This is a genomic window from Methanoculleus chikugoensis, assembly GCF_900095385.1.
GTDB lineage: Archaea > Halobacteriota > Methanomicrobia > Methanomicrobiales > Methanoculleaceae > Methanoculleus > Methanoculleus chikugoensis_A.
The window spans coordinates 57,672-115,342 of record NZ_FMID01000004.1 but is presented as its reverse complement, the minus strand read 5'-3'; the positions used below and the strand labels follow the sequence as shown (position 1 = coordinate 115,342).

At 62.7% G+C, this 57,671-nt stretch carries 48 protein-coding genes, 3 tRNA genes and 3 rRNA genes; 28 read left to right on the top strand and 26 right to left on the bottom strand.

All coding sequences use genetic code 11. The annotated features are described in order from the left end of the window. Positions 1–263: 263 nt before the first annotated feature. Positions 264–755: an SdrD B-like domain-containing protein gene (locus L21_RS00970; protein WP_178377657.1), complete on the top strand. Its 492-nt coding sequence runs from the start codon at positions 264–266 to the stop codon at positions 753–755. A gap of 18 nt (positions 756–773) precedes the next feature. Here the strand turns inward: L21_RS00970 and L21_RS00965 are convergent, their stop codons facing one another. Further along, on the bottom strand, positions 774–1,007 hold the full coding sequence (locus L21_RS00965) for a hypothetical protein (protein ID WP_074368630.1): 234 nt from the start codon (positions 1,005–1,007) through the stop codon (positions 774–776). Positions 1,008–1,095: 88 nt separating this feature from the next. Here L21_RS00965 and L21_RS00960 point away from each other — a divergent pair, with 88 nt between their 5' ends. Then, positions 1,096–2,742, top strand: coding sequence for an ATP-dependent DNA ligase (locus L21_RS00960; protein ID WP_074368680.1), 1,647 nt, complete (start codon positions 1,096–1,098; stop codon positions 2,740–2,742). Between the two features lie 150 nt (positions 2,743–2,892). Here the strand turns inward: L21_RS00960 and L21_RS00955 are convergent, their stop codons facing one another. The 3 genes from L21_RS00955 to L21_RS00945 form a co-directional block, all read right to left on the bottom strand. Next, positions 2,893–4,041, bottom strand: a complete 1,149-nt coding sequence (locus tag L21_RS00955) for an Nre family DNA repair protein (protein WP_074368629.1) — start codon at positions 4,039–4,041, stop codon at positions 2,893–2,895. Between the two features lie 2 nt (positions 4,042–4,043). Further along, positions 4,044–5,078, bottom strand: coding sequence for a DUF2117 domain-containing protein (locus tag L21_RS00950; protein ID WP_074368628.1), 1,035 nt, complete (start codon positions 5,076–5,078; stop codon positions 4,044–4,046). Between the two features lie 97 nt (positions 5,079–5,175). After that, on the bottom strand, positions 5,176–5,862 hold the full coding sequence (locus L21_RS00945) for a TIGR00266 family protein (RefSeq protein ID WP_074368627.1): 687 nt from the start codon (positions 5,860–5,862) through the stop codon (positions 5,176–5,178). A 186-nt stretch (positions 5,863–6,048) separates the two neighbouring features. On the opposite strand from L21_RS00945, the gene L21_RS00940 reads away from it, so the two are divergent. The 3 genes from L21_RS00940 (at position 6,049) to L21_RS13725 (ending at position 7,045) form a co-directional block, all read left to right on the top strand. After that, entirely contained in the window at positions 6,049–6,342 is a 294-nt protein-coding gene (locus L21_RS00940; RefSeq protein ID WP_074368626.1) for a hypothetical protein, read from the top strand. A gap of 117 nt (positions 6,343–6,459) precedes the next feature. Further along, positions 6,460–6,747: an HNH endonuclease gene (locus L21_RS00935; protein WP_256711825.1), complete on the top strand. Its 288-nt coding sequence runs from the start codon at positions 6,460–6,462 to the stop codon at positions 6,745–6,747. Between the two features lie 25 nt (positions 6,748–6,772). After that, positions 6,773–7,045, top strand: a complete 273-nt coding sequence (locus L21_RS13725; protein ID WP_143727178.1) for a hypothetical protein — start codon at positions 6,773–6,775, stop codon at positions 7,043–7,045. Between the two features lie 4 nt (positions 7,046–7,049). On the opposite strand, the gene L21_RS00930 is transcribed toward L21_RS13725, so the two are convergent. Beyond that, on the bottom strand, positions 7,050–8,855 hold the full coding sequence (locus L21_RS00930) for a YgiQ family radical SAM protein (RefSeq protein ID WP_074368624.1): 1,806 nt from the start codon (positions 8,853–8,855) through the stop codon (positions 7,050–7,052). Next, positions 8,852–9,301, bottom strand: coding sequence for a PPC domain-containing DNA-binding protein (locus L21_RS00925; protein WP_074368623.1), 450 nt, complete (start codon positions 9,299–9,301; stop codon positions 8,852–8,854). Before L21_RS00925 ends, L21_RS00930 begins: the two co-directional genes overlap by 4 nt. A gap of 122 nt (positions 9,302–9,423) precedes the next feature. Between L21_RS00925 and L21_RS00920 the strand changes: the two genes are divergently transcribed. The 4 genes from L21_RS00920 (at position 9,424) to L21_RS00905 (ending at position 15,482) form a co-directional block, all read left to right on the top strand. Continuing rightward, on the top strand, positions 9,424–10,551 hold the full coding sequence (locus L21_RS00920; protein ID WP_256711821.1) for an acyltransferase: 1,128 nt from the start codon (positions 9,424–9,426) through the stop codon (positions 10,549–10,551). 1,232 nt (positions 10,552–11,783) lie between these two features. Beyond that, a complete protein-coding gene (locus L21_RS00915) occupies positions 11,784–12,578 on the top strand; it encodes a hypothetical protein (RefSeq protein WP_074368622.1) in 795 nt (264 codons plus the stop codon). Positions 12,579–12,696: 118 nt separating this feature from the next. After that, a complete protein-coding gene (locus L21_RS00910) occupies positions 12,697–13,893 on the top strand; it encodes a COG1470 family protein (protein ID WP_143727177.1) in 1,197 nt (398 codons plus the stop codon). A gap of 77 nt (positions 13,894–13,970) precedes the next feature. Beyond that, complete coding sequence (locus L21_RS00905) at positions 13,971–15,482, top strand: ICP22 family protein (protein ID WP_143727176.1); 1,512 nt, start codon at positions 13,971–13,973, stop codon at positions 15,480–15,482. Between the two features lie 162 nt (positions 15,483–15,644). On the opposite strand, the gene L21_RS00900 is transcribed toward L21_RS00905, so the two are convergent. From L21_RS00900 to serA, 3 genes are all read right to left on the bottom strand, one after another. Further along, on the bottom strand, positions 15,645–15,857 hold the full coding sequence (locus L21_RS00900; protein WP_074368619.1) for a hypothetical protein: 213 nt from the start codon (positions 15,855–15,857) through the stop codon (positions 15,645–15,647). A 287-nt stretch (positions 15,858–16,144) separates the two neighbouring features. Further along, positions 16,145–16,218 (bottom strand) — tRNA-Val (locus L21_RS00895). A 134-nt stretch (positions 16,219–16,352) separates the two neighbouring features. Further along, the gene (serA, locus tag L21_RS00890; protein WP_074368618.1) at positions 16,353–17,936 is read right to left on the bottom strand and encodes a phosphoglycerate dehydrogenase; all 1,584 of its coding nucleotides are present in this window, start codon (positions 17,934–17,936) and stop codon (positions 16,353–16,355) included. Between the two features lie 94 nt (positions 17,937–18,030). On the opposite strand from serA, the gene ppsA reads away from it, so the two are divergent. The 7 genes from ppsA to L21_RS00855 are packed head-to-tail and all read left to right on the top strand — an operon-like array spanning position 18,031 to position 26,359. Continuing rightward, on the top strand, positions 18,031–20,319 hold the full coding sequence (ppsA, locus tag L21_RS00885) for a phosphoenolpyruvate synthase (RefSeq protein WP_074368617.1): 2,289 nt from the start codon (positions 18,031–18,033) through the stop codon (positions 20,317–20,319). Then, on the top strand, positions 20,312–21,409 hold the full coding sequence (gene mfnA, locus L21_RS00880; RefSeq protein WP_074368616.1) for a tyrosine decarboxylase MfnA: 1,098 nt from the start codon (positions 20,312–20,314) through the stop codon (positions 21,407–21,409). Before ppsA ends, mfnA begins: the two co-directional genes overlap by 8 nt. Then, positions 21,402–21,953, top strand: a complete 552-nt coding sequence (hpt, locus tag L21_RS00875; protein WP_074368615.1) for a hypoxanthine/guanine phosphoribosyltransferase — start codon at positions 21,402–21,404, stop codon at positions 21,951–21,953. Before mfnA ends, hpt begins: the two co-directional genes overlap by 8 nt. Continuing rightward, positions 21,931–22,884: a diphthamide biosynthesis enzyme Dph2 gene (gene dph2 / locus L21_RS00870; protein ID WP_074368614.1), complete on the top strand. Its 954-nt coding sequence runs from the start codon at positions 21,931–21,933 to the stop codon at positions 22,882–22,884. Before hpt ends, dph2 begins: the two co-directional genes overlap by 23 nt. Beyond that, entirely contained in the window at positions 22,881–23,492 is a 612-nt protein-coding gene (locus L21_RS00865) for an METTL5 family protein (protein ID WP_074368613.1), read from the top strand. Before dph2 ends, L21_RS00865 begins: the two co-directional genes overlap by 4 nt. Positions 23,493–23,496: 4 nt before the next feature. Next, on the top strand, positions 23,497–24,666 hold the full coding sequence (locus tag L21_RS00860) for an MFS transporter (protein WP_074368612.1): 1,170 nt from the start codon (positions 23,497–23,499) through the stop codon (positions 24,664–24,666). Positions 24,667–24,709: 43 nt separating this feature from the next. Beyond that, complete coding sequence (locus tag L21_RS00855; RefSeq protein WP_074368611.1) at positions 24,710–26,359, top strand: ABC1 kinase family protein; 1,650 nt, start codon at positions 24,710–24,712, stop codon at positions 26,357–26,359. A 429-nt stretch (positions 26,360–26,788) separates the two neighbouring features. Here L21_RS00855 and L21_RS00850 read toward each other — a convergent pair whose 3' ends face one another. From L21_RS00850 to cofG, 5 genes are read right to left on the bottom strand one after another with little or no spacing between them, the layout of a single operon-like run. Then, a complete protein-coding gene (locus L21_RS00850) occupies positions 26,789–27,067 on the bottom strand; it encodes a ferredoxin-thioredoxin reductase catalytic domain-containing protein (protein ID WP_074368610.1) in 279 nt (92 codons plus the stop codon). Positions 27,068–27,089: 22 nt separating this feature from the next. Next, entirely contained in the window at positions 27,090–27,263 is a 174-nt protein-coding gene (locus tag L21_RS13720) for a hypothetical protein (RefSeq protein ID WP_256711812.1), read from the bottom strand. Between the two features lie 3 nt (positions 27,264–27,266). After that, complete coding sequence (purS, locus tag L21_RS00845; RefSeq protein ID WP_074368609.1) at positions 27,267–27,509, bottom strand: phosphoribosylformylglycinamidine synthase subunit PurS; 243 nt, start codon at positions 27,507–27,509, stop codon at positions 27,267–27,269. Then, entirely contained in the window at positions 27,506–28,231 is a 726-nt protein-coding gene (purC, locus tag L21_RS00840) for a phosphoribosylaminoimidazolesuccinocarboxamide synthase (protein WP_074368608.1), read from the bottom strand. The genes purS and purC overlap by 4 nt, the downstream gene beginning before the upstream one ends. A gap of 43 nt (positions 28,232–28,274) precedes the next feature. Then, positions 28,275–29,270, bottom strand: coding sequence for a 7,8-didemethyl-8-hydroxy-5-deazariboflavin synthase CofG (cofG, locus tag L21_RS00835; protein WP_074368607.1), 996 nt, complete (start codon positions 29,268–29,270; stop codon positions 28,275–28,277). A 372-nt stretch (positions 29,271–29,642) separates the two neighbouring features. Between cofG and cofC the strand changes: the two genes are divergently transcribed. Continuing rightward, positions 29,643–30,290 carry a 2-phospho-L-lactate guanylyltransferase gene (gene cofC, locus L21_RS00830; RefSeq protein ID WP_074368606.1) on the top strand — a complete coding sequence of 216 codons (648 nt, stop codon included), beginning with the start codon at positions 29,643–29,645 and terminating at the stop codon, positions 30,288–30,290. Here cofC and cofE read toward each other — a convergent pair. The 4 genes from cofE to glyA are packed head-to-tail and all read right to left on the bottom strand — an operon-like array spanning position 30,216 to position 33,929. Next, positions 30,216–31,022 carry a coenzyme F420-0:L-glutamate ligase gene (gene cofE / locus L21_RS00825; RefSeq protein WP_074368605.1) on the bottom strand — a complete coding sequence of 269 codons (807 nt, stop codon included), beginning with the start codon at positions 31,020–31,022 and terminating at the stop codon, positions 30,216–30,218. The two genes, cofC and cofE, sit on opposite strands and share 75 nt — an antisense overlap. Continuing rightward, positions 31,019–31,834, bottom strand: coding sequence for a dihydropteroate synthase (gene folP / locus L21_RS00820; RefSeq protein ID WP_074368604.1), 816 nt, complete (start codon positions 31,832–31,834; stop codon positions 31,019–31,021). Before folP ends, cofE begins: the two co-directional genes overlap by 4 nt. Further along, positions 31,810–32,661 carry a bifunctional methylenetetrahydrofolate dehydrogenase/methenyltetrahydrofolate cyclohydrolase FolD gene (gene folD, locus L21_RS00815; RefSeq protein WP_074368603.1) on the bottom strand — a complete coding sequence of 284 codons (852 nt, stop codon included), beginning with the start codon at positions 32,659–32,661 and terminating at the stop codon, positions 31,810–31,812. Before folD ends, folP begins: the two co-directional genes overlap by 25 nt. Next, positions 32,658–33,929 carry a serine hydroxymethyltransferase gene (gene glyA, locus L21_RS00810; RefSeq protein ID WP_074368602.1) on the bottom strand — a complete coding sequence of 424 codons (1,272 nt, stop codon included), beginning with the start codon at positions 33,927–33,929 and terminating at the stop codon, positions 32,658–32,660. The genes folD and glyA overlap by 4 nt, the downstream gene beginning before the upstream one ends. A gap of 257 nt (positions 33,930–34,186) precedes the next feature. Here glyA and L21_RS00805 point away from each other — a divergent pair, with 257 nt between their 5' ends. From L21_RS00805 to L21_RS00765, 9 genes are all read left to right on the top strand, one after another. Continuing rightward, positions 34,187–34,909: a DUF7518 family protein gene (locus L21_RS00805; protein WP_074368601.1), complete on the top strand. Its 723-nt coding sequence runs from the start codon at positions 34,187–34,189 to the stop codon at positions 34,907–34,909. 17 nt (positions 34,910–34,926) lie between these two features. After that, positions 34,927–38,370, top strand: coding sequence for a chromosome segregation protein SMC (gene smc, locus L21_RS00800; RefSeq protein ID WP_074368600.1), 3,444 nt, complete (start codon positions 34,927–34,929; stop codon positions 38,368–38,370). After that, complete coding sequence (locus L21_RS00795; RefSeq protein WP_074368599.1) at positions 38,363–39,127, top strand: segregation/condensation protein A; 765 nt, start codon at positions 38,363–38,365, stop codon at positions 39,125–39,127. Before smc ends, L21_RS00795 begins: the two co-directional genes overlap by 8 nt. A gap of 1,317 nt (positions 39,128–40,444) precedes the next feature. Next, positions 40,445–41,911 (top strand): 16S ribosomal RNA (locus L21_RS00790). Between the two features lie 67 nt (positions 41,912–41,978). Further along, positions 41,979–42,051: transfer RNA gene (locus L21_RS00785), tRNA-Ala, on the top strand. A 126-nt stretch (positions 42,052–42,177) separates the two neighbouring features. After that, positions 42,178–45,105: ribosomal RNA gene (locus L21_RS00780) — 23S ribosomal RNA — on the top strand. A 94-nt stretch (positions 45,106–45,199) separates the two neighbouring features. Further along, positions 45,200–45,271 (top strand) — tRNA-Cys (locus L21_RS00775). 5 nt (positions 45,272–45,276) lie between these two features. Then, positions 45,277–45,398: ribosomal RNA gene (gene rrf, locus L21_RS00770) — 5S ribosomal RNA — on the top strand. The 16S, 23S and 5S rRNA genes sit together here with 2 tRNA genes alongside, the layout of an rRNA operon. A gap of 371 nt (positions 45,399–45,769) precedes the next feature. Further along, the gene (locus tag L21_RS00765; RefSeq protein ID WP_074368598.1) at positions 45,770–45,979 is read left to right on the top strand and encodes a TOBE domain-containing protein; all 210 of its coding nucleotides are present in this window, start codon (positions 45,770–45,772) and stop codon (positions 45,977–45,979) included. 56 nt (positions 45,980–46,035) lie between these two features. On the opposite strand, the gene L21_RS00760 is transcribed toward L21_RS00765, so the two are convergent. The 5 genes from L21_RS00760 to L21_RS00740 form a co-directional block, all read right to left on the bottom strand. Next, positions 46,036–46,248, bottom strand: a complete 213-nt coding sequence (locus L21_RS00760; protein WP_256711799.1) for a hypothetical protein — start codon at positions 46,246–46,248, stop codon at positions 46,036–46,038. A gap of 310 nt (positions 46,249–46,558) precedes the next feature. After that, positions 46,559–47,407 carry a class I SAM-dependent methyltransferase gene (locus L21_RS00755; protein ID WP_074368596.1) on the bottom strand — a complete coding sequence of 283 codons (849 nt, stop codon included), beginning with the start codon at positions 47,405–47,407 and terminating at the stop codon, positions 46,559–46,561. Positions 47,408–48,053: 646 nt separating this feature from the next. Further along, entirely contained in the window at positions 48,054–49,817 is a 1,764-nt protein-coding gene (locus L21_RS00750) for a formylmethanofuran dehydrogenase subunit B (RefSeq protein ID WP_083608675.1), read from the bottom strand. A gap of 787 nt (positions 49,818–50,604) precedes the next feature. Further along, entirely contained in the window at positions 50,605–51,042 is a 438-nt protein-coding gene (locus L21_RS00745; protein ID WP_074368595.1) for a hemerythrin domain-containing protein, read from the bottom strand. 103 nt (positions 51,043–51,145) lie between these two features. Further along, a complete protein-coding gene (locus L21_RS00740) occupies positions 51,146–51,595 on the bottom strand; it encodes a hemerythrin domain-containing protein (RefSeq protein ID WP_074368594.1) in 450 nt (149 codons plus the stop codon). Between the two features lie 192 nt (positions 51,596–51,787). On the opposite strand from L21_RS00740, the gene L21_RS00735 reads away from it, so the two are divergent. Further along, positions 51,788–53,080 carry an APC family permease gene (locus L21_RS00735; protein ID WP_074368593.1) on the top strand — a complete coding sequence of 431 codons (1,293 nt, stop codon included), beginning with the start codon at positions 51,788–51,790 and terminating at the stop codon, positions 53,078–53,080. Between the two features lie 129 nt (positions 53,081–53,209). Here the strand turns inward: L21_RS00735 and L21_RS00730 are convergent, their stop codons facing one another. The 3 genes from L21_RS00730 to L21_RS00720 form a co-directional block, all read right to left on the bottom strand. Continuing rightward, positions 53,210–54,730, bottom strand: coding sequence for an MBL fold metallo-hydrolase (locus tag L21_RS00730; protein ID WP_074368677.1), 1,521 nt, complete (start codon positions 54,728–54,730; stop codon positions 53,210–53,212). Positions 54,731–54,841: 111 nt separating this feature from the next. Continuing rightward, a complete protein-coding gene (locus tag L21_RS00725) occupies positions 54,842–56,167 on the bottom strand; it encodes a WD40 repeat domain-containing protein (RefSeq protein ID WP_074368592.1) in 1,326 nt (441 codons plus the stop codon). 188 nt (positions 56,168–56,355) lie between these two features. After that, positions 56,356–56,862, bottom strand: coding sequence for a flavodoxin domain-containing protein (locus L21_RS00720; protein ID WP_074368591.1), 507 nt, complete (start codon positions 56,860–56,862; stop codon positions 56,356–56,358). An 82-nt stretch (positions 56,863–56,944) separates the two neighbouring features. Here L21_RS00720 and L21_RS00715 point away from each other — a divergent pair, with 82 nt between their 5' ends. Beyond that, positions 56,945–57,586, top strand: coding sequence for a tetratricopeptide repeat protein (locus L21_RS00715; RefSeq protein WP_074368590.1), 642 nt, complete (start codon positions 56,945–56,947; stop codon positions 57,584–57,586). Positions 57,587–57,671 lie beyond the last annotated feature (85 nt).

Below are 57,671 nucleotides of genomic sequence, written 5' to 3'. Positions count from 1 at the left end.
GTCACGGAGACCGGGATATTTTCTGTTTTCATGGCGATGGCCGCACGGATCGTTCGGACGAACCCGGGAAGTTCCTGAGTATCTCCCCCAAATCAATAAAAATATTAATATATTTTAATGCCTATCAGGAACCGAACCCCGGGGCCGGTACCGGACCGAAAAAAATCTCGATCCTGCAGGCCGCCGGAAGGCGGTGCGAAGAGGCACAGCAGCCTTTCATGGGGTTACACGCCCGGAGCGTCCGGGCAGACGAGGTGAACCGAATGAGATCTATCAGCGTTCTTGCAGCAGTCATCGTATCAGCGTTCGTCTTCGGTTCGATGGCAGGCGCCGCCGTCCCGGCGGAGCCCGGCTCGGGTGCAGTGTATGAGAGAACCGCCGGCACGATCGGGGGCACGATATTTCTGGATGCCGACGCGAACGGCGTCCAGGGTCCCGGCGAGCAGGGCATGAGCGGCGTCGCCGTCCATCTCCTCGACGCCGCGGGGGAGCGGATCGCAACGGCGGAGACGTTCGCCCACGCCTGTGAGGGGCTCTTCATCTTCAGCGGCGTCCTCCCGGGGAGTTACACCGTCGAGGTCGTCCCGCCGGAGGGCTACGGCTTCACCGTCCCCGGCATGGGGGCTCCCGGCGAGACGATGAGCACCGTCGATACAGTGAACGGCACGACCACCACCATCGACCTGACGGAAGAGACGGTTCAGACGACGGATCTCGTCGTCAGGGATGCCGGTCTGGTGCCGGCCGCCGCCTGACGGCAATCATACAAATTTTCACTGGTGTTCCGCGACGTGCTGCCGGAGCATCGTGCCGGGCCTGTAGCGGTCGGCGATCTCGAGCGCTGTCTTCCGGAGAGCCGCGTGCTCCACGATACAGGACTCCGGCGGGGCCGCCTTCCGAAGGATCTGGGAAGTGTTCTCGGTGATCTGAATGAGCTCCGTTGCTATCAGGGCGTTGAGCCAGAGGAGGTCGCGGAGCATCTCTTTCGTTTCTTCGTCCTGGTGCATGGATAGAGGTAGGCAGTGCTCCTTCATCAATCGTGCCCAATAGAAGGGTTGATTGACCACGCCGGGAAATACTTCAGAGAGTATGGGTATGCAGTTTCTGGAGTTCGCCCAAGTCTGCGAGCGCCTCGAAGGGACCCCGGGACGCCTCGATATGATCGAGCAGATCGCCGCCGTCCTCCCCCGGCTCGACGACGAGGAACTCCCCGTCTTCGTCCGGTTCGTCATGGGCAGGGTCTTTCCCGACTGGAGCACCAAAAAACTCGGTGTGGGTCCGAACCTCCTCTACGACGCCGTGGCCTACGTCGTCGGGACGAAGCGGGAGACCGTCCGGGAGGCGATCAACACGACCGGCGACGTGGGCCTCGCCGTCGAGGGGCTCCTTGCAAAGAAGGAGCAGACGTCGTTTTTTATCGAGGAACTTGACCTCACCGGGGTCTACCGGGAACTCGAGCGGATGGCGGCCGTCGAAGGACAGCGGTCGCAGCGGGAGAAACTCCGCGTGGCGCAGAGGCTCTTCGGCAACGCCCGGCCGCTCGAGGGCCGCTACCTCGCGCGGCTGATGCTCGAGGAACTCCGGATCGGCGTGGGGGAAGGAAACGTCCGCGACGCCGTCGCCCGGGCGTTCGAGGTCGACGTCCGCCTGGTCGAGCATGCCCACCAGGCGCTGAACGATCTCGGGGAGGTCGCCCTCCTCGCCCGGCGCGACCCCGACGCGCTCTCCCGCGTGACGATCGAGCCGTTCCGGCCGGTGAAGATGATGCTCGCGCAGGCGGGAACGATCGCCGCCCAGCTTGAGGATCATGGCGAGGTGGCGGTCGAGTACAAGTACGACGGGAGCAGGTTCCAGTTCCACAAGGTGGGCGACGTCTGCCGGATCTACTCGCGAAGACTGGAGGATGTCACGGAAAGCCTCCCCGACATCGCGAACCTCCTCCTGGAGGCGACCGACCACGACGTCATCCTGGACGGGGAGGCGGTCGCCGTCCGCGACGGGAGGCCGATGCCGTTCCAGTACGTGATCCGGCGGTTCCGCCGCAAACATGGGGTGGACTCGATGATGGAGAAGATCGAACTCGTGCCGAAGGTCTTCGATATCCTCTACCTGGACGGCGAGACGCTGATGGATCGCCCCCTCGCGGAGCGGCGCAAAGCCCTCGATACGGTGCTCCGTGCCCACGTCGCTCCGCAGTTCCCGGCCGCCGACGCGGCCGCGGCGGAGACGATCTACGCCGACGCCCTCGCCCTCGGGCACGAAGGCGTGATGGTGAAGGTCCTCGACTCGCCCTACACCCCCGGCGTCCGGGGCCGGCTCTGGGTGAAGGTGAAACCCGGCGTCGAGACGCTCGACCTCGCGGTCGTCGGGGCGGAGTGGGGCGAGGGCCGGAGAGCCGGGACGTTCGGCTCGTTCCTGCTCGCGGTGCAGGACCAGGGGCGGCTCCTCCCGGTCGGGAAGGTGGCTACCGGGATCACGGACGAGGTGCTGGCCGACCTCTACGCCCTCTTCAAGGACAAAGTCATCGCCCGCTCCGGAAAGGAGGTGACCCTCGAACCGGAAGTGGTCTTCGAGGTGGGCTACTCCGAGATCCAGACAAGCCCGAACTACGCGAGCGGCTACGCGCTCCGGTTCCCGCGGTTCGTCCGGGTGCGTGAGGACAAGAGCGTGGACGAGGCTGAGACCCTTGAAGCGCTCGTCGAGCGCTATGCCCGGCAGAAGAATGGGCAGGAGTCTCTGTAGATATCTCGTGTCAGCAGGGAAAGCGATCTAATCTCACGCGAAGCCGCGAAGGACGCGAAGATTGGTAAATGGATGTGCAACTTTCCTTCGCGGCTTCGCGCTTTTCGCGTGAGGCCCCCCAAGGCCCCTCAACTCGCGCCCTGTGTTCACTCAAAAATCAAACAACGTCTTCTGCGTCGTGAGTTCCGGGATGAGCCTGCTGTGGGGCTGCCAGTGGCTAAACCCGATCAGCCGGGAGGCAACGTCGATTGCCTGCCGGAGATCGGCGCACGGGGTCTTCTCGCCCTGCATGGCGTTCCGCGTCGCCTCCCGCACGACCCAGGTGCCGAGCGGCGCCCAGTACTCGCCGGTGACGTTCCTGAGCACGAGCACCCGTGCCGAGCGCCGGACGCTCTCCAGGTACTCCGCGACCGCGAGGCGCGCCGAGTAGTATGCCCCCGCGATCGGGGAGTAGCCGGACTTGGTGAGCCCCTCGCCGTCCACGGCGATCGACTCGTTCCCGCCGCCCCAGAGCGACTGCTTCCCCCAGACCTCGATCATCTCGAACTTCCAGTCCCCCGGGACGAGGATGCAGACGATGTGGTTGCCGTAGAGTCCGCCGGAGAAGACTTCTATCCCGGAGAGCGGAGGGTAGCGGACGATCTTCCTCTTGAGCTGCTTTGAGACCGTGTCGTCGACGGCCGTGATCGCCCAGCGGGTGGGGACGACGTGCCGCTTCTTCTCGCTCCCGAGGAGCCCGGCGGTGAGGAGCTGGGTGATCCGGTAGACATCGGTGCCCGAGGCGCTGAGAATCTCGCAGGCGTCGGTCGCGGTGAGATCGGTGTCCGACGTCGCCCGGTCGACCGCCCGGTCCACACGGGCGTTCCCGAGGACGTCCATCTTTTTGATGGCGCCGGTGAGCCCGACCGGGGCGATCGTCCCGTCGAACCGGAGGTCAAAGGCGACAGGTTTCGTGAACCGCACCTCGACGTCGAGCGGACTGCTCGAGAGCGCGATCTCCTGGATGCTCCCGGAGAGGTTCTTCGCCTCGCCGGAACCGCGGATCGTCCGGGCCCGGAGCCCCACGATATCCTCGATCCCGAGTCCTCTCGCCACCCAGTCCGGCGGATGGTCGGCGTCGTCGATCATCAGCGGCCCGCCCGCAACCTTCGGGTAACCGTGGCTCCCCACAAAGACCGACGGCGCGGATCCCTGGTAGTGGTCGCTCTGCCGGACCGGGAGCTGCGCGTAGAACCTGCTCATGATCGGGCAGCGTTCGAGCCCGCAGAACCCCCTTCCCTTACACTCGGCGCATCGCATGGTTACCTCCCGCGAAGGTCGATGACGACCCGCACCCTCCCTGCGAGGACGCGGAGCGTCTCCTCGACCCACTCCTCCCACGAGTCGGTCTCGAGATCCCGGACGGCCGCAACCTCCCGCCCGAGATCGTCGTCGCGCCCGTCCAGAACCTCGACCACCACCGATCCCGGGGCGTACCCGGGCTCCACGATGCCATCGCCGTCCCCGTCGACCACGCCGAAGACGGGGATGCCGGAATGCGAGCAGATATGCCCGCAGACGGCGGTGGTATCGTCGCCGACGGCGAGGACGCCGCAGACCTCCTCCCCGATCTCGTTATAGATGGTGTGGCCGCAGTGGTCGATGACCGCGATCCTCCCGCCACGCCGGGCGCGCTTGCCCCGGCCGGGCGAAGCCCTCCGCACCGCGCCGCTCTTGCACCAGGCTGTCCGGATCTCGGGAAGACCTGCACGGAGGAGTTTTTCAAACCCGTGCGGTTTCGGATCGAGCCCTGAGACTGCCCGGAGGGCTCCGTTCTCGCTCGCGAGGACGACCGTCTCCGCCGTCGCGCTCCCGATGACGATCCCGTTCACGAAGACCGCCTCTCCGGGCAGGCACCCGCGGATCTCCCGCATCCCGTCCTGCCGGGTGCCGACGCTCTCCGCACGGACAAGGGCGTACCCCGTCAGCCGTGCGATCTCCTCCGCGAGGGTGTCGTCCCCGCGGTTCCAGCAGTAGACGGTGCCGCTCGAGGTCTCGACGTGGACGAGCCCTTCGAGCCTGCCGGCGACGATCTCGCCGAATATCCTCCCGGATGCCGGGGTCTTTCCCCGGTTGACCAGGCACGCGCGCTCCCGGATGCTCCCGAGCACCGTGCTCGGCCGCTCGTCCGTGCAGACAACCGGGAGCCCCGACTCCTCGGCGGCCGTCCGGGCCATCACTCCCGCGACAAGCACCCGCGGGGGCGAGAGCAGATCGATCAGCCGCCCGACGTCGCCGGCATCGAAGGCCTCGGGGCCGTGCACCACCATGACGATATCCGCCGTCGGGGAGATCATACCCTAATCTTGGGTTTCGCGAACTATCAGGTTACCTCTGCGGGGCTTGCGGATGATGGGTGAGAAGGCCCGGTCCGCAAGGGTGGGGTAGTTTTCACTATCCCGACGAGTTCTGGATGGGGAGGTAGGGTATCAGGGAGGAGGCGAGTTTCGCGATATCCATCGACTGCATGACGACCTTGCCCGGCCCGGTCAGCGTGGCCAGGAAGAGTCCTTCGCCGCCGAAGAAGACGGTCTTCACGCCGCCGGCGAGCGCTATGCTGTAGTCGACGGTGCTCTCGAACCCGACGACGAGCCCCGTCTCGACCTTGACCACCTCGCCCGGCGCAAGCGTCATCTCCATGATGTCGCCGCAGCAGTGGAGGAACGCCTTCCCGCTGCCGGAGAGCCGCTGGAGGATGAACCCCTCGCCGCCGAACGCGCCCGACCGGAGGCGTTTCGTGAACGCGACATCAAGGTCGATGCCCGGCTCGGAGCAGAGGAACGCGTCCTTCTGGGCGATGAACTCGTTCCCGTTGATGTCGAGGGTGAAGATCTTCCCCGGGACGTTCCCGGCGAACGAGACGAACCCTTCCCCGCCCTCGGGGGTGAACTCCGTCATGAAGAGCCCCTCGCCGGTCATCATCCGTTTGAGTCCCTTGAAGAGCCCGCCCTTCATGTTGGTGGTCATCTGCATGTTCCCGCTCATGTTGACCATGGCGCCGGCCTCGGCGCAGGCTTTCTCGCCGGGGGCGAGGCGGAGGGTCACCATCTGGAGGTTGTCTCCGGTGATCTCGTACTGCATACCGGAATATCTTCCGTTTTGGGTACTTGATCTTTTCTCTTTCTTCACCAGATGCCCTCAGCAGTTTTTTGAGAACCACGGAGCGGACGGCTTAATAGCGATCGATGCCGTAACGATCTTTATGCGGAATGGACCGTCTATCCTCCGCTTCGTCGGCGCTCCGGCCGGTGAGGTGGCGGCGTGAGGATGATCGCTCTCGTCCTGCTCCTCGTTGTCGTCGTAGCGGCGGGAAGCGCGGGGACTCCCGCCATTCCGTTGCCCGACTCCGACGCACCGGAGCGCGTCTTCGAGACGGTCGAATCGATCCGGGAGGTTATCGAGGGGCTCGTGCAGTTCGGTGCCGATCTGATCTCGCTCGCCCGCGACGTGCTCGGGTGGCTTGAAGCGGGAGTCGGGTATCTCGAACGCCTGATGGACCTGGCGGAGTCGGGGCTGGGTCTCGTGAACGGGACCGTCGAACGGGTTGCACCTCCCCCCTGAATTCCGGGTCGGGAATGCGCCTGCATCTCGCTCACCGGTACAGATCTCTCTCTTTTCGGGTGTTGTAACCCGGTGCAGAACCGTAAGGTATATCATCTGGAAAAATAATTTCTCCGCGTGATACCTGAGCGCGGGACTCATGCCGCGATGTACTTCGACGATATGCCTATCGGAGATGCGTATCTCACGCACGAGGCTGTCCGGGCCGTCCTTGAGCGGCAGGACAACCGGTGCGCCGGGTGCAGCGCCCCGCTCGACGCCGGATCGACGTACTTCGACCTCCGGCGACCGGCGATCTGCGGCGGCTCCCATACGCTCGGGAACCTTGCAGCCCTCTGCCCCTCCTGCCACCTGAACCATATGCGCCGGATCCGGGAGGGGTTCGCCGACCATAGGAATAAGTAACCCCCGGAACCCATCACTGGTTACCATGCCCTGCAGGAAGCGTGTATCGGAGACGGGTTCGTGGCGTTCGACGGCCATGCGAACGGCGAGCGGCCTTGCGGAGCGGGTGGCGCTTCCTTCGTCGCCTCATCATGAATGGCGCTCCTCGACGATGCGGATGGCGAGCGACGTCTTCACCCCCGGGACGGCGGCCAACTTCGCGGTCACGCTCGCGGTGACGACCCTGCTGATCCCCCGGATCCCGAACCGGACGCTCGCGATGGCCGCCGGGTTCGCCGTCAGTTCAGCCCTGCGCTGATACCTTACACCTTTTTCTTCTTCCGCCTCGCCGGGACGAGACACTTCCACGCGCTCCCGATGAGGTCTTCCCTCCCGGCGGCGCGGAGCCCTTCGCAGACGAGCCCGTAGTTTGCCGGGTCGCGGTAGTGCATGAGGGCCCGCTGAACCCGTTTCTCGCGGTCTTTCGGGACGTAGACCTCTTCGAGGGTGAAGGGGTCGAGCCCGGTGTGGTAGACGGTCGTCGAGATGCTCATCGGGGTCGGCGTGAAGTCCTGGACCTGCTCGGTGTAGAGCCCGGTGTCCCGGACGTACTCGGCGAGTTCGACCATATCGGCGATCCGACACCCGGGATGGCCGGACATCAGGTAGGTGACGAGATACTGCCGTTTCTTCTTCCCTTCCTGGAGAGCCTCGAACCGTTCGCGGAAGGCGTCGAAAGCCTCGCGGGAGGGCTTTCCCATAGACGCGAGAACCCGTTCCGATACGTGTTCGGGCGCGACCTTGAGGTGCCCGGAGACGTGGTGGGCGCAGACTTCCGTGAGATACTCCCGGTCCTCCGGACCGATCAGGTCGTAGCGGATGCCCGACGCGATGAAGACCCGTTTCACCGCCGGGATCTTGCGGATGCGCCGGAGCAGGCGAATCTGCTCCTCGTGGCTCCGGTCGAGTGCGGGGCAGTCGATGCAGCGGCGGTCGGGGCAGGTGCCGTCGCTCTCCCACCGGCCGCAGTGAATGCCGTACATGTTTGCCGTCGGCCCGCCGACGTCCTGGACGACCCCGGTGAACTCCGGCATCGTTGCCATCCGCTCCACCTCGCGGACGATCGAGTCCGCGCTCCGGCTCTGGATGATCCGGCCCTGGTGGTGGGTGAGGGCGCAGAAGGAGCAGGCCCCGAAACATCCCCGGTGGGTGACGACCGAGAACCTGACAGGTTCGAGGGCGGGTATGGGCTCGGTGTAGGAGGGGTGGGCTCTCCGCGTGTAGGGGAGTTCGTAGACCCGGTCGAGTTCAACGCCTGAGAGCGGCATCGCCGGCGGGTTCTGGACGACGACGGTCTTCGGGTGCGGCTGGGCCACCGATCTCCCCCGGAGAGGATCCTGCTCGGCATAGTGCATCGCAAACGCCTTTGCATAGGCATACCGGTCCTCTTTCACCTCCGGGTAGCCGGGGAGGACGACGTAGCCGGACTGGTCCATGCCCCGCCAGACCTTCTTCTCGATCCGGTAAGCGGTGCCGGGGATCTCGGTGAGGTCCCTCGCGGTCTCTCCGGCCGCGAGGCGGTCGGCGATCGCGACCACCTGGCGTTCGCCCATCCCGAAGACGAGAAGGTCGGCGGGGGCGTCGGCGAGGATGGACTGCCGGACGGAGTCGGACCAGTAGTCGTAGTGGGCGAACCGCCGGAGGCTCGCCTCGATCCCGCCGATGACGATGGGGGTCTTTGGAAAGAGGGCGTGGATGCGGTCGGTGTAGACCAGGGTCGCCCGGTCGGGCCGGAGAAGTCTCCCCCCCGGCGAGTAGACGTCCGAGCTCCGGCGCTTCAGGTTCGGCGTGAAGGCGTTCACCAGTGAATCGACGTTTCCCGCCGAGACCGAGAAGAAGAGCCGCGGTTCGCCGAGCCGCCCCAGATCCGCATCGCTCTTCCAGTCGGGCTGGGCGATGACGCCGACCGAGTAGCCGGCGTCCCACAGGACCCGCCCGATCAGCGCCGTCCCGAAGGAGGGGTGGTCGACGTAGGCGTCGCCGGTGACGAGGATGATGTCGAACCGGTCGATGCCGAGCCGCTCCGCCTCCCCGACCGTCATCGGGAGGAACTCGGGCTGCCCGGTCATGGGAGCATCCGGTCGAAGACGGGGAGGCTGACGCCGGTCTGCTCGTCGGGGAGCCGTTTCGCGGCGATGCCGACGAACTCCGTGACGATCGCTTCAATCACCAGGTAGACCTCCGCTTTCTCGCGGAGGCACCCGGCGAGCGACCGTATCCCCTTCCCCGCCGCCGTATGAAGGTGGATGGACGGCCCGTCCTCCCCCGGGTAGATGGTCGCAAACCCGAGGAGTTCCCAGCCCCCGAATATCTCTTCGCCCCGCGGGGACGGCGGGATGACCGGCTCTTTCGGCCCCGTCACGATCGTTGCCGACCGGACGGCGCCGAGGAACTGGATCGTGCCGCACCTGATGTTCATCGCCGCGACAAACCGCTGGATCTCTCTTAGAAAGTCCTCTCCGTCGTCGATCCGGACGGTGAAGACCCTGCCGACCTGTCCTTCCGAGTACTGCATGGACTCAACTCTCCTGGATATGATGGTGTCTTCTTGTATTATTAGTGCCCGACCCGCTGCGCGTGCGGGCAGTTATATGCCCGGCCTGCCATGGTACAGTGTCCTGCGAGCGATAGAGAGGTGTGGCTGCGGTGGTCTGGTTCCGGGAGGTTGAATACATGCGGGGGTTTGCCGCCCTCGCCGTGATCGCCGTCCACGTCTCGATGAACTACACGCGGATTCCCGCCGTGAACCTGCTCGCCCTCCTCGACGTCTTCATCTATATCAGCGCCCACTTCGCCGTGCCGGTCTTCATCTTCGTCTCTGGGTGGGTGCTCGCGGCGCGGTATGCGGGCAATTACTCGCCTGGTGAGTTCTACCGCCGCCGGGCGAAGGCGATCCTTGTGCCCTACCTCTTCTTCACCGCGTTCTACCTCATGGTCGCGGTGGAGGGGACGATCGGGTTTTCCGGGGTGCCTTCTCCGGAGAGGGTTGCTGAAGCCCTCCTCCTCGGGAACGCGGCCTACCACCTCTGGTTCTTCGTGCTGATCATCCAGTTCTACCTCCTCTTCCCGCTCATCGTGCGGGGCTACGACTTCTTCGACCGGGCCGGTGCGTCGCTCTTCCTCCTCTTCTCCCTCTTTATTATCCAGATCCTCTGGAACGCGGGCGCCCACATCGCGGGGGCGTATCTGGGCCCGGAGTGGTATACCGTCCTGATCCGTCTCTTTCCGTCGCACCTCCTCTACTTCGTCCTCGGCGTCCATGTCGCCCGGCATACCGATGACTGCCGCTCGGCCCTCCGGTCGGTTCCGGCGGGGTGGCTTCTCGCCGCGGCCGGTGCGGGCGCCCTCCTCCTCGGCGGGATCTGGATCGCGAGCGTGATCCGTTACGGGAGCCTCGCGAGCACGACGCTCGCGGTCTTCTGCATCTACCGGATCCTGGAGCCGCTCTACTACGTCCCGGTCATCGCGGTGCTCGTCCTCGCGGCCTGGCGGCTGGAGGAGACGGGCGGCCTCTCCGCGGCCGCCGCCCGGTCGTTCGGGGAGCACTCCTACGCGATCTACCTCGTCCACCCGCTCGTCATCGCCGCTGCTGTGAGTCTCTGGGCCTCGCTCACGGGGCTCGCGTGGGCGGACTGGCTGACCTACCCGGCGGTCTTTATCGCGGCGGTGCTCGGGAGTTACGCGGCGGTGCGGGTTCTCGCCCGCGTCCCGTACGCGGGGTGGCTGCTCGGTGAGCCGCGGATGCGGCGAGGGCCGCTGCAATGAAGAGTGTGCCGTTACCATTCGGGTTCGCCGTACAATCTCGCCCGGGATGGTTTTTCCCGATCGTTCTCGACCGCTCACGGTGGTGTTCCGCAGCACGGCCGATAATCTATAAAAAAGATGAGGGCCGCGTGGGGATGCGAAAGGAAATGGACAGAATGGCCCAGGAACTCCAGAAGAGCAAAGAGCCGGCCGCGGCACGATTGAGGGTAGGCAGGCTCTGGCAGAGAAGAACCCCACCCGGAAGGGGGGAGAGTCCCCCTCCCCGGCCGGAAGGCGCGTACGTCTCCCAGGGCTCGAAGGTGTTCTTCCCGGTGTCCGTGAGAGACCGCAAGCGTCCCGTAGCCCGGCGTAGCAACATCACGACTTCCCGGCGGTCTTTGCGGCGCCGCTGCTGGTTCTATCCGGCGCCCCATGCGCCGGGTGCCTGCTCGGCGCGCCGGCGAGACGCGATCTCCGCTCCTTCCTGTCGGTAACCTCCGGAACAAAAAGGTTATGTTTTTAAATAATGAACGATGGTCTATGGTTTCAAAAATCGGTACCTTCCAAAGACCATGAGTCGGGATGCCGGGGTGATTTCGCCCCCCGAGTTTCGCCCCTCTTGTGTGCTCTGAAACCTCTCAGATTTTTCCATAATTGAGGCAAATCGGTGAAAATTATTTTTATGCTGCATCGGTTATAATTGACCTTTTCAGCAACGTCCATTGCCTTAGATAATCGTCCGCAACAGTCCTTCTGGTCCCCCGGCTTGGGATAACTATATATGATATGATGGACATCTCCTGGTCACGGTAGCTGCCGAGGCCAGCCGGGTGGGGAACGTGTTGGATGTCGATGGGCGCCCGGCCGACCGATGAGGCAAGGCCGTCCCGGTACCCGGGAAAGAGGTCACGCTACTGTGCCAGGTGGCCCGTCCCGCAAACCACCGCCTGGAAGCCACATCTATGGAGAGATGACAAATGAAAATCCGAGTACCGCTAGGTATCGCTACCGCGGTTATGATGATACTGGCAGCCATGGTCCTGCCGGTGTCGGCGGAAGTGGTGCCGATGTGCACCCAGACGCCTCTAGATGGAGAAGATGTTGAAACGTTGGCCCAGATTGCGACAGGGGGAGGAGAAGTCCCCATTGTGCTCTGCAAATGGGAAGCTGACGCCACTGGATCCTGGGAGGACGGCGATCCCACACACGCTATCCCGGGAAGCCAGTTCCTACCCCCCGTAACGTACAACGGTGTGAAGACTGTTAAATATTACGCTGTCGTCTATGATGACGAGGAGAACGGCGATGTGAACGTCGTCTCCTGGGACGTCTACCAGCCGGAGAACTGCTGGGGCAACGGCTCGTTCGTGTACCAGGTGATGGGCACGAAAGTCAACAACCAGGACCAGGCCGTGACGTTCTTCCAGCGTGCTCTGGACCGCGGTCTGCTGCAGGTCGCTGACGGCTACGATGCAAACACTATCCTCACCGAGTACCTCGAGAAGGGGACCGCCGCTCTCTGGGTCGGCCAGGCTGACCTCTGCTACTGCGCTCCCGCCGGCGACTACCTCGTCGAGGCGAACGCCATCGACCACAACAACAACTGGGCCGAACCGCTCTACAACAACTTCGAGTACGTGCCCGTCACCGCCTTTGACATCGACTTCAGCTCGGTCAACTACGGCAGCGTGAACATCAACGTGCCCAAGTGGGTTGCAGGTAACACCCTCTTCAACGTGGGTGACAATCGCCCGACCGTCCGCAACATCGGCAACACCCACCTGCAGGTCGCCATCCAGCAGGATGACATGCAGCTTGGAGAGAGCCTGAACGGCTGGAACGTCGAGTGGGGCGCCCGCATGGGCAACGATAACGCCAACGCGGTCTACTACGAGCCCTTCGAGCCCGTCGTCCTGCCGAACGCCCTCACGCTCTGCGACCAGGACGAGCTCGACTTCTACCTCGAGGTCTTCAAGGGAACCACCGGCGAGAAGCACGGCACGATGATCCTCGGGGCTGCTCCGTCGTGTGACGAGGTTCTCGTGTAAGGTCGGGTGCAGTAGAGGTTGTGACTATCCTGCCGGATTTGCGCCGAAGATCGGCGCAACAACCGGCATTTATGGCTGCGAGAACGTAGCCCAAGACAACTGAGAAGAAGGAGAGGCGATGAATCTGAGAAGAAGGGTGGCGACGGTCGCTGTCATCGTACTGGTGGCGGCGCTCGTCTGCCAGCCCGTGAGTGCTGCAGGCATAGCCGTCGGACCTTCCAGCCTGACGATAGAGAACGGGCTGCGTGGAGGGTCTTTCGAGCGGTCGTTGACCGTCTTCAACCCCTCCGATACGGGTTTTGAGGTGGTCCTCAAGACCGAAGGTTCCGCAGGGGACTGGATCCGGTTCTCTGCCATTGAAGACGGTGAGGAGATTGAGAAGGTCTACGTCCCGGAGAATGGCCAGGCCCCTGTCCTGATGCGCGTGACGGTCCCCGACGACGCGGCGAACGGCCGTTATACGGCAACGGTCGTCGTCGAGACGGTTCCCGGGGAGGAGATTCCCGGCTCGGTGGGGATGATCCTCCAGGCGAAGTCCGCCCTGGAGATCACGGTGACCGACGTCGAGAAGCTCTCCGGCGAGGTCACGAGCATCGTGGTGAGAGACACCGAGGTGGATGTCCCGCTGGGGATTGAGGTCGGGTTCAAGAACACCGGAAACGTCGTGGTGACCCCTGAGATCACCGCCGTCATCTCCCGTGACGGGCCGGTCGTCGACACCGTCTCGTGGGCCGAAAGATCGGTCCGCCCCGGAACCACGGAACAGATCGTCGTGTGCTGGCCAAACGAGGGGTTCCCCACCGGAACCTACCTGGCGAACGTGACGGTCTCGCTCCGCGGAGAGGTCCTGGGGAAGGAGGGGCGCACCTTCGAGATCCAGACGCTAGGGTCCCTGACCCGCCAGGGTGAACTGATCGATCTCAACTACGACGGAGCGCTCGTCGTCGGCAAGCCGATCAAGATCACCGGGCTCTTCAAGAACTCGGGGTCGATCGCGACGAGGGCCAAACTCTCAGGCGAGATCTACCGGGGCGGGAGCCTTGTCGACGTCATTACCGGCGACGAGATGACCGTTCTGGTCTTCTCGGAGGATCCCCTGACCGCGTACTACACCCCGAAAGAGCCTGGGGAGTACACGATGAAGACCTGCGCCGTCTTCGAAGGCAAAACGACCGATTCGAAGGATATGGTCTTCACGGTTCAGTCCGATTCGTCGTCGGGCCTGAACCTGCCGCTCTCCCCGGCCCCGGTTGCTGCAGCACTCGCGTTCATCTGCCTCCTGGTAGCGGGAAGAAGACATCGCGAGAACCGGTGATCGGTTCCTGCCCGTGCGAGGCCATGTTCTTGCGCGGGCAGGGCCGCCGGATGAAGAGAGGAGTGATGATGAAGATTATGGATAGAATCGCGGTGATCCTTGCGATTCTCCTTGTTTCGGCCTCCGTCGTGCCGGCACTTGCGGGCTCGCCCGTGGATACCTCTGGCGATCCTCTCGCGGGAAGCGATCAGCAGACGGAGGCCGGTGCCGGAGCGACCGGCGGCGAACCTCTTTCTGAACCACCCGGGCCCGACGGTCCTGACGGCCCCGAAGATGACTCCTCCGGGCCGGAGGATAGTCCGACAGGCCCTGAAGGTTCTGAAGACAGTTCTTCCGGGCCGGAAGAAGGCCTGCCGGATTCTGACGATTCATCCGAGAACGAGGTGAGCAATCCGCCTTCGGCCGAGGATGACGGTTCGCCCGAGGCGGCACCGGGTGACCCGGACGACGGCCTGTCGCCGGATCCGGAGGAGACGGTTGACCCGGCCTCCACGGAACCCGATGAATCGGCACCGACGAACGTGACGGAACCCGATGAATCGACGCCGGGGAACGTTACGGCACCTGATGAACTGAAGCTGGGGAACACCACGGTGCCCGATGATCCGGCACCGGGGAACGTTACGGCACCCGATGATCCGGCACTGACGAACACCACGGCGACCGAACCCGGAGTTGTGGAGAACGAGTCCGTCTCCGCCGACCCGCCGGCCGAGAGCGAAACGACCGCAGCGGTCCCCTCCCGCGCGGCCGTGCTCTGCATCTGGGAGCAACTCGATGCTGCCGGCGGCATGCTTGACGACGACCCGGTGGAGCCGGGCAGCCAGTTCCTGCCGCCCTGCACCTACGGCGCCACGAAGACCGTGTGGATCCATGCGGTCGTCGCCGGGGAGAGCACGGCGTCATATCCGATCGTCGCCGACGTGACGTCGCCCGACGGCTCGCCCCTCGTGCAGGTCAACCTGACCCGGCAGAACTCCTCGGCGGATGCGCTCGATGAGGCCTCTGTGGCCGGCCTGGTCACCTATGCTCATGGGACGAGCCTGAATGAGGCTGTGCGCGGTCTGGAAGAGGCCGGTGCGGCGATCTATGCGGGCGAGGTCGACCTCGCTTTCAACCAGGCGCCCGGGGATTACCAGGTCTCGGTGCAGGTCCCGGCCGAAGACGTGGATCCGGCCGATCAGCCGCTCGGGAGCATCTTCACCTACCTGCCGACGGCATCGTTCGAGATTGACTTTGCCGCGATCAACTACGGCGTCGTCGAACAGGGCATCGATGCCTGGGTTGAGGGTGACGCCGCGTTCGGGACGAGACAGAGCCCGACGGTGAGGAACACCGGCAACGTGCCGATCCGGGTCGTCGTCAGCCAGGACGACATGGGAATTGACGCTCCGGTCGTCTACACGGCGAGACTCGGCAGCGACGGCACTCCCGTCGCCTTCGGGCCGATGGAGGCGGTGACCCTCCCCGACATCGTGCCGGTGGACGAGACGGTGCCGCTCTCGCTCGCCCTCAGGGTTTCCGGCGGCGAGGGCACGCCGAACGGCAGGCTCTGGGTCAGCTGCATCCCTGCAACGGGGGATGACTGACCCGGCGCCTCTCTTTTTGTCGGGGGGTCTGCCTCAATCCGAAGCCGCGAGCGTTTCGCGAAGATCGAAGGTGCTGCTCTTCGCCTCTATACCGGCTGCAGATAACCCGTTGCTGCCTCGAAAGTCAGGGGATCTGTGCCGCGGCACGCCCGGCAAGGTCTTTTAAAGTTCGTAATCCGGGGGCGGTCCGTAGGTGAAGAACCTCTCGTAGACGTCGCCTTTCGTGAATATGGTGCAGTAAATCTTGTATTCGTTGCTTCCTCCCGAGCCCGTGCCCGGTATCCTGTAATTGATGCAGCGGTCGCCGATCTCGGGTGCCGGGAGTTCATCGGCGTTTCGTGGCCGGGGTCGTGTGGCGGCTCCGCCCCGCGTCACCGCGCGAGCGGCGCACCCCGATTCGCCCTTCCATCGCCTGAAACCCGTGGCTTCTCTCCTCCGGCCCCGGGCAATGGACGCCGCGTTGATGTAGGGAAACTACGGAAAAAATGTCTGGACGGTGAACACAAACTGCCTGTTAAGAAGGGATCTATCGTGCGTAGCGCCCCGGGAAAGTATGATTGTCCGTATGGCGGCTGCACGAATTATCGGGATTTAACCGTCCTTACGGGAGATATCTCTCCTCAGCGATAAATTCACAAAACCAATCGTTTCAAAAACAGTGATGGGCTCGCTGAGATTCGAACTCAGGACCTCCGCCATGTCAAGGCGACGTCATAACCAGCTAGACCACGAGCCCGTGTCTGCCCGACGATCAATAAGGTTGGTGCTCCGGGTATAAAATTATTGCCACACGCCAAAACAGGTTCCGTCCCGGCTCCGCCGCATCGGGGGCCGGCACGCGCCAAAAATGGGGGGTGACGATCCGGCCGATCAGATCTCGGCGTGTTTCGCCGTGTGGATGGCGTCGATCTTCTTGATCTCTTCCATCGCGTCGGCCGGCACCGCGGAATCGACGGTGAGGACCATCAGGGCTTCCTCGCCGGGCTTGTGGCGCCCGACCTGCATCCCCGCGATGTTCACGTTCGCCCGGCCGAGGATCGTCGCGGCCTTGCCGATGACGCCCGGCTTGTCGGTGTGGCGGGAGATGACCACGTGGCCGGTCGGGGTCAGGTCGGTCATGTATCCGCCGATGCTCACGATCCGCGCGCGGTTCGGGCCCGAGACGCTCCCGCTCACCGTCTCCGTCATCCTGTCGGTCTTCGCGGTGATGGTGATGATGTTCTTGAACCCCTGCGCCTCCTCCGTCGTCGTCTCGCTCATCCGGATGCCGCGCTCCTTTGCCACGAACTCCGCGTTCACGATGTTGACCGGCGCCTGGAGGATCGGGTCGAGCATGCCCTTCAGGATAACGCGGGTGACGAACTTCGTGTTCGGGAGCGCTGCAGCCTCGCCGCCGTAGGTGACCTCGATCGACTCCAGCCGCCCTTCGGTGAGCTGGATGAGGAGCCTGCCCATCTTCTGCGCGAGCATCGCGTAGGGCTCGACCAGCGCCTGCTGCTCCGCCGGGATCATCGGCGCGTTCACCACGTACTTCGCCGCGCCGCCGGAGAGAACGCTGATGCACTGGTTCGCGACCGATATCGCGACGTTCTTCTGCGCCTCGACCGTGCTCGCCCCGAGGTGCGGGGTGACGATCACCTTACCGAGCCCGAGAAGCGGGGAGTCCGTCGGCGGCTCGCTCTCGAAGACGTCCAGCGCCGCACCGGCGACCTTGCCGCTTGCGATCCCGTCCGCGAGGGCCTTCTCATCGATGATTCCGCCGCGGGCGCAGTTGATCAGCCGGACGCCGTCCTTCATCGTCGCGATCGTCTCGGCGTTGATGACGTGGCGCGTCTCCTTGATCAGCGGCGTGTGGACGGTGATCACGTCGGCTCTCCGGAAGAGTTCGTCGAGCGGCACCATCTCCACGCCGAGGCTTGCCGCCTTCTCCTTCGTGATGAACGGGTCGTAGGCGATGCACTTCATCGCCATCGCCTGTGCCCGCTTTGCCACCTCACGCCCGATACGCCCGAATCCCATGATGCCGAGAACCTTGTCGTTCAGTTCAACGCCCATGAACTTCGAGCGTTTCCACTCGCCCTTCTTCAGGGACGCCGTCGCCTGGGGGATATTGCGCGCGAGCGAGAGCATCATCGCCATCGTGTGCTCGGTGGCCGCGAGGGTATTTCCTTCCGGAGCGTTCGCAACGACGATGCCTCTCCTCGTCGCCGCTTCCGTATCGATATTGTCGACCCCGGCGCCGGCCCGGCCGATGAACTTGAGTTTCTCTCCCGCATCGATGACCTGCGCCGTCACCTCGGTTCCCGAGCGCACCAGCAGGGCATCGTAGTCCCCGATAACAGCAATGAGTTGATCTTCGGTTAGCCCGGTATTGACATCCACATCGCAGAATTCCTTCAGGATGTCGATCCCTTCCTCTGCCAGCGGGTCGCTGACCAGCACTCTATATTTCACGGTTCAACCCATACTAATTCAACATCATATGTATTGATGCTTTTTCCTCCGAAATCTTTTATGTGATGGTGAGAAGTATATGTGTGGTGCGAGCATGAAGGAAATGCCCAACGTTCTGTGGCTCGAAGAAATAAAAAAGGAAGATATCATTTCTGTAGGTGGAAAGGGGGCCTCATTGGGCGAGATGACGGCCATCGGCCTGCCCGTGCCGAAGGCGTTTGTGGTGACCGCCCAGGCGTTCCGAAGGTTTCTTATTGAGACCGGGATCGAAGAAGAACTCTTCCGCAAACTGGAGCGTCTGGACGTAGACGACAACGGAGCGCTCGAATCGGTCGCGAAAGAAGTGCAGGAGATCGTCCTCAGCGTCGAGATGCCCGATCACCTCCGTCAGGATATCGTCGAGGCATACGACCGGATGGGTGCGAACGGAACGGTTGTCGCCGTCCGTTCGAGCGCTACCGCCGAAGATCTGCCGGATGCCAGTTTTGCCGGCCAGCAGGAGACGTTCCTCAATATCCTCGGGGAGACCGACCTCCTTGACGCGGTCCAGCGGTGCTGGGCCTCGCTGTACGGCGCGCGCGCCATCTACTACCGCTCAAAACAGGGGTTCGACGACCGGAGCGTGAACATCGCCGTCGTCGTGCAGGAACTCATCCGCTCGGAGAAGTCCGGCGTCATGTTTACCTCTCACCCCGTCACCGGCGAACCCCTGACGATCGTCGAAGGCTCCTGGGGTCTCGGGGAAGCCGTTGTCTCGGGGAGCGTCTCCCCCGACAATTACGTCTTTGACCTGCGCTCCGAGCGGGTCGTCGACCGCCTGATCGCCGAGAAGGAGATCATGATCGTGCCGGAGGGCAAGCACGGGACGAAGACCGTCAACCTCTCCGCGAAACAGCGCACCGCGCCGGTCCTCTCCGACGCAGAGGTGGCGCGCCTCGCCACGCTCGGGAAGATCGCCGAAGACCACTACGGCGTCCCGCAGGACGTCGAGTGGGCGATCGTCGGCGACGTCTTCTTCATCCTCCAGTCCCGGCCGATAACCACGATAAAGCGCCCCGATATCCCGCACGGCGGGGCCGCAGGGCAGCCGAAAGGCCCCCTCGGCGTGGTGCTGGTCGAAGGCCAGGGGGCTTCCCCCGGCGTCGCGAGCGGCCGGGTCGTCATCGTGCGCGACGTCAAGGACACGAGCGGCGTCAAGGACGGCGACATCCTGGTCACCAAGATGACCAACCCCGACATGGTGCCGGCGATGCGGCGGGTCAGCGCCATCGTCACCGACGAAGGCGGCATGACCTGCCACGCGGCCATCGTGAGCCGCGAGCTCGGGACGCCCGCGGTCGTCGGAACCAAGAAGGCGACGAAACTCTTGCGGGACGGCCAGGTCGTCACCGTCGACGGCGAGAAAGGCATCATCTACGAGGGCGCGGTTGCGGCGCCCGCGGCGGCGGCACCGGCAGCCGCACCGGCGGCGGCAGCGGTCGCCCCGGTCATCACCGGCACGCTCGTCAAGGTGAACGTCTCCCTCCCCGAGGCCGCACAGCGTGCCGCCGCCACCGGTGCGGACGGCGTCGGCCTTCTCCGGATCGAGCACCTCATCCTCGGTCTCGCAAAGACTCCGGGCTGGTACATCGAGCACGACGCGGAGGAGGAGTTCATCGCCGAACTCTACGGCGGCATCAAGACCGTCCTCGACGCCTTCCCCGGTAAGCCCGTCTGGGTCAGGACGCTGGACGCCCCGACCGACGAGTTCCGGAACATGGAGGGCGGAGAGGACGAACCGTTCGAACACAACCCGATGCTCGGCTGGCGCGGCATCCGCCGCGACCTCCGGAGCCCCGAGCAGTTCCGCCTGCAGGTGGAGGCGTTCAAGCGGCTCTGGGCGGCTGGCTACGACAACCTCGGCGTGATGTTCCCGATGGTCAACCACCCCGGCGAGTTCGTCAAAGCCCGGGCGATGATGCAGGAGTGGGGCGTCGACGTGGAGACCGCGCCCCTCGGCGTCATGATCGAGGTCCCGAGCAGCGCCATCCTGGTCGAGGACTTCATCCGGGCCGGGATCCGGTTCGCCTCGTTCGGGACGAACGACCTCATCCAGTACACGCTCGCCATCGACCGGAACAACGAGCACGTCGCCGATATGTACCAGCCCAAGCACCCTGCCGTCCTCCGGCTGATCGACCACGCAATCAGCGTCTGCCGGGAGAACGGTGTCGAGTGCTCCATCTGCGGCCAGGCCGGCTCCGACCCCGACATGGTCACGTGGCTCGTCGAGCACGGCATCTCCAGCGTTTCGGCGAACATCGATGCGGTTCCCCGCATCCGGGAGGCCGTAGCGCGGAAAGAGCGACAGATTCTCCTTGATGCGGCGAGAAGAAATGCGTGAAGTAGGTTGCCCTGAGGAAGACCTTTTTTCCTTCCTCTCGTCAAAGCGGCGGGAGGATCTCGGCTACCGGAATATCTTAAGTTCGATGTGCACGCCGCCCCACCCGGTCGCGGCGCGGGCGCACGCGATCTTCCTCGAGACCAACCTCGGCGACCCCGGGCTCTTCCCGGGGACGGCCGCGCTCGAGGACCTCCTCGTCCGGAGGCTCGGCACCCTGATGCACCATGCGGATGCCGGAGGCTACGCGACGAGCGGCGGGACGGAGTCGAACATCCAGGCGCTGCGGATTGCAAAACGGCAGAAGTCGGTGAAGTCCCCGAACGTCGTCATTCCGGCTTCGAGCCATTTTTCGTTCACGAAGGCCTGCGACATCCTGGGGCTCGAGATGCGGACGGTGCCGCTTGATGCTGAGTTCCGGATGGACACGGAGGCGGTCGACGGCTTCATCGACAACAATACGGTCGCGCTCGTCGGGGTTGTCGGGACGACGGAGTACGGCGTGGTCGATCCCATTGCCCGGCTCGCGGAGATCGCCCTCGACCGGGACGTCTTCCTCCACGTCGACGCCGCGTTCGGCGGGATGGTCGTCCCGTTCCTCGACAGCCCCGTCCCGTTCGACTTCCGGCTCCCGGGCGTCTCCTCCATCTCCATTGACCCCCACAAGATGGGGATGAGCACCATCCCGGCGGGCTGCCTCCTCACGCGCAACCCGGACTGGTTCGCGTGCCTCAACGTCGACACCCCCTACCTGACGGTGAAGCGGGAGTGCACCCTCGCCGGCACCCGGCCGGGAGCGTCGGTGGCCGCAGCGGTCGCCGTCCTCGAGTACCTGGGGATGGACGGGATGCGGGCGGTGGTCGCCGGGTGCATGGAGAACACCCGGAGGCTGATCGAGGGGATGGAGACGTTCGGCTACCCGAGAGCCGTGACCCCGGACGTCAACGTGGCGACGTTCTCCTGCGACCGTATGCCTCCCGGGTGGCGGGTCTCGACGACCCGGAACGGGCATATGCGGATCGTCTGCATGCCCCACGTCACCCGCGACGTCGTCGAGCGGTTCCTTGTAGATATGGGTGATATCGATGCTTGAACGCCTGATTCATTCGCTGGAAACCTCTCCCGTCATGAAGCGGGGAGAGTACAACTACTTCATCAACCCGATCACCGACGGGGTGCCGCTCCTCGAACCCGCGCTCCTCCGCGAGATCGGGTGCGCCATGGTGCGGAACCTCGACCTCAACGATGTCGACAAGATCGTCGTCTGCGAGGCGATGGGCATCCACATCGGCGTCGCATTTTCGATGATGACCGACATCCCTCTCGTGGTCGTCCGGAAACGCCCCTACGGCCTCCCCGGCGAGGTCGCGGTGCACCAGGCCACCGGCTACTCGAAGGGCGAGCTTTACTTAAACGGCGTTGCCGCGGGCGACCGGGTCGTGATCATCGACGACGTCTGCAGCACCGGCGGCACGCTCCGCGCCCTCATCAGCGCGATCGAGGTGACGGGCGCCGAGATCGCCGATATCTGCGTGGTCATCGGCCGGGGGGACGCGGATATCGGCCGGCCGCTCAAGACCCTGGTGAAGATCGAGGTCTCCGAGGCGCAGGTGCGTGTCGTTGATACCTGTCTCTGATCTCATCGGAAGACTCCGCGAGCGCGGGGCGCGGTCGGTCGCCCTCCAGTTCCCCGCCGGGCTCGCCCGGCAGGCGCCGGGAACGGCCGCCGCCCTCCGCCGCGAGGGGTTCGAGGTGATCGTCAGTGGCGACCCCTGCTACGGGGCCTGCGACCTCGCGCTCGACGCCCTCCGATACGCGGACGTCCTGGTGCACTTCGGCCACGCGCCGGTCGAGGAGCGATCTAATGTCATCTACGAGCCCGTCCGGTTCGACTTCGACGTAACCGTGCTTGAGAAGGCCCTCCCTCTTCTGACCGCCCGCCGCATCGGCCTCGTCACCACCGTCCAGCACGTCCACCTCCTCGGCGCGATGGCGGCGTATCTCCACGATCGCCGCATCGAGGCGGTCGTCGCCCCCGGTGACGGCCGGACACCGATCCCCGGTCAGGTGCTCGGGTGCAACTTCGCCGCCGCCCGGGCGACGGGAGCGGATGAGATCCTCTTCGTGGGGACGGGGGTCTTTCACCCCATCGGGATCCGGCTCGCGACCCGGGCCCGCGTCGTCGCGCTCGACCCCTACACCGGCGAGGGAGATGTGGTGGACGCCGACCGCCTGGTCCGCCGCCGCGCCGCGGTGATGGAGAAGGCGCGGGACGCCGCGAACTACGGGATCCTCGTCAGCACGAAGAGCGGGCAGCGGCGGATGGACCTCGCGCGCCGGCTCGCCGCCCTCTCGGACCGGGCGTTCCTGGTCGCGATGCGCGAGGTCTCGCCCGGCGAGATGCTCGACCTCGGGTTTGGGGCCTACGTGAACACCGCCTGCCCCCGGCTCGCCTACGACGACCAGGTCCGGTTCCCCGTCCCGGTGCTGACGCCGCCTGAGTTCGAGATCCTCTGCGGCGCCCGGGACTGGGACGACTATACCATCGACGAGTACCTCGCGCCATGAACCTGCGGCACCTTGAGATGCGGCTCGAACGCCTCGCGGGATTCGAGCGGCCGACGACCCGGCTCGAACAGTACCAGACCCCGGCGCCGGTGGCGGCGCGCCTCCTTCACCATGCCGCGATGCAGGGGGCAATCGAGGGGCGGGTGGTCTCTGATCTCGGGTGCGGGACGGGAATCCTCGCCTGCGGCGCGGCGCTCCTCGGCGCCTCTCCCGTAACCGGGATCGATATCGATCCGGCGGCGATAGCCGTCGCCCGGCGGAACGCGGAGACGCTCGGGGTCTCCGTCGAGTTCCTGGTCGCCGACGTCCGCGACCCCGGCGTCGACTGGGCGGGTCTCGCCTGCGACACCGTCGTGATGAACCCGCCGTTCGGGGCGCAGAAGGCGCACGCCGACCGGCCGTTCATCGACCGGGCGCTCGAACTCGCGGGCGAGGTCTACGGCATCTTCAACGAAGGCTCGACCCCGTTCGTCGCCGCCTACACAGAAGGGCGTGCGACGGTCGAGGAGGTTATCCGGTGCGCATTCCCGATGAAGCGGACGTTTGCGCACCACCGCAAAGACCGAGTGGATATTACCGTAGAGGTCATACACTTGAGGCGGATCTAATACCGTGACCTCCAATACCAAATCCGTCTGGGGGCTCTCCGCCGCCCACCTGGTGACCGACCTCTACTCGCCCGTCCTCCCCGCAATCCTCCCGCTCCTCATCGCGGAGCAGGGCTACTCGTTCTTCCTCGCGGGGCTGATCGTCACGGTCTACAACCTCACGTCGTCGTTCGTGCAGCCGCTCGTCGGCTGGGTCTTCGATACCCGGGGGTTTGCCGTCCACATCGGCACGAGCGTCGCCATCAGCGCGATCTTCATCTCCGTCATCGGGCTGCTCGACAACTACTACATCGTGCTCGCGTCCGTAGCCGTCGCGGCGCTCGGGCACGCCTTCTTCCACCCGAGCGCGCTCGGCACCGTCAGCCGCCTGACCCGGGACGCGAGCCGGGGCAGGATCACCTCCTACTTCGTCATCGGCGGCAACCTGGGCTACGCCATCGGCCCCATCTGCGCGGGCGTCGCCGTCGGGCTGATGGGCCTTCCGGGCCTCGCCATGCTCGCCGTCCCCGGCCTCGTGATGGCGGTGGTGCTCCGGCGCATCCTCCCCTCCCCTGACCGCAGCTCCGTTCCGGAACCTGTCGCCCCTGCCGCCAAACCCTCATATCGGGCGATCGTCCTCCTGGTCGCGGCATCCGGCCTCCGGGCATGGGCGATCTTCGGCTCGGTCGCCTTCCTCCCCACCATCCTCACGCTGCGGGGGTTCGACCTCGTGACCGCGAACATCCTGGTCTCGGGCATGCTGATTGCCGGGGTCGTGGGGCAGGTCGTCGGCGGCGCGCTCTCCGACAGTTACGGCCGTAAAGAGTACACGATCCTGGGGCTTGTTGCCGCCATCCCGCCGTTTGTCGTATTCCTCACGACCGGCGGCATCGTCTCGCTCGTCGCGCTGATGATCTTCGGGTTCATCCTCTGGTCGACCTTCGCCGTCACCGTCGCCATGGCGCACGAGATAGCCCCCGGAAACGTCGGGCTCGTCTCCGGCCTGATGCTCGGGCTCGCGGTCGGCGTGGGCGGGATGGGGGTCGCGGTCACCGGGTGGATCGCCGATATGACGACGCTGACGCTCGGCCTCACCACGATCCCGCTCGCGATCGTCCTCGCCGTGCCGCTCTTCCTCCTCGTCCCCTACCCCTGGAAGTCCTTCCTGCGGGGCCGGCTCCCCTCCCGGGGATGAACCGCCCCATCCCTTAAGTACCGGGAGTGCCGATTCATCCCCGATGGTCACCCGGTTCCAGCGCTACCGGCAGATCGCCGATGTGCTGGTCAAATACGGCTTCGGGATCCTTGTCGAGGAGATCGTTCCCGGCGGAGAACGGCTGCGGGGGCTCGGGAAAACCCGGAAAGACGAACGGTCGGTCTACGAGCGGATTCGGCTCGCCATCGAGGAACTGGGGCCCACCTACGTCAAGTTCGGCCAGATCGTAAGCACCCGCCGGGAACTCCTCCCCCCGGAGCTGGTCGAGGAACTGCAGAAACTCCAGGACCGGGTCGCCCCGGTCCCCTACAATGAGATCCGGCCGGTGATCGCGCAGCATTGCAGGAACCTCGAGGAATGTTTCGATATCATCGAGGCGGAACCGGTCGCGTCGGCCTCGCTCTCGCAGGTGCACCGCGCCGTGACGCGGGACGGCCGGCTCCTCGCCCTCAAGGTGCAGCGCCCGGGGATCGCCGAGCTGATCGAGACCGATATCACGATCCTGCGGTCCCTCGCGAAGCGGGCGAACTCGCTCTTCCCCGATCTCCGGGTCTACAACCCGGAGGGGGTGGTGGAGGAGTTCGTGACCCAGATCCGGCGCGAACTCGATTTCACCCAGGACGGGATGAACGCGGAGCGTCTCAAGCGGAACCTCGCGGACCTGCCGTGCGTGAGGATCCCCCGGATCCACTGGGACCTCTCCGGCCCTGCCATGCTTGCGATGGACTACGTGGAGGGTGTGCGCATCGACGACGTGGAGGCGATCCGGTCCCTCGGCCTCATCCCCGAGGAGATCGCCGCGACGGGGTTTGAGGCCTACGTCAAGCAGATCTTCGTCGACGGGTTTTTTCACGGCGACCCCCACCCGGGCAACCTTCTCGTGACATGCGAGGGTGAGATCGTCTTCCTCGACTACGGCATCGTCGGCGTCCTCCGCCCGGAACGGCGGCGGGTCTTCGTGGACCTCCTCCTCGCCATGAGCCGGACGGACGTCGCCGGGGTGATCTCGGCACTCAAGAAACTCGACGTCCGGATCGATCCGGCGGTGCTCGATGCGGTGAAAGACGACCTTTATGTGGTCCTGCTCGACTACCGGGAGACGAAGATCGAGCAGGTGAACTTCGGGACGGCGATCCGGGGCCTGACCGAGACCCTCCGCAGGTACCGTATCCGGGTGCCGTCGACCCTGATGATCATGATGAAGGTGATCGTCATGGTGATGGATATCGGCACCCGGCTCGACCCCTCGTTCAACTTCGACCGGAGGATCCGGCCGTACCTCCTCGATATCGCTGCGGCGCAACGGCTCTCCCCGGATAACGTGACGGGTGCGGTGCAGTCGATCATCGGTGCGGCCGAGGGCCTCCTTGCCCTCCCCGGGAACGTGAACGAGACGCTGAAGACACTCTCCGAGGGCACCGTTAAGCTCGAACTCGAGGACCACGACCTCGACGAGATCGTCGGCGTCATCGACCGGACGAGCGACAAGATCATCGTAGGGGTGGTGGTCGCCGCGGTCGTCGTGGGCTCATCGCTGGTGCTCCGGGTTGCCGATATCCCCGTGCCCGGGTACGTCTCGGTTCTCGCCACGCTGGGCTACGTCTTCGCGGTCATCGTCGGGTTCTATGCGGTCTATAGCGTCCTCAGGCACAGCCGGGGTCTCCGACGGTAAAGGACAGGAGTTCGTCCCAAAAAGATCTCCGGACCTTCGGTATACCCTAATTGAAGCCCTTATGTCCGGGGCGTCTATCATCTGAGCCGCATTCTGAGCAAAAAGGGTGAATCGGCTTTCTATTGGATATCGCACCTTCGCACCTAACGGTGCTCAAACTCCGTTCCTGCGGAACGTCGTTCTTCGGTGCTCCAGTTCCGGTTCTACGAACCGTCGCACTCACCGTCAGCCCCTCTTCGCACCTTCAGTGCTCGAACTCTGTCCTTTCAGGATGTCGTTCCCCCAATGGCGATAGCCACCACGGAAGCCGTATCCGGAACGCAACCGACGATCGCGTATGAGTGGTGCTGGTGCGAGTGGTGACGATTTGAAGATCGAGCCCTGATAGGCCGGATTTGCGCAGTACGGCTGCCGGGACGGGGGAAAAAGTTATTCGCCCTTCTTGAAGAACAGCCGGCAGTGGCAGGTTCCCTGCTCCTCGATCTCGTTCTCGTGGTAGATGCAGGGGCAGACGATGATCCGGTCTTTCTCGGGGTCGCCGCTCCGGAGCCTGCAGGGGCAGTATGCCTCCCCGAACCGCTCCTTGTTCCGGGCGAGCCCGCGGAGGACGGCATCGAGCTGCTTCTCGTCGACGTTCAAGATGAACCCTTTCTCCTTCGCGTACACCTTTGCCCTGGTCCGCGCCTCTTCGATCCCTTCTTCACTCATAATAAAACTCCAATTATCCAACTTATCGGCGCCTGTACCCTTCGATATAGGCTATCATCGAATTAAAGATTTTGACTTCGTCATCCGACCCGAGCACGGGCTCGCTCGCCCGCTCGGAATGCTGCATCGTCGCGAGGACGTGGTAGGTGTCCCGGTCGCAGTTGCTGCCGCCGAACTGCATCCCCGCAAACCGCATGCCTCACTCGACCTCAATCGTGTAGTCGTGGATAATCGGGTTCGCGAGGAGCAGCTCGCACATCCGTGCCGCCTCCTCGCGTGCCGCCATAGCATCCGGTGCATCGAGCGTGATCCGAACCAGCCGCGCCGTGGTCAGGTCGTCGGTCGGGAACATCAGGTTCGCGAGGGCGTGCCGGATGGCACGCGCTTCGGGGTCGAGCATCCCCTCTTTGAGTCCGATGGTGATGACTACGGTATACCTCATGCGGGCTCGCCCCAGGGCGGGGAGAGGATCCGCTTCGCGACGCCGGCGTAGGTCTCCATGACGTCCCCCTTGCCGAACCGGTAGACGTCTTTATCGAGGGACGTCCCGGTCTCTTTGTCCCAGAGGCGCATCGAGTCCATGCTGATCTCGTCGCCGAGGACGATCTCGCCGTTGTACTTACCGAACTCCATCTTGAAATCGACCAGGGTGATGCCGCGCAGGTCGAGGTACTCGCTGATCAGTTCGTTTATCGCGAGCGCCATGGCCTTGATCTGGTCGAGTTCCTCGGGCGTGGTGAGACCGAGAGCGTAGATCAGGTCGTCGTTCAGCATCGGGTCGTGGTGGGCGTCGCTCTTGTAGTCGATGACGATCACCGGCGGATCGAGCGGTTCTCCTTCCCGGAACGGGTAGTTGCGCACGATCGAACCGGCCGCGACGTTTCTCACGATCACCTCGAGCGGGATCATCGTGAGGTTCCGCACGGCGATGACGCCGGGCTCGATGCTCGCGAGGTAGTGCGTCCTGATCCCGTGCTCTTCCAGGTACCTGAAGATGAAGGTCGAGACCTCTGCGTTGTATCTCCCTTTGCCCTCCAGGGTATCTTTCTTCTCGCCGTCGAACGCCGTGATGTCGTCCCGGAACTTCATGATGTATACCTCCGGGTCGTCGGTGCGGTAGACGGATTTAGCCTTCCCCGTGTAGAGGAGGTCAGCCTGTTTCATGGTCGGATCTCCTGGTATCTGTTGTCCGGGATTTGTCATGAGGTTATGCACCCGCGTCCCGTCCGGGTGCGGCAATCCTCTCCGCGAGCCGCCGGATGAGGGGTTCGAGGAGCGAGGAGTACCAGCCCTTCTCGATGTACTGCGGGTAGATGCAGAGCCGTTCGCGGAGTTCGGCGTCCCCGGCGATCCGCCGGAGTTCGTCGATCTGCGGCCAGGGATGCTCCGGGTTGACGTAATCGATGGTGAGCGGGGAGACCCCGCCGAGGTCGTTGACGCCGCACCTGATGAGGCGGGATGCGTCCGCAAGGTTCGGGGGTATCTGCACCGCCACGTCCGGGGGGAGGATCTCGCGTGCGAGGCTGATCGCCGCAGCGATCTCGTCGGGGCCGGGGACCGCCGCCCCTTCCATCGCGGTCCCGGGTTTCGGACAGAAGTTCTGGACGATCACCTCCTGGATATGACCGTAGCGCCGGTGGAGGTCGGCGATGACCCGGAGCGACTCCTCTCGGTCGTCCGCCGTCTCGCCGATACCGAGCAGGATGCCGGTCGTGAACGGGATCGAGAGCCTCCCGGCGTTCTCGATCATCTCTATCCGCACCGCCGGGTCCTTCCCCGGGGAGTTCCCGTGCGCCGGAATATCCGCGGTCGTCTCGAGCATCAGCCCCATGCTCGCGTTCACCTCGCGGAGCCAGCCGAGTTCCTCGTAGGTGAGGATGCCTGCGTTGGTGTGCGGCAAAAGACCGCGTTCGATGGCCGCGAGAGAGAGGTCGTAGACGTAGTCGAGGATATCCGCGTAGCCGAACCGCCCGAGCATCTCGGTAAAGCCCGGTACCGCGCCGGGCCGCTCCCCGAAGGTGAAGAGCGCTTCCGTGCACCCGAGGGCTGCGCTCGCTTCCAGCGTCAGGATCGCCTCGTCGGGCGGCATGACGCACCCTTCCTCGACGGGGGTGCGGAAACAGCAGTAACCGCAGCGGTTCTGGCAGACCGTCGTCAGGGGAAGAAACGCGTTCTTTGAGAAGGTGATCACGCGCCGGTGCATGGCTATATGTCGGCATTCCCGCACATGAACTTTCGGTCGTGAGGGCGACGTGGCCTCGCGCGAAGCCGTGAAGGACGACTTTCCCGAAGGGCGCGACGTTCCGTAGGAATGCGACGGGCCGCAGGCCCAGGGTTTGAGCACCGTCAGGTGCGATGAACGCGAAGGGAGTTTCAGGCAACTATACTGGACTTCGCGTCTTCGCGTCTTCGCGTGAGCAGATCATCAAGGTAGTCGGCAGGTGCGAAGGTGCGAGAACCGAAATGTGAGCACCTGAAAAGGGTTGGATCCGGAGTTTTCGATTTAGCCCGGGCTGCCTTTTCCCGTCGCGGGGAAACGATGCCTTTTTGATACTGCCCCGACAACCGTTTCCCAATGTACTTCCACGCGCTCATTCCCTTTAAGCCGGTAAACCCCAAGACGCGCCTCTCCTGCATCCTTGACCAGGAAGAGCGGGAAGCGTTCGCCCGGGCGATGCTTGAAGACGTGATCGCCGCCGTGCAGAAGTCCGGGTGCAGCGCCACCCTCCTCTGCACCCACTCCTTCAAACACGAGAACGCCCTCGTCGCCGTCCGGACGGAGTCGCTCAACGACGCCATAAACTGGGCGCTCAAGCAGTTCCACTGTCCCGCGCTCATCATCATGGCCGATATCCCCCTGGTGACGGCCGGGGATATCCAGCGGCTGATCCGGACCGAGAAGGACATGTCCATCGTGCCGGGGCGGGGCGGCGGGACGAACATCATATTCTTGAAAAAGCCGCGGTGCTTCCGCGCCGACTACTACGGCGCGAGTTTCCTCGACCACATGCGGATTGCCGAGGAGTGCGGCTTCTCCGTCGAGGTGATCGATTCATTCAGGATGTCGACCGATATCGACGAGAAGGAAGACCTGGTCGAGATCCTCATTCACGGAAAAGGAAGAAAGAGCAGGGAGTATCTGGAGAACTCAGGGTTCTCGATCGCCCTTGACGAGAAGGGACGGGTCGGCGTGCAGCGCGACCCCCATAAAGAGGCACTCTGAAGCGTCGATCGTGGCGACCCCGGCATAATCGCCGACGGGAAGCCCGACTCCCCGCACCACGGCCGCGGGGACGCACTCCCCCGCCTCTCCCATCACGAGTTCTGCGGCGGACGCAATGCAGTCCGCAACCGCTCTCTTCGTGACCTCAAGTTCGCGGCCGAAGAGGTCTTTTCTCCCGCGCTCGTCGACCACCGAGGGGATGCCCGAACACCCGATCGCGACCCCGGAGCACCCGAGCCGCATCGCGTGCGTCCGGGAGTCGACGACGATGACCCCGACGTCGGCCCCCGACCGCCCGGCGATCGCGGCACGGATACCCGCCGCGGATGCGTCCGGGTCAAGGGGGAGGAGGACGAGCGTGCCCGCCGGGGTGTTCGAGGCGTCGATCCCGGCGTTCGGCAGAAGCGTCCCGTTCTTCATGCAGAGCAGGAACCCGGGAATACCCCCGACGATCCGGTCGCTCTCCCGGAGCACCACCTCGGCGTGCCGGGGATCCATCTCGTACTCTTCGGCGAGCCGGAGGCCCTCCGCCGAGGGCTCGATATCGTCGAGCCTCACGACCTGGCCTTCGGCGGTGGCGAGAGCGGACTCTGCCACGACCAAGACGTCGCCCGTCTCGAAGTTCCGGGCGGCCGAGTGTTCGACGGACGAGAGAAGGTGCGCCGCGACGTCATCGCCGGGGCGGAGCAGGGGGGTCGCAAGGCCGTATACCGAGAATGAAGGTGTCGTCATGTCTGCCTCATCTTTGCACGGACCCGCAGGAGGTCGGCGGTCTCGGCGACGTCGTGGCTCCGCACGACGGCCGCACCCGCGTCGACGAGCATCGTCGTGAGCGCGAGGGTGCCCGCGAGCCGGTCTTCGGGCCGGCGGCCGAGCAGGTCGCCGATGAACGTCTTCCGCGAGATCGCGGCAAGCACCGGGCGGCCGAACTCCAGGAACGAGTTAAAGTTCCGGCAGAGTTCCCAGTCGTCCTCGTTCGTCCGTTCGGGAACCCATCGCCCGACGGCGGGATCGAGGACGTACTCCTCGATCCCGAGGCGCGCACACCGGCCGACGACCGCTTCGAGGGCTTTCTGTGTGGCGGCAACTCCGGCGGCGTCGCCGGGCTCCCGGCAGCTCGCCATCGCGAAGACCGGCAGCCCGGAGTCGGCGATCGCCCGCGCGTATCGCTCTTCTGCAAGCCCGGAGATATCGTTCACCGCATGGACGTCGTGGCGGAGGCAGACCTCGAGCACCTCCGGGTAGCGGGTATCCACCGAGAGGGTGATCCCGGTCCCGTCGAGTTCCGAGAGGGCCGCGTCCACCCGTGCCGCCTCCTCGGCGACGGTGATGGGAGAAGAGCCCGGGGCCGTGCTCCGCGCACCGAGATCGATCATATCGGCGCCCGCTGCCGTCATGGCGAGGGCGCGGTCGTAGACCTCTCCGGCCGGGATATAGGAGCCCCGGTAGAACGACTCGGGGCTGCAGTTGATGACGCCCATCAGGCGAACCGGAGCGTCGCCGCCGATCCGGAGACGGTTTACCAAACAGTGGTGTTGTCGCATGTCCTCATCTTGGCCGCCATGAACGTGTTCTCCATCAGCGTCGCGATGGTCATAGGGCCGACGCCTCCGGGGACCGGGGTTATCGCTCCCGCCCGGTCTTTCACCGCCTCGAAATCGACGTCGCCGCAAAGCTTGCCCTGCTCGTCCTGGTTGATCCCGACGTCGATGACCGTTGCGCCTTCCTTCACCATCTCCGGCCCGACAAACTTCGCTTTTCCAATCGCGCTGACCAGGATATCGGCGTTTCGCATCTCCGCCTCGATATTCTCGGTCTTCGAGTGGCATATGGTGACGGTCGCGTCGGCGTTCAGGAGCAGGGCGGCCATGGGCCGGCCGACGTCGATGCTCCGGCCGACGACGACCGCCCGCTTGCCGCGGATCGGGATATCGTATTCTTCGAGGATTGTCATGATCCCCTGTGGGGTGCAGGGCGCAAAGACCGGGGCTCCGGAAAACAGCCTGCCGAGGTTGCAGGGGTGGAACCCGTCCACGTCCTTATCGGGCGCGACCGCCTCGATGACGCGGGTGGTATCGACTCCGGCCGGGAGCGGCAGCTGGACCAGGATCCCGTTGATGTCGGGATCGTTGTTGAGGCGCGCGACCGCCTCGAGCACCCGCTCCGTCGTGGCGTCCGCCGGGAGTTCGATCCCGACCGACCCGATCCCGACGCGCTCGCACGCCCGGTGCTTCATGCGGACGTACATCTGCGACGCTGGGTCTTCGCCCACGATGACGGTCGCGAGGCGCGGGTAGAGCCCGGACTCTTCTATTCTCTCTTTGAGGATCTCGAGTCTCTTCTCCGAGACCGCTTTGCCGTCGAGTATCATGCTACTTCAGGGTAGAGGGGATACTTGCTCGCAAGGGCAATAACCTCTTCTCCCACTTCGGCGATCGCCTTCTTCGAGGTCTTGTCCTTCGCGATATCCTTCACGACCCGGGCGATCCAGTGAGCGATCTGCTTCATCTCTTCCTCTTTCATCCCGCGCGAGGTAACAGCAGGCGTGCCGATTCTGAGGCCGCTCGTCACGAAGGGGCTGAGCTGTTCGCGGGGGATGGTGTTCTTGTTCACGGTGATCCCCGCCTCGCCGAGCGCGGTCTCGGCCGCAAGACCCGTGAGGTGCTCGCCGTTCGTCGAGACCCCGGTCAGGTCGAGCAAGATCAGGTGGTTGTCGGTGCCGCCGGAGACGAGATCGAGCCCTTCCTCTGCGAGGACGTCGGCCATCGTCTTTGCGTTCTTGACGACCTGCCCGCAGTAGTCCTTGTACGCGGGGGTCAGGGCTTCCTTGAAGCAGACCGCCTTTGCCGCGATGGTGTGCATCAGCGGGCCGCCCTGCATTCCCGGGAAGATCGACTTATCGATCGCGGCCGCATCCTCCTTGCCGCACATGATGGCGCCGCCGCGGGGGCCGCGCAGGGTCTTGTGCGTCGTCGTCGTCACGATGTCGACGACCCCGACCGGGGAGTTGTGGTATCCGGTCGCGCAGAGTCCGGCGATGTGGGCGATATCGGCCATGCACCGCGCGCCGACCGTATCGGCGACTTCCTGGAAGGCCTTGAAATCGATCTCGCGCGGGTAGGCGCTCGCGCCGCAGACGATCATCTGCGGTTTCACTGTCCGTGCGATCTCCTCGATCGCCGCGTAGTCGAGCGTCTCGGTCTCGGGGTCGACGCCGTAGTGGAAGATGGAGTACCAGCGCCCGGTGATGTTGACCGGCGATCCGTGGGAGAGGTGGCCGCCCTGGGTGAGGCTCTGGCTCATGATCTTGTCCTTGTAGCCGAGGTAGGCGAAGTAGACAGCCTGGTTTGCCTGGCTCCCGGAGTGAGGCTGGACGTTCGCGTGTTCGGCCCCGAAGAGTTCGCAGAGCCGGTCGCGCGCCAGGTTCTCCACGACGTCATGGAACTCGCAGCCGCCGTAATAGCGCTTGCCGGGGTATCCCTCGGCATATTTATTGGTCATGATAGAACCCATCGCTTCGAGAACCGCCTTACTGACGACGTTTTCGGAAGCGATCAGTTCCAACCCGTTGACCTGGCGCAGGCGCTCCTTCTCGATGAGGCCTGCGACTTCTGGATCGAAGTTTGCCAGATTAGACATGCAGAAAAAGGGTTGCTCCGTTGAGGTAATATGCTTTCTTTTATACGGGGCCGGTTGCAGCTGCGCGGGAGGCATTCTTTGTACGGCCTCCCGAGACGCGGGCATGGGCCCCGGGGGATGCGGCTCCGCCGTCATCCGCGACGGCCGCCGGGATTTCCCCGACTGCGTCCCGGATTAAATGTAATACTTCTTCATTCGGGGGAATCTATAGTAATATTATTACGTAATTATTATCAAGGATTAGTTTGAGGGAGATAATGGCGCAGAAGGATGCGAGGATACGGTTTCTTGAGCGGGAACTTGCGGAGCGCGAGAAGGAGATGGAGACGATGAGAGAGCGAGAACAGCCGCCGGTATCGGCGGCGGGAGACGAGCGCCTGCACGACCTTGAGCGGAAAGTGCGGGAGTTCGAGGATGTGATGAGGGGCCTGGCGGAAGACCGCGGGCAATCCCGGGCGCCGGAGACGGGAGACGAGCGTCTGCGCGACGTGGAACGGAAGGTGCGGGAACTGGAGGCCGTGGTGAAAGGCCTGACGGAAGAGGTTCTGGACATCAAATCGATCGTGATGAAACTCGCCCGGGATGCGGAGGAGCGCCGAAAGGCACCTGTGCCGGTCGAGGAGAAGAAGGCCCCCGTCACGCTCCAGGCGGAACCACGCGCCGCCGCCGAGCCGCGCCCCGTGCGTGCCGTGGAGCGGAAGGCTCCTGCGCGCCAGGTGGAGCGGCGGCAGCCCGCGCCCGCTCCGGAGGACGACAAGGACTTCGAGCTCATCATGCAGAACGACGGGACGCTGAAACCGGAGCCAAGGAGATCCTCCGAGTACATCGTCGCCAGCACCGGGTCCGGGATCGCCGCGGCGAAGGGCCGGGGTAAAGGCGGCAAACCGGCCGAACGCAAGCTCTTCGTCGAGCAGAAGGCACGTCCGGTCAATGACGTCATCCAGGCCGACGAGGACGACACCGTCGACCTCGATCGATAGGTAAGGGAGTCCCGTCCTTGTACATCACGCAGCTTGAGATCGACAACTTCAAGTCTTTCGCCAGAAAGACGAAAATTCCTTTTTTCGAAGGATTTACTGTCATCTCAGGCCCGAACGGCTCCGGAAAGAGCAACATCATCGACAGCATCCTCTTCGTCCTGGCCCTCTCGGGTGCGCGGGGGCTGCGGGCCGAGAAGCTGACCGATCTCATCAACGTCAATTCCGGGAAGAACACCGCCGAGGTGACGGTCACGTTCTCGGACGGCACGGTGATCCGCCGCCGGATCAAGCGGACGCCGGCGGGATACTACAGTTACAACTATCTCAACAACCGCCTCTGCAAGCAGAGCGACGTCATCGAGTTCCTCGCGAAGATCGGGATCAAGCCGGAGGGCTATAACGTCGTGATGCAGGGCGACATCACCCGCATCATGGAGATGACCGACGGCGAGCGGCGCAAGATCATCGACGAGATTGCGGGTGTCGCCGAGTTCGATCAGAAGCGCGGACAGGCATTCTCGGAGCTCGAAGTGGTGCGGGAACGGCTCGAACGCGAGGAACTCCTCTTGAACGAGCTCGTGGCGCGGCTTGACGCGCTCCAGCACGAGCGCGAGCAGGCGATGGAGTACCGGCGGTGGCAGGAGGAACTCGAACACCTCGAACAGTGCCGGGGGGCGGCGCTCGTCCGGCATAAAGAGCAGGAGATCGGCACCCTTCACGATCTCATGCGCGATCAGCAGGCGGCGGTCGCACGCACCGAAGGAGAGGTCGAGGCCGTCAAGAGGGAGATCGAGGAGGCGCACGGACGCCAGCAGGCCGTCGAAGAGGAGATAAACCACAAGAGCGGTCCCGAGTATCTCGAACTCGTCGGACGGCTCGAAGAGGCGCGAAGCGCGATCAAACTCGGCGAGAAGAGCATCGAGCGACTGAAGGTCAACCGCGACGAGAATGCCGAGGCTGTCCAGCGGGTCTATCTCGACAGCAAACGCGCCGAGGCGAAAGTCGAGGAGTGCGCCGCGCAGATCCGCAACCTCTCGATCGACCGGGCTAACCTTGCCATGGAACTCGCGAAAGAGCGCGACGAGATGGCAGGGATCGAGGAGCGTATCGCGAGCGGGAGCAAGGAGGTCGAAGGGGTAAAAGACCAGCTCTTCGCGAAGATGCAGGATCTCGAGAGCAAGAAGGAACTCCGGTCGAAGATCCTCCGCGAGCAGGACCTCTTCATCGAGAAGAGCCGGATGCGGACGTCGGAGCGGGAACGCCTGGACGCGCGCATCGCCCAGATCGAGGAGGAACTCACGAACAAGCAGGAGCAGGTTGCGGAGTACTCCTCCTGCATGGCCGACTGCGAGGCACAGAAACACCAGATCGAGCGGGATCTCTCCGAGGCGGAGAGCACGCTCTTTGGGCGGCGGTCGGCGCTCGATCGGCTGAAGAAGGAGATCCGGGAGAACGAGCAGAACCTGATGCGCTATGAGGCGCAGCAGCAGGCGCACGGCGATGCCGGCGGGAAGGCGATGGAGGTCGTGCTCGGGATGGACGGCGTCCACGGCGCGGTCGCGCAGCTCGGGCGAGCCCCGCCGGAGTACGCGACCGCGCTCGACGTGGCGGCGATGGGCCGGCTCAGGTGGGTCGTCGTCGATACCGACGCGGTGGCGTCCGATGCGATCCGTTACCTGAAGGAAAACCGGCTCGGGCGGGTCACGTTCCTGCCGCTCAACAAACTCCGGCCCCCGATCCTCTCGCCGCTCGAGGCCGATCCGGGGATCGTCGGCTACGCGGTCGATCTCCTGGAGTTCGACCCGGCGTTCGACCGCGCGTTCCGGGTCGTCTTCGGCGCGACGGTTGTGGTGGACACCCTCGATCGTGCGCGGCGGCTGATGGGCCGGTACAGGATGGTCACTCTCGATGGCGATTTCGTCGAGAGGAGCGGTGCCATGACCGGCGGTTCCCAGGGAAAGAAGGTCCGCGGGTTCGGGGTGGCGGTCGACGACGAGATCGCGCGGGTTCGCGCGAAGCTCGCCGAACTCGAGGCGGAGGCGGGCGAGATCGAGGCGTCTATCGGCCGGTTTGCCGTGGCCGCGGAGGCGAAACGAGCGGAGCGGAGTTCGATCGACGAGCAGGTTGCGCGCTACCGGATGCTGGTGGACGAGTTCCGGAAGCGGATCGAGGTGCTCTCCGGTGAGAAGCGGACGCTCGAAGAGAGCCTGCAGGAGATGCTCGATGCCGCGAAGAACGGCGGCGAGGAGCTTGCACGGCTCGAGGGCGATCTCGAACGGATAACCGGCGAGATCGCGCAGGTCTCGGCGGAGATCGACGACCTCAAGAAGAAACTCGACGATACTGAGGTTCCGGAGCTCAGCGAGCGGTACGAGAGCATCCGCAAAACTGTCGAGGATATCGAGCGGCGGCTCCGGAACAAGGATGCCGACATCACCGATGCGAAGCGCGAGCGCCAGCACTTCGCGAACCGGATCGAGGAACTTGCCGCGGAGCGGAGCCGTCTGGAGGCGAAGAACCGGGAGATCGACGGCGAGATCGCGACCACGCAGGAGCAGATCGAGGAACAGCGTCGTCTGATCGTGCAGTTCGAGGCGCGCCAGAAGGAGTTCTCCGACGAACTTGCCGGCCTGCATGAGAAGCGCGACCGGGTTCTCGCGGAGATCCGGGTGCTCGACCAGCGCTCGCTCGAACTCTCGGGCACGATGGAACGGATCCGGATGCAGATCGATGCTCTCGAGGAGCGGGAACGGACGCTCCTCGAAGAACTCGCGGTGCTCAGGGAGCAGGCAGGCGACGTGGAGACGGATCTCGACCTCGCCGGCATCGAAGCCGGTATCGCGGAGGCCGAGCGGGCGTTAAAGAAGATCGGCGCGGTGAACATGCTCGCGATCGAGGAGTGCGACCGGGTCTCCGCTCGCGTCGAGGAGCGGACGGAGAAGAAAGAGGTGCTCTCGCGGGAGCGGATGATGCTCCTCGAGCGGATCGAGAAATACGAGAAGATGAAGTACGACGCCTTCATGACCGCATTCACCGCGATCGACACGAACTTCCGCGAGATCTTCGCGCGCCTGACCGACGGGAGCGGGAGGCTTGTCCTCGACAACGAGGAGGATCCCTTCGCAGGCGGCATGACGTTTGCAGTCCAGCCGCGCGACAAGAAGGTGCACCTCCTCTCCGCGCTCTCGGGGGGCGAGAAGTCGCTCACCACGCTCGCGTTCATCTTCTCCATCCAGCAGTTCATGCCCGCGCCGTTCTATGCGCTCGATGAAGTGGATATGTTCCTCGACGGGAACAACGTCGGCCGCATCGCCACCATGATGAGCGAACTCTCGGGGAACGCGCAGTCGATCATCGTCTCGCTTCGAAAACCGATGATCGAGCGCGCCGACCGCATCGTGGGCGTGACGATCCGCGCTGACAAGAGCACCTACGTGACCGGTGTGCAGAACAATGGATGAGGAACCTGTCGAGATCCTGGCCGGCATGGCCGAGCGGGGAGAGGTCGATCCCTGGAACATCGATATCGTTGACGTGACCGACCGGTTCCTCGCCGAACTCGACCGCCGGAAGGAGCTCGACCTGCGGATCTCGGGGAGGACGCTCTTTTATGCCGCGTGCCTGCTGCGCCTGAAGTCGGATTACCTCGATAGTTGGGGCGAAGAAGAGGACGAGGATTCGTTTGACGATGACGAGGAGGAGTCGTTTGATGATCTTGGGTTCGACTTCGAGTCGGGCGGAGGGGCCGAGCCGATCGGCCGCCTGGAGCGGGAGATCCAGCGTCGCCTGGGGCGAAAGAACCTGCGGAAACGCCCCCCGGTCACGCTCTACGAGCTCATCAAGCAGCTCAAAACGGCGGAGAAGGAGCAGCGGCGCAGGCAGCGCAAACGGGTCTCTGTGCCGAGAGAGCCGGACCTCGATCTCGACGCCCGGGATGTGGTGGCGGTGGCGCACGACGAAGGCTACCTGGGTGCGGTCGAGGTCGTCATGAAGGAGTTCCGGCGCGCTGCCCCGAACGGGGATGTCCTGACGCTCGGCGATCTCTCCGGCGCCATAGGGCGGAGCCGCCGCGATGTCTACATCCCGCTCCTCTTCCTGATGCTCGAGGGCAAACTCGCGCTCTGGCAGGACGAGTTCTTCGGCGAGATCTATGTCGGCGAGCAGATTCCCGACAACGATGCCGCAGAGGCCGATAACACTACTTCGTCACAGTCCTGAGGAAACTCCCGTCAAACTTTCAACAGCCTTTCACGCTCAACGCGTGAGGTCGTTTCATCCACTCTACTGAAAACTCGCGCAAAGAGCGACGTTTTCTCCTGAGCGGAGTTGCCGCACCGGAGGAACGATGGTCAAAGGGCCGTCGTCTTTTGCATCTCCAGTTCTGCGACTGCCGGGACGGCGCGATAGGCTGAAGAGCCGGGGCGTGAGCATCAAAAGTGTGGAGGGGGGCAGGGGCGGCGTTATGTGGAACCTTTGATACCGTGGTCCAGTTCTGGATCAGGACTCCTCATCCCCGGTCTGATAGCGTTGATCGCCCTGTTCCTGCGATAATTATGCCCGCTCCGTGATTGATGGGGCTGCGCGCATGGGATCTTACCCGCGCTCTTGCCCCCGGTGAGGTCTTTTGAGGGGTGAATCCCGGGAGTTCGGCAGCGCGATTCCACTTTTCTGAACCGGTGCGGGGTAAATGTTTAAATACCTCCGCCATCAACATGTAATAGTCAAGTTGGGAGCAAAATCCGCGTGAATTCTGCACGGAATGTGCAGAATGTCCGGAGATCTCAACGTTTATGGGGGTCGAAGCCGTGTGCTTGGATCCGACGATGCAGGGAAATGTTTATATGGCATTGGTGACAACATAGTAGGGCTGTGTTGTCAGGACGTCGGATCGTGCAGCCCTTCCGGGGTGGTCTGATCTCGTGTCCCTCAACCGCTGTGAGGGCCCGACAATTGAGTCGGGTCTGATGCAGGGTGACAATGTTTATATGTCCGGAGATCCGATATATATTCTCACAAGATGAACTCACCCACCCGCGACGCGGGTGGGGGTCGGGGGTGTATGTTTGATTTCCGGCCTGGAACCTGGATGGGAACAATGTTTATATGTGATGACTCACAAACATATGTTTCTGCACAGGTGAAGCATCTGGGGGCCCGGAACGCAAATTTCCGGACGGTTCTCAGATCGGGCCGGAGATCCTTCGGGAATCTCCGGGGTGGATCCTGTAGCGGGATGAAAACGTTTATATGTGTTCAAACACAAACGTTAATTCCCTCGCAGGTGAAATCTCGCGACCCGGTTTGGGCCGAGTTCCCTGTATTCAAAACGGATATGAAGGTTCGAGACTCGCTCTCGAATCCGATGCAGGAACACATGTTTAAATACTTGTAAAATAAACATTGTTTTCCTGTTGATGGAGAACCGACACGACCGCGCCGTGACGCGGGTTGGTTCTGACGTTGGCATTGGCAATGCGGAAATTTGTTCAGTAACCGCTAATTCCTCCCAAGTTTAGTAGTGTGCATCACTTCCAAATTCTGGTTGATCCTGCCAGAGGTCACTGCTATCGGGGTTCGATTAAGCCATGCGAGTCGAGAGGGTTCGGCCCTCGGCGTACTGCTCAGTAACACGTGGATAACCTGCCCTAAGGAAGGGGATAACCCCGGGAAACTGGGGATAATACCCTATAGGTTACAGATGCTGGAATGCTCTGTAACTCAAAGTTCCGGCGCCTTAGGATGGATCTGCGGCCGATTAGGTTGTTGTTGGGGTAATGGCCCAACAAGCCCGTAATCGGTACGGGTTGTGGGAGCAAGAGCCCGGAGTTGGATTCTGAGACACGAATCCAGGCCCTACGGGGCGCAGCAGGCGCGAAAACTTTACAATGCGGGCAACCGTGATAAGGGAACCTCGAGTGCCTGTATATGCAGGCTGTCCAGGTGTCTAAATAACACCTGAAGAAAGGGCCGGGCAAGACCGGTGCCAGCCGCCGCGGTAATACCGGCGGCTCGAGTGGTGGCCGCTTTTATTGGGCTTAAAGCGTTCGTAGCTGGGTTATTAAGTCTCTTGGGAAATCCGGCGGCTCAACCGTCGGGCGTCTAAGGGATACTGGTAATCTTGGAACCGGGAGAGGTGAGGGGTACTTCGGGGGTAGGAGTGAAATCCTGTAATCCTCGAGGGACCACCTGTGGCGAAGGCGCCTCACCAGAACGGCTTCGACAGTGAGGGACGAAAGCTGGGGGAGCAAACCGGATTAGATACCCGGGTAGTCCCAGCCGTAAACTATGTGCGTTAGGTGTATCGACGACCACGAGTCGTCGAGGTGCCGAAGGGAAACCGTGAAACGTACCGCCTGGGAAGTACGGTCGCAAGGCTGAAACTTAAAGGAATTGGCGGGGGAGCACCACAACAGGTGGAGCCTGCGGTTTAATTGGACTCAACGCCGGGAATCTCACCGGATAAGACAGCGGAATGATTGCCGGGCTGAAGACTCTGCATGACTAGCTGAGAGGAGGTGCATGGCCGTCGTCAGTTCGTACTGTGAAGCATCCTGTTAAGTCAGGCAACGAGCGAGACCCACGCCAACAGTTGCCAGCACGATCCCCGGATCGGTGGGGACACTGTTGGGACCGCCTCTGCTAAAGGGGAGGAAGGAATGGGCAACGGTAGGTCAGCATGCCCCGAATTATCCGGGCTACACGCGGGCTACAATGGGCAGGACAATGGGTATCGACATCGAAAGGTGAAGGCAATCTCCTAAACCTGTCCGTAGTTCGGATTGTGGGCTGTAACTCGCCCACATGAAGCTGGAATCTGTAGTAATCGCGTTTCAAAATAACGCGGTGAATGTGTCCCTGCTCCTTGCACACACCGCCCGTCAAACCACCCGAGTGGGGTTTGGATGAGGCTGCGGTCGTTGCCGCAGTCGAATCTAGGTTCCGCAAGGGGGGTTAAGTCGTAACAAGGTAGCCGTAGGGGAATCTGCGGCTGGATCACCTCCTAATGAAATTACTTGGGTCAAGCGGTTGCTGGACAAAACGTAAAATTGCTGATGTCAACGGGAGATTCGGGCTCATAGCTCAGTTGGAAGAGCGCCGCCTTTGCGAGGCGGAGGCCGGGGGTTCAAATCCCCCTGAGTCCACTGGGCAGGAAGCATCCCTTCCTGCCTTCGATGCACCCGGAGATGTGAATCACCGGGGAAGGGCTGAAGGTCTTTTGACCTGAGGAGGCTGTGTATAGGTGCGTACTCTGGACGTTAAATGAGTTCAGCGGAACGGCGATATGCCTATCAGTGGATGGCTCGGTTCGAGTGCCGAAGAAGGGCGTGCCAAGCTGCGATAAGCTCCGGGAAGACGCATGGAGTCTACGATCCGGAGATTCCCTAATGGGACATCCCAACACTTCGGTGTTGATCCGTAAGGATCGGGAACCCCCCGAATTGAAACATCTTAGTAGGGGGAGGAAAAGAAATCAACCGAGATGTCGTTAGTAGAGGCGATCGAACACGACAGAGTTCAAACTGAATCCCGGCAACGGGAGATGTGGTGTCGTAAGCCTACCGTTCGGATACCAAGGTCAAATGGAAGTCCTCTGGAATGTGGTACCAAAGAGGGTGACAGTCCCGTACATGTAAACCGAGGTATCCTGGTAGTGTCTTGAGTACCGCGGGTTGGAATTCTCGCGGGAATCTGGGGGTCATCAACCTCCAAAACTAAATACTACTCGAAACCGATAGCGTATTAGTAGCGTGAGCGAAGGCTGAAAAGTAACCCTTGAAAGGTGGTTAAAAGTGCCTGAAACTGATAGGTGATGGTGAGTTACGGCGCGAAAGGATCTTCCACGTGAAGGAACCCGTCGCGAGGCGGTAGTACGGGCGTGGTTGCCGGTGTCGTAACCTACGTTTTGAAGAACGGGCCAGAGAGTTTATTCTGCAGGCGAAGGTTAACCCAAAAGGGGAGCCGAAGGGAAACCAACAGGTCCGTAGCCTTCGGGCATGGGACGACGTATTAAAAGTGCGTGGAGTCTGCAGGATAAGACCCGAAGCCCAGCGATCTATGCGTGGGCAGGTCGAAGTGTGCCGAAAGGCGCGTGGAGGACCGCAAGCGGTTTTGATATGCAAATCATTCGCGTGACCTGCGTATAGGAGTGAAAGATTAATCGAGCTGGGCATCTGCTGGTTCCTCTCGAAACATGCCGTAGCATGACCTGGCTGGAGATAGACGGTGAGGTAGAGCACTGATTGGGGGAGCTGGGGGAGAAATCCCTCACCCTCCTGTCAAACTCCAAATTCCCCGTCGTCGAAGAAGGCTGGCAGTCCGCATTACGGGGTAAGCTTGTAATGCGTAAGGGAGACAACCCAGACCGTGGTTAATGTCCCTCAATGTAGGCTAAGTGTCAACACTGAAAGGCGTCCCAGGCCAAAGACAACTGGAAGGTGAGCTCAGAAGCAGCTATCCTTTAAAAAGTGCGTAACAGCTTACCAGTCGAGGTTTGGGGCACTGAAAATGGACGGGGCTAAAGCCTACTACAGATACCACGGACCACGCGCAAGCGTGATGGCGTAGAGAGGCGTGCTGCCTGGGCAGAAGCAGGGGCTTGAGCTCCTGTGGACCGGGTAGTAATGAGAATTCTGGCATTAGTAGAAGCAAAGTTGGGTGAGAATCCCAACCGCCGGAGGGGCTAGGTTTCCTCGGCAATGTTCGTCAGCCGAGGGTTAGTCGGTCCTAAGGTGTGTCGTAATTCGAGCACATCGAAAGGGAAACAGGTTAATATTCCTGTACCATGCGTCTGTAGCAGTTTACTGCCCTGACGCTTCGGGATATGCCGGGCAGGGTCGTCGCCCTGTCCAAGCGTTCAAGCTCGTGGAGTACCGCCATGGTGAGAAGCGAGTGAAGGCGTGATGGGGTAACTCGGCAAATTCCTGGAGCCCGTGAAAAGGGAGACGTATGTCCGTACCGAGATCTGACACAGGTGCCCCTAGCTGAAAAGGCTAAGGCGTGTCGGTTTAATCGTGTTAAGGGAACTCGGCAAATTAGCCCCGTAACTTTGGGAGAAGGGGTGCCTGCCTGGCGATCAGGCAGGTCGCAGTGACCAGGGGGCTCTGACTGTCTAATAACAACATAGGTGACTGCAACTCGGAAACGACTAGTATAGTCACTGATTCCTGCCCAGTGCGAGTATCTGAACACCGGGTTCAACCGGACGAAGGACTCGTAAACGGCGGGGGTAACTATGACCCTCTTAAGGTAGCGTAGTACCTTGTCGCTTAATTGGCGACTTGCATGAATGGATTAACAAGAGCCCTACTGTCCCTAACACGAGGCCGTTGAACATTTTATCCTAGTGCAGAGACTAGGGACTCCAGATGGGAAGTGAAGACCCCGTGGAGCTTTACTGCAGCCTGTCGCTGTGTTACGGTATTCCTTGCGCAGCGTAGATGGGAGGCGTCGATCCACCCCTTCCGGGGGGTGGGGAGCCAACAATGAGACACCATCCTTGGTTTACTGTAACACTTACTCAAACCTGAGGACAACGATAGGTAGGCAGTTTGGGTGGGGCGCCACACCCTCGAAAAAATATCAAGGGTGCCCTATGGTCAACTCATGTGAGTCAGAAACTCACAGGAGAGTGTCAAGAGCATAAGTTGGCCTGACGCGATTACGCATAGCAAGTAATCGCGAGAGGAAACTCGGGTCTAACGAACCAATGAGCCTTATTGATGAGGGCCATTGACGACAGAAAAGCTACCCCGGGGATAACAGAGTCGTCGCCGGCAAGAGCACATATCGACCCGGCGGCTTGCTACCTCGATGTCGGTTCTTTCCATCCTGGCCGTGCAGCAGCGGCCAAGGGTGAGGTTGTTCGCCTATTAAAGGGGATCGTGAGCTGGGTTTAGACCGTCGTGAGACAGGTCGGTTACTATCTATCTGGAGTGTTAGGAGTCTGAAGGTAAGATGGAAATAGTACGAGAGGAACTTTCCGTCGTCGCCTCTGGTCGATCGGTTGTCCGACAGGGCAATGCCGAGCAGCTACGCGATAAGGGATAAAAGCTGAAAGCATCTAAGCTTGAAACCTGACCTAAAAAGAGACTCCGTTGAGGACACGGGTAAAAGACCCGTTTGATAGGTCCGGGATGTAAGCACGAAGGCAACGACGTGTTCAGTCCGCGGATACTAACGTCCGATGCCGTCCGCTGAACTCAGACGAAATCCGGAGTACGCACCAAAAACACCCCGAGTGAGTAATCCTTAAATAAAAAGGAGGACTAAACTACTGAGGTAACACAGCTTGCCAAGGTGGCGGAGCGGCCACGCGGTTGACTGCAGATCAACTACACCCCGGTTCAAGTCCGGGCCTTGGCTTTGGTAATAGCGGCCATAGCAGAGGGGAAACACCTGGACCCATTCCGAACCCAGCAGTTAAGCCCTCCCACGTGCCGTGTGGTACTGAGGTGCGCGAGCCCTCGGGAAGCCCGACTCGCTGCTATTACCTCCCTTTACTCTGAAAACTGTTCTTCTGATATCTTATTGTGCGAGCGTTTGCTGTTTCCGATCGCCTGTTTTTGGTAACGCGCGTTTGTAGACCGTCTCTCAATCACACCTAACTGCCCCGGCAGGGCCGGTCCCGGGTTATCGATGGGATATCTCCTAACCCCAGCCTCATACCCGGAGCGCGGGGCCTGATGCGTCGGCTGTCAGCCGCGCTTCGTGAACAGTGAGAGGTATCCGGATTCTCACTGGTGTATGGCATGCAGCGTCACGATCGCGAGAATATTGGGATGACCTCTATATCAGCACAGCACGGGAAGATCGTCATAAGGTTATTATAGCGGTGTCAAGACAGACTTCATCTGGTGCAGCATGGAAGTCAGTTCAAGGAACCAGTTGAAGGGCACTATCAAGATGCTCAAGAAAGGGCCCATAAACAGTGAAGTGACGGTCGTCCTCCCCGGAGGAATCGAGATCGTCTCGGTCATCACGACCTATTCGGCCGAAAAAATGAATCTAAAGGAGGGATCGGAGGTTTACGCCCTGATAAAGGCCTCCGAGGTCGTGATAGGCAAGGACTGAGCGGCTCGTGCTGCAGGCCGGGCACCCTTCTCTCTTTTTTTTGCTTCGGAGGGGTCTTACGGGAACCGTGTGGCGAGGAGGGCATCGACGTACGCCGCTGCAACGGCACTTTTATTGGGGGTGAACCAGACCTCTATCGTCCGTTCGCCGATAAGGCAGTTGATCTCGACAATACCGAACTTGTGGATGATCCGCACCTCTCCTGCATCGGTCTCCCTGAGGTAAAGGTCCTGGTTCCGGACAAAAGCGGCGACGTCCTCCTCGGTCACCGGACGCGGGAGATGATAAATCATCCGCTGCCAGTGCGGGTATGGGGGAATCTGGTTGGCATATGGGGTGGACAATCTGGATTCTCCTGTGCAGTTTCGAAGGTGGGGTATACCGGGACTTCGATGATTGATATGGGTGTCCGGTGGATAACAAAATATCGGGGGCGGGTGTGAACTGCCCCACCCGTAAGAATGGGGCCTCCCGTCTATCCCCACAAAGATGCACGATTCCCGGGGTGGAGGGCGCGCTCTCGCTGGAAAGGGGCACTATCCCCCGTCGGCGTATTTTTCCGGAATGGGAGGCTTCGGGTTACGCCACCTCCCACCACATCACCACCACGTTGTTCGTCTCGACGAACGTGCCGTTCTCATCGGCATGCGGGAGGACCGACTCCCGGATGCGCTCCGCCACGTCCTCGTCAACCTCGACGAATCGGCCGACAAACGACGCCGTCGAACGGACTTTCTCTTCAACGGTCATCGTATTGGTGAACGAGAAGTGCGTGACGTTGAGCAGCCTGCCCCACTCCCTGAGGATGACGTAGGCAAAGTAGTCGCCGTCGGGTTCGAATTCCCCGCCGTACTCCCTGCCGGTAATCCGGGTGTAGACTTCCTTGACGACATCGCCTCTTCCGGCGGGCTGCACGATGGCACAGTATCTCCTGGAGGCGTTCTCCATCTTTTTCAGGTGTTCCTCAAGATCCGGGATCATCCAGAGGAAGTGCGAACAGAAGACCAGATCGTACCTGCCCTTCAACGCCTCGTCATCGGTACGCAGCCAGTTCGTATGGATCACCTCGACGTTGTCGCAGGACTCTTCACGCAGGTTCTCCTCGAGATGAGCGATGTTCCGCAGCGAAAGGTCGACGGCGGTGATCTTTTTGACCCGCTTTGCGAGCGGGACGGTCACCGTCCCCGGCCCGGGTCCGATCTCAAGCACCTCCGAAGACGGGTCGAGAAAGCCGGAGAAGATCTCCACGGTTTTCCTGCCGTACTCGTATTCGCCTTCCTTGACCCTTTTTGAGAAATCGGAGGCGGCTTTTGTCTTTATATCGGGGTCGAAACGGAGTTTCGGACCTTTAAACCTCTCGCTCAGGATCGCTTCCCGAGCCTCTCTCCAGTTAACCCTGTATTTCAGTTTGCGCTGCTCTCCTATCATGTAGGAATATTCTCTGGATGGGCTGATAAGTATTAACAAGTTGACAGTAACTCTTCGACAATGTTGGCTTCATTATGTTAACTTTACGCGGATGCGATGCGCGCATGATCTGCGATCGACCCTCAGTCCGGCATAAGATGCACGGTCTGATGCCCTGGTCCCCCAATAGTGATGCGACCGGCCAACGGGTGGGAGCTGGAGCACCGGAGAACGACGCTCCTATAGGAGCGGAGCACGAAAAGCCGTGAGGCTTCGAGGCGCGAACACAGTGAGCGTGAGCACCGAAGGTGCGAAGTGTGCAGTCCCCCCGGAACCCGTGTCCGGGACGCAGTCGATGTTTCTCCTGAGGGGGTCTCAACAAGGCCCCATTCACAAAACCGAAAACCAGGGGTGGAGAAGAGCGGGAAGAATCCCTGTCGCCCCGTTGAAGCACCTTCCGGGACATCCGGCACGATGCCCGGTCGGGCTCTTCCCCGTTCCCGGCGTTCGCGGTGTTCCGCGGTTTGGTTTGATGGAATTGAGGTTTTTACAATTGGATCTCAATGATGCGCCGCCACTGCGGTGGCACCATTCTATCTGTTGACGGTGTTACATATTTAACTTTTGTTCCGGGTCGAACTATTTACCTTTACTTGTGCGGCGCGCGTCATGCTATCGGCGGCGCCTCTGAAGATGGTGTCTTCGGGACGGTTACGCCGTAAGGTTGCCGTCTCTCCTGTACCCGGGAGAGGATCTCTGAGAGCACCTCCTCGTCGGTCGGGAGACCCGAAGAGAGAACCTTCTTCATCCGGATCGGGACGGAGTCCATCCGGTAGCCCGTTCCCTCGCAGTCGATGCCTACGCACGCGACCGGGATATGGAGATCCGCAAAGGAGGTGCTGAGCGAGACGAACGGATCGATGACGATGGTCGGGATCGTCGCGAGGTGCTCGTTGCACCTCCTCGGCAGGTGTGCCCCGGGGTCGGCGCCGATGATGAGGCATGCATCGGCCTCGCCCCGGCGGAGCAGATCGACCGCCGTCGTCTCGCCGGGGTTGTAATACGGTGTGCCGCGCGAGAAATCGACGCCGTAGGGGTAGCCCGTGAGGTACGAAAACGTCTGGTTGGTGCCGTTGACGTTCCAGTGTCCCCGCATGGGAGTCAGGGTGAACTTCGTATGCCGGTTGAGTTCGTCGACGAGCTGGATGGCGTTCCTGACGTTTTTGTACCTGCCCGGAGACTGCGTCAGGCCTATCCCCGTGAAGAGCGCCCCGAACCGGGTGTTCCTGCAGAGGTCGGCGAGCCAGATCAGCCTCTCCCGCGGGACGCCTCCGACGGTTGCAGGAAGGATGTCCGCGTGACCCCTGAGGATTGCCCGGAGCGCTGAAAACACGGCGTAATCCGCGCCCGGCTTGACCCGTATGAACTCGTCGGCAATCTTCGCGGTATCGGTCTCCCTGATGTCCACGACGACGAGAGTCCGGTCGTGGTGCCCGTTGTCCCGGTACTTCCCGTTGACGAACGTCGTATACCGGGAGAGGTGGCGCGGGTGCGACTCGATGGGGTTCGAGCCCCAGTAGATCACGACGTCGGCCCGGTTCTTCACCGCACCGAGCGTGCATCCCGGGTGGCCCGCCTCCTGGATGCCCATGATCGACGGCCCGTGGCAGATCGACGAACAGTTGTCGATGACGCCCCCGATCGCTTCGGCGATATGGATGCCGATGCACTGCGCCTCCGCGGACGTCCCGCTCCACCCAAAAAGGAGCGGCCGTTCGGCGTCGGCGAGCACCTCCACGGTACGCCGGATCGCCTCCCGAAAGCCGATCGCTCTCCAGGCACCTCCATCGTTCGAGATCGGGTGCGTGAGACGGCTCTGCGACAGGAACTTCTCTGAGCCCAGCGAGCATGCGTTATCGACCGATCTGACGGCCCCGCCCCCGACCTTCACGACGAGGTCGTCGCAGAGGCACCCGCAGAGCGGGCAGACAACGTCGCGGATGGTCACGAGATCCCCGTCTTCCCCGCCGACGGGCGCCGGCACCGGAGGGCATGCGGCACCGCCTTCCTCGATGAGGATATCCCAGCCCGATCGCGGGGGCCTCCGGGTCAGGGTCACCGTCCCTTCCAGCCATTTGTAATCCGGAGCACCGGTTCCCCGCGTGGTCGCGTGCAGGATTGCATTTGCGTGCGGCCCGCAGGGGATGAATACGGTTCCCGAGACGAGATCGTCGCAGGGTGTGGCGCTGAACACCTCTTCTCCCGTGCCCGTCGAGAGGAGAAGATAGTCGCCTGCCGCGGCCCCGAGTTCCAGGAGATCGAACGGGTTGACGAAACAGCGTGCCGTTTCATCGGAATATGCGGGCATGTCTTTGTAGTAGAGTTTTCTGCCCTGGGCGATCGTCCTCCCGCTCGTGATGAGAACGTCCATAGAAATTCAATCAGACCTCCGCGCGGATAAGGGTTATGAAAATATGTTTACTTTCCGGTAATGGTAACGGCATGATGGTTATGGGCCGCGGCCCACCGGCACCCGGGCAGGTCCGGTTGCGTTCACGTGCCCGTCCGCCGCCCGCATGCTGCATGCGGATGCCGGTTAGAGCCCGGGTCCCGCACAGGATCTCTTCAAAAACAGCGTTAAAGTTGGTCGGGCAGGGCCGGCGACGCCGATCCTGCCCGGCTTCCATGGCGTCTTCAGAGGCACCCGGGTGGCGTTTACCCAGTGTTACCCGGTGCGTTCCCTCATCTTCTCCCGGGTGCCCTGTGGATTCATTACGTTGATGCTTGGAGAGAACTTCAGGGCGCGATCGTTACTTCGTCGGCCTCTCAACAGCGGGAGATGGTGCTCTGGTATTCCAGTTTCTCGCTCGCATTCCGTCGATCTCATGATGCACCGCAAGCGCGGTGGCATCATACTGTCAATATAAGCCGAAACTATTTAACATTATGCATTTGTTGAGTGTATTTGATTAACTTGTTCGTGGGGTAACCGCCCCCGGAGGGTGCCGGGGTCTGGAAGCGTTCCCTGCCAACCTTCAGAGTTCCGAAACGCTCTTGCTCGCACTGCATAACCGGACCGCCGCTCTTCCCGTACGGTGTGCAGTACCCGCGAGGCCGCCTCTTCGTCGGTCGGTAGCGCGGTGCCGGGAACCTTCTGCAGCCGGATGGGATGGAGGTTCGCAGATGCGGTGCCGATCGGACCGTGCAGCACCGGCAGGTCACATCACCGCAGTCTGTGCCGCCGCCTCTTTCTCCCGCTGGAATGTCTCGGTGAGTCCAAAGAGGTTGTCTTTGCTGAGGTGCTGCTCCGCCAGGGCGAAGACTCTCTGCTCCTCCGTTGTGAAGTGCGCCTCCACATCCTCCCTCAGTTCACGGAGCCCCGGCAACCAGGCGCCGTCCCGGAGCGGGATTCTCTCGAAGCGTGCAAGCGTCGCACGAACCTCGTTATGTTCGTCGAGCGACCGCCGTATCTCCTCCGGAACCCTGTCCCGGAGATGCGCATACAATGTAACCTCCTCCGCGTGCATGTGCCCCGGCAGTTCCCGGCGCAACGTGATGCACCGGACGTCCCGGGTCTCGGGATTGCTCTCGAGTTCATCGAAGAGCGCCCTGATGAGATCGTGATCCTCCCGGATCAGTTCAAGAACCTGCGGCATACGCGTCCTCCGTCCGGGGGAGAATAGGGGAAGAGGAACTTAACGGTTTCGCCCGGCCGATCCCGACCAAAAAAGAGAGGTGCCGACACCTTCGCCCGGTCGCTCAGCGTGCCGCCATCGGCATCGCGCTCTTCTTTGCCTCTTCGTAACTGCTGCCGAGACTCGAGAGATCGCTGCTGCTCATCTTCTGTTGCATCTCGGGGAAGATATGCTCCTCCTCCTCGCTGATATGGTGCTGCACGTTCTCCTGGATCACCGTTATCTTCGCCACCCAGACGTCCTCCTCCGACGTGGATGCGCTGTCGAGCTGGGATAAGAGCGTCTTGACCGCGTTGTGCTCCTCAATAGACTCGAGGGCCATCTCCTTCATCCCCGAGTCCATGAGTTTCGGGTATACGGCCTGCTCCTCCCCGATCATGTGCGGTATGAGGTTCTCCTTCATGGTGGTGTACTTCTGCTCCCGGTTGCTCGTGCCCGTGCTTGAGAGTTCCGAGAGCTGCGAGAGCACCATCTCGTGCTCCTGCTTCAGGATGTCGATAACGTTCTGTGCCATCGAGTCACTTCCCCCCGCTCTTGCAGGGAAGCCATGAGGGGCGAGGCGGGTATATATACGTTATGCGGAGTTCCGTCCCGCGGCCTGTCCGCTCTTTCCGACAGCGATCCCTCCGGCTGGATGGCGTATCGTGCCGATACCCGGCGGAGGCTCCCGGATATCCATAAATGCTGCAGGCGCATAGGACTGTACATGTCGAACGAGGACCGGGACAGCCCGGCTCCCGGAACGAAGCTCCGGCGCGAACTCGGCCTTCCTGCGGTCACCCTCTCGGGCGTCGGGATCATCCTCGGGGCCGGGATCTATGCCCTGCTCGGGGAAGCGGCCTGCATGGCCGGAAACGCCGTCTGGCTGACCTTCGCCGTCGCCGCCGCCATCGCCGGCTTCAGCGCGCTCGGTTACGCCGAACTCTCGTCGATGTACCCCCGTGCGAGCGCCGAGTTCGAGTACGTCAGAAACGCCTTCGGGAGGAGGCTTGCGTTCGTCGTCGGGTGGCTGATCACCTTCTCCGGCATCCTCGGGGCCGCGACCGTCTCGCTCGGGTTCTCCGGCTACTTCTCGGATCTCTTCGGCTTCCCGGCACTCCCCTCCGCCGTCCTGCTCCTCCTCGTCCTTGCCGGGATCCTCCTCTACGGTATCAGGGAGACCGCCCGGGCCGCCATCGCCATGACCCTCATCGAGGTCGGGGGAATCGTCATGGTCATCCTGATCGGCCTCCCGTATCTTGGACGGGTAGACTACTTCGAGATGCCCTTCGGGGTTTCGGGTCTCCTGCAGGCTTCCGCACTCGTCTTCTTCGCCTACATGGGGTTTGAGGAGATCGTGAAACTCTCGGAGGAGACCAGAAATCCGGAACAAACCATCCCCCTCGCCCTGATGATCGCGCTTGCCATCTCCGTCGTCCTCTATATCCTGGTCTCCCTCGCCGCCGTCTCGGTCGTCGGGTGGGAGCAGCTCGCTGCGTCGAGGGCGCCCTTCGCCGACGTCGCATCGGTCGCCCTCGGCCCTGCGGCGTTCACCGTCATCTCCGTCATCGCTCTCTTCGCCACGGCAAACACCGCCCTCCTGATGATGATGGCGTCGTCCCGGATCATCTACGGGATGGCATCCTCCTCCTCGCTCCCGGCAGCTCTCGCCCGGGTGCACCCCCGGACACGGACGCCGTGGACGGCCATCGTCGCCGTTCTGCTTGCCTCCATCGCGTTCCTCTTTGCCGGCGAGATCGACTTCGTTGCAAGCATCACGAACTTCACGCTCTTCGTGACGTTCGCCGTCATCAACGCGTCCGTGATCCTGCTCCGCTACCGTGCGCCGGACGCTCTCCGGCCGTTCCGGATACCGGGCAGCATCGGCAGGCTCCCGGTCATCCCGGCCGTCGGCATCGTCTCGACCCTCCTTCTCCTCATCCAGCTGGAGTCTCTGGTGCTGATGGTCGGCGGGGTCATGGTCGTCATCGGTGCGCTGATTGCCCTGACCGGCGAGTAGGGGCCGTACGGAGCTAAACGTGAGTTCCCCGTAGGGGAGAGCATGAGAAGAACGATGGGCCGGAGGGCTCCGCAACAATCTGATCTCGCGGGAAGGCAGGTTGATGGGTGCCCGTGCTCACCCGCCGAATTAACCCGCTCGTTCCTCGTCTGCCCGGTAGCGCTCGATGGGCCCGACCGCTTCCAGTCTCCCGTCCGAGAGGACGGATATGGCGCCGTGGCCGCACGCGACCAGGCACCGGCGGCCGGCCGGGGCGAGTTCCTCGTCCAGGTCCCGGATCAGTTCAAGCAGCGCCTTCCTCTCCCGGCGTGCGCAGTCGCTGTCGACGTTGACCGAGGTCACCAGGAAGTCGGCGAGCGAGTTGTAGCGTTTCCGCGCCTCGTCGAGGCTGCCGAAGTTGATCAGCGTGTCGGCGGTGAAGATGATCCCGTGCGTGGGGCAGAAGAAGTAGACCTGGCCGTGCATATGCCCGCCGAGGGATTCGAGAACCTCGAACTCGAGGTCGTGAACCGTAAAGCGTGCGAGGACGGGAAAGATCGAGCGCATGCCGAGCCTCTCCGCCGGGAAGACCTCGGGGTCGTTCGGGGGGGTGAAGTGTGAGAAGAGGTTGATGACGGTCGTGTAGACCTCTTCGAGGATCGAGGACTCGCTGCGCGATCCGTATGCCCGGTTTGCCCGCCGGATGATCTCGAGCGACCCGGTGTGCGTATACGCTTTCGCACTAAAAAGCCCCCCCGCCCCGCAGTGGTCGGCATCGGCATGGGTGATATAGATCCTCCGGATATCCCCGAGATCCCCGAGCCCGTAGTGCCGGAACATCCGGACGGCGTCCTCGTGGTAGATCCCGTATCCGGTATCGATCATCACCGTCTCGTCCGGGGCGCGGAGCAGGAAGATGTTCCCACCGCCCGGCATCTGGAAGCAGAAGACCTCGACGTCGTCGGCGAGGCCGATGCGCTGGACCTCCGCGTAGAACCGGTCGCCGGTGGTGTCCCGGAGCGTCCGGCCCGTGAGCAGGATGGACTCGAAGACCTCTCTCGGGTCCTGGCCGAGACTGTTGAGTTCCTGGACGATGTGGTTGACGTCCTGGAGGAGCGAGAGCAGGAACTCGTCCTCAGCCGTCCCGATCAGCCCCCGCACCGCCTGGGCGAACCGGACGTAGAAGACGGTGTCGTCGAGTTTCTCGCCGGTGGTGTCGTACTCCAGGATCTCAAGCCGATAACGGGACTTCAGCCGGTCGAGCAGGCTCTCGACGATCGCGGTCTCCTCGACGTTCAGGCTGATGGTGACTCTCCCGGGGTCCGGCCTCCGGTCGTCGAAGTCGATGTAGGCGATGTTCGCCCCCGCCCCGGTGACGTAGGTGAGGAGTTCGAAGAGGGAGCCGGGTTCGTGGGGGAGGTATACGGAGAGTTTGAGGAACCCGAGCTTGGGGAGCGACTCCTGGAGGTAGCCGAGCGCGTGGAGGTCTCTCTTCATCAGGGAGTAACTCTCCGGTTCTGCGGCTACCTCAAAAAAGACCGTGGCGGGATCGATCCTGCGGTCGTACTGGATGCGGATGATGTTGCCCGCATAAGATTTGACGATCTCGGCCGCGCGATGCAGCGCGCCCGGTTTGTCGGGCATTCTGGCGACAAAAGAGTATTTATTCACCCGGTTCACCTTATGATTTATAGAGGTGAGCGGCCGTCCTATAAGCACTTTTTTGTGCGGTCCGAGGAACCCGGTTCGACAAAAGAAGAATGGTGGGTTCTGCGATCCGGGTTATCGGCCTCTGCGCCGCGAGACGGCGACGACCGCCAGGGCCCCGAGGCAGAGGGCGGCAGAGAACCCGGGCGCCTCCTGCGGCGTCAGAGCCTCGGCGGCGGCGACGCCGGCCGCGGAAGTTGTCTTCATGGCGGCGGCCGGTGTCGCTTCTGGGAAGGCCGGTTCGAGCTCTTTCATCACGGTCGGCGGGAGCCGGGAGGTGAACGCGAAGTAGTAGACGTTCCGGTTATCCGAGCCGATCACCAGGTAGTCGGCCGAGGATGAGAGCGCAATCCCGGTGACGGCGCAGTTCTTCCCGTCGAGGCTCTTCATCCTGCCGTACTGCCAGGTCCTGAGCCCGGCGCCGTTCATCAGGTAGGCGTACCCGCCGTCCGTACCGACGCCGAGCGCGGAGCCGTCGGCGTCGAAGTGGACCGCGTTCGCCGCGCTCTCTGCCGTCCATACGGTACCTCCTTTCCCTTCGCCGTCCAGCATGACGACCGTGCCGCCGGCGGTTCCGGCGCCGATAACGGCTCCGTCACCCGTCATCGAGACGCTGTGAACGGCGGCCCCTGTACCATGCGTCCAGAGCACGTTGCTTTCGGCGTCCAGGAGACGGGTCGTGCCGTTCTCGGTACCGGCGGCCACGAGCATACCCCCCGAGCCTACCGCCACGGTGTTGACCGCGCCTCCAAGCGAAACGCTCCAGAGGACGCTTCCCCGGTTGTCGGTGACGAGGAGGTCGCCCGCGCCGGTCCCTGCGGCACAGCAGTCTCCGTCCGGGGAGATCGCGGCCCCAAGAACCTTACTTCCGGCGTCCACTGTCCAGACGACGCTGCCGCCCGCGTCAAGCACCATGAGCAGGTCCCCGGTTCCCGCCGCGATGCCGTTCCCGTCGTCGGCGATCCCGACCGCGCTGACCGGATCGTCGCCCGGCACCGTCCAGAGCGTGGTGCCGCTGCTGTTTAAGAGGGTGACGTTCCCGTCGGCGGTTCCGACAACCACGACGGCCCCGTCGGCACGTATATCGACCGCCGTTACGGCGGCCGGAAACCTGGATGTCCAGAGCAGGACGGGGGCGGATGACCCGCCACCGGATCCGGAGGAGCCGCTCGATGTCGTCCCACCTCCGCTGTCGGCGTTAAGATAGAGTTTCGTCCCGACCAGAAACCTGTCCTCTGATGTGACATTCTCAAGACTATACGCCTGCCCCATCCCGCAGATGAGGCAGAGTGTGATGAAGCATGCAAGGATCCCTTCGATCCTCCGGTGCCCGGGCGGTTTGGGGCGCTTTATGAGACTGCTATGGGCTATTTGAGTTGGATAGCACCTGATCCGGGTCATGGTGTGCAGTGATACGGAATAGGTGTATATATACCTATCTTACCCCGGCATCGGGCCACATGCCCACTTTATTCATACGCCGTTATCACGATCCCCCGTTTTTCCCGGAAGGCCTGCACATTGCATCTCGTATCGCAAGAAGAGGGGGCTGCATGCATCCCGCCGGTGAAAAACGGTGTGACGGCCGGTCACGCCGCTGCGATCTTTAGGTGCACCGCCTGCGCCCAGGCGCGGACGGCCCCCCAGTCGCGGAAGTCCCCGGTCGTTGCCCGGATCATCTTGACGATGGTGCGGTCGGTGAAGGAGAGGCCGCTGCTCTCCAGTCTGCCCGGGAAGATACCGACCTCCACCGGGTTGACGAGCAGCCTGACCGAGTCCATCGATGCCTCCGCTTTCCTGAGGATCTCGGGGCTTCTGTCCGTGACCGTGAGGCCCACGGCGAAGTAGGCGACCGGGATGGTGCGCAGGCGCTGCTGGTTTCTCTCGATGAATACCTGGGGTTCCGGGAGCCATTTCCCCATGTATATCGGGCTCCCGATGACGGCGGCCCGATAGGGGGAGAGATCCCCGACTTCGTCCACCGGCCTGACATCGACATCGACGCCCGCTTTACGGAGTTCGTCGCCGATCGCTTCCGCCACTTCTGCGGTAGAGCCGTAGCGGGTGGCGTAGGCAACAAGAATCCTCTCTGCCATGAGTAGTTACTTCGTGTTCGACCGGTCTTATTCGTTGCGGGCCGGGTTATCTTCTTATGGGTTGATCCCCCCCTTAGGTTCGATGGCGACTAGAGATGAGGATGCCGAACATTGGTATCACAGAGGTCAGGCTCTCTGCACCACCGGATGTTTCACCGATGCGGTCGTCTGTTACGATAAGGCACTTGAACTCTCTCCCGACGATCCCGTCCTCTGGAGGAGAAAGGGTTTTGCGCTCATCAAGGCCGGCCGCTACGACGAGGCGGTTGCCTGTTTTGATAAGGCGCTCGCCGTAGATCCCGACGATGCGACGGCATGGCAGCGGAAGGGCTACGCTCTCGCGCACCTCGGGGAGCACGACAGCGCGGTCGCCTGCTGTGATCGGGCGCTCAGTCTTGACCCGGAGCACATCCTCGCCTGGCAGAGCCGGGGCTGGGTGCTCGGGGTGATGTGCCGCTACGACGAGGCGTTGGAGTGTTACGAGGCGGTTCTCTCGATCGACCCGGAACGGGGGTCGGCGGCCTGGCACCGGGACCGGATGCGGGAGAGGCGGGGTCTCGCGGCGCTCGAAGCAGAGATCCGGGAGGCCGGGCGGGTCGTCGAGGTGCCGGCCTGCATCCGCGACGTCGCCCGGGAGCGCGACTACGGCAACGTGGATCTCGCACGGGCGGTGCTCCGGGAACTGGTCGGGCGGGCGGAGAGGGCGGCGATTCAGCGCCGGTGAGTGCGGGTGGTTTGCCCTGGAGTCTATCTTTTATCTATCTCGTGCTCTTCGAAGGCCTTCGGTCTTCTCAAGTTCCGGACATCCC

Excerpts from the sequence above, each read along its gene's own strand:
- L21_RS00970 (WP_178377657.1), top strand. The coding sequence starts at position 264 with ATGAGATCTATCAGCGTTCTTGCAGCAGTCATCGTATCAGCGTTCGTC.
- L21_RS00965 (WP_074368630.1), bottom strand. The coding sequence starts at position 1,007 with ATGCACCAGGACGAAGAAACGAAAGAGATGCTCCGCGACCTCCTCTGG.
- L21_RS00960 (WP_074368680.1), top strand. The coding sequence starts at position 1,096 with ATGCAGTTTCTGGAGTTCGCCCAAGTCTGCGAGCGCCTCGAAGGGACC.
- L21_RS00955 (WP_074368629.1), bottom strand. The coding sequence starts at position 4,041 with ATGCGATGCGCCGAGTGTAAGGGAAGGGGGTTCTGCGGGCTCGAACGC.
- L21_RS00950 (WP_074368628.1), bottom strand. The coding sequence starts at position 5,078 with ATGATCTCCCCGACGGCGGATATCGTCATGGTGGTGCACGGCCCCGAG.
- L21_RS00945 (WP_074368627.1), bottom strand. The coding sequence starts at position 5,862 with ATGCAGTACGAGATCACCGGAGACAACCTCCAGATGGTGACCCTCCGC.
- L21_RS00940 (WP_074368626.1), top strand. The coding sequence starts at position 6,049 with ATGATCGCTCTCGTCCTGCTCCTCGTTGTCGTCGTAGCGGCGGGAAGC.
- L21_RS13725 (WP_143727178.1), top strand. The coding sequence starts at position 6,773 with ATGCCCTGCAGGAAGCGTGTATCGGAGACGGGTTCGTGGCGTTCGACG.
- L21_RS00930 (WP_074368624.1), bottom strand. The coding sequence starts at position 8,855 with ATGACCGGGCAGCCCGAGTTCCTCCCGATGACGGTCGGGGAGGCGGAG.
- L21_RS00925 (WP_074368623.1), bottom strand. The coding sequence starts at position 9,301 with ATGCAGTACTCGGAAGGACAGGTCGGCAGGGTCTTCACCGTCCGGATC.
- L21_RS00910 (WP_143727177.1), top strand. The coding sequence starts at position 12,697 with ATGAATCTGAGAAGAAGGGTGGCGACGGTCGCTGTCATCGTACTGGTG.
- L21_RS00905 (WP_143727176.1), top strand. The coding sequence starts at position 13,971 with ATGGATAGAATCGCGGTGATCCTTGCGATTCTCCTTGTTTCGGCCTCC.
- ppsA (WP_074368617.1), top strand. The coding sequence starts at position 18,031 with ATGAAGGAAATGCCCAACGTTCTGTGGCTCGAAGAAATAAAAAAGGAA.
- mfnA (WP_074368616.1), top strand. The coding sequence starts at position 20,312 with ATGCGTGAAGTAGGTTGCCCTGAGGAAGACCTTTTTTCCTTCCTCTCG.
- hpt (WP_074368615.1), top strand. The coding sequence starts at position 21,402 with ATGCTTGAACGCCTGATTCATTCGCTGGAAACCTCTCCCGTCATGAAG.
- L21_RS00865 (WP_074368613.1), top strand. The coding sequence starts at position 22,881 with ATGAACCTGCGGCACCTTGAGATGCGGCTCGAACGCCTCGCGGGATTC.
- L21_RS00855 (WP_074368611.1), top strand. The coding sequence starts at position 24,710 with ATGGTCACCCGGTTCCAGCGCTACCGGCAGATCGCCGATGTGCTGGTC.
- L21_RS00850 (WP_074368610.1), bottom strand. The coding sequence starts at position 27,067 with ATGAGTGAAGAAGGGATCGAAGAGGCGCGGACCAGGGCAAAGGTGTAC.
- L21_RS13720 (WP_256711812.1), bottom strand. The coding sequence starts at position 27,263 with ATGCGGTTTGCGGGGATGCAGTTCGGCGGCAGCAACTGCGACCGGGAC.
- purS (WP_074368609.1), bottom strand. The coding sequence starts at position 27,509 with ATGAGGTATACCGTAGTCATCACCATCGGACTCAAAGAGGGGATGCTC.
- purC (WP_074368608.1), bottom strand. The coding sequence starts at position 28,231 with ATGAAACAGGCTGACCTCCTCTACACGGGGAAGGCTAAATCCGTCTAC.
- cofG (WP_074368607.1), bottom strand. The coding sequence starts at position 29,270 with ATGCACCGGCGCGTGATCACCTTCTCAAAGAACGCGTTTCTTCCCCTG.
- cofC (WP_074368606.1), top strand. The coding sequence starts at position 29,643 with ATGTACTTCCACGCGCTCATTCCCTTTAAGCCGGTAAACCCCAAGACG.
- cofE (WP_074368605.1), bottom strand. The coding sequence starts at position 31,022 with ATGACGACACCTTCATTCTCGGTATACGGCCTTGCGACCCCCCTGCTC.
- folP (WP_074368604.1), bottom strand. The coding sequence starts at position 31,834 with ATGCGACAACACCACTGTTTGGTAAACCGTCTCCGGATCGGCGGCGAC.
- folD (WP_074368603.1), bottom strand. The coding sequence starts at position 32,661 with ATGATACTCGACGGCAAAGCGGTCTCGGAGAAGAGACTCGAGATCCTC.
- glyA (WP_074368602.1), bottom strand. The coding sequence starts at position 33,929 with ATGTCTAATCTGGCAAACTTCGATCCAGAAGTCGCAGGCCTCATCGAG.
- L21_RS00805 (WP_074368601.1), top strand. The coding sequence starts at position 34,187 with ATGGCGCAGAAGGATGCGAGGATACGGTTTCTTGAGCGGGAACTTGCG.
- L21_RS00795 (WP_074368599.1), top strand. The coding sequence starts at position 38,363 with ATGGATGAGGAACCTGTCGAGATCCTGGCCGGCATGGCCGAGCGGGGA.
- L21_RS00765 (WP_074368598.1), top strand. The coding sequence starts at position 45,770 with ATGGAAGTCAGTTCAAGGAACCAGTTGAAGGGCACTATCAAGATGCTC.
- L21_RS00755 (WP_074368596.1), bottom strand. The coding sequence starts at position 47,407 with ATGATAGGAGAGCAGCGCAAACTGAAATACAGGGTTAACTGGAGAGAG.
- L21_RS00750 (WP_083608675.1), bottom strand. The coding sequence starts at position 49,817 with ATGGACGTTCTCATCACGAGCGGGAGGACGATCGCCCAGGGCAGAAAA.
- L21_RS00745 (WP_074368595.1), bottom strand. The coding sequence starts at position 51,042 with ATGCCGCAGGTTCTTGAACTGATCCGGGAGGATCACGATCTCATCAGG.
- L21_RS00740 (WP_074368594.1), bottom strand. The coding sequence starts at position 51,595 with ATGGCACAGAACGTTATCGACATCCTGAAGCAGGAGCACGAGATGGTG.
- L21_RS00735 (WP_074368593.1), top strand. The coding sequence starts at position 51,788 with ATGTCGAACGAGGACCGGGACAGCCCGGCTCCCGGAACGAAGCTCCGG.
- L21_RS00725 (WP_074368592.1), bottom strand. The coding sequence starts at position 56,167 with ATGACCCGGATCAGGTGCTATCCAACTCAAATAGCCCATAGCAGTCTC.
- L21_RS00720 (WP_074368591.1), bottom strand. The coding sequence starts at position 56,862 with ATGGCAGAGAGGATTCTTGTTGCCTACGCCACCCGCTACGGCTCTACC.
- L21_RS00715 (WP_074368590.1), top strand. The coding sequence starts at position 56,945 with ATGGCGACTAGAGATGAGGATGCCGAACATTGGTATCACAGAGGTCAG.